Source organism: Salegentibacter sediminis, assembly GCF_002078605.1.
GTDB lineage: Bacteria > Bacteroidota > Bacteroidia > Flavobacteriales > Flavobacteriaceae > Salegentibacter > Salegentibacter sediminis.
This window is the reverse complement of record NZ_MSJR01000003.1, coordinates 1-57,671: the sequence shown is the minus strand read 5'-3', so window position 1 is coordinate 57,671 and position 57,671 is coordinate 1. Positions and strand designations below refer to the sequence as shown.

At 40.2% G+C, this 57,671-nt stretch carries 46 protein-coding genes (1 of these 46 running past the window's edge); 16 read left to right on the top strand and 30 right to left on the bottom strand.

Features of this window, described 5'->3' with window-relative positions:
* The 4 genes from BUW93_RS06410 to BUW93_RS06395 form a co-directional block, all read left to right on the top strand.
* Positions 1-142 carry the final stretch of a DUF2480 family protein gene (locus BUW93_RS06410; RefSeq protein WP_081210336.1) on the top strand. The gene continues 371 nt to the left of window position 1, outside the view, so the window shows 142 of its 513 coding nt (coding positions 372-513); the start codon falls outside the window, past its left edge; the stop codon is at positions 140-142.
* A gap of 54 nt (positions 143-196) precedes the next feature.
* Positions 197-1,093 (top strand): DUF3078 domain-containing protein, encoded by an 897-nt coding sequence (locus BUW93_RS06405; protein WP_081210334.1) that lies wholly within the window; start codon positions 197-199, stop codon positions 1,091-1,093.
* A 145-nt stretch (positions 1,094-1,238) separates the two neighbouring features.
* Positions 1,239-2,462, top strand: a complete 1,224-nt coding sequence (gene hflX / locus BUW93_RS06400; protein ID WP_081210332.1) for a GTPase HflX — start codon at positions 1,239-1,241, stop codon at positions 2,460-2,462.
* A 97-nt stretch (positions 2,463-2,559) separates the two neighbouring features.
* A complete protein-coding gene (locus BUW93_RS06395; protein WP_081210754.1) occupies positions 2,560-3,303 on the top strand; it encodes a hypothetical protein in 744 nt (247 codons plus the stop codon).
* 36 nt (positions 3,304-3,339) lie between these two features.
* On the opposite strand, the gene BUW93_RS06390 is transcribed toward BUW93_RS06395, so the two are convergent.
* The 3 genes from BUW93_RS06390 to BUW93_RS06380 all read right to left on the bottom strand — a co-directional run bounded on the left by BUW93_RS06390 (position 3,340) and on the right by BUW93_RS06380 (position 8,142).
* A complete protein-coding gene (locus BUW93_RS06390) occupies positions 3,340-3,744 on the bottom strand; it encodes a hypothetical protein (protein WP_081210330.1) in 405 nt (134 codons plus the stop codon).
* 66 nt (positions 3,745-3,810) lie between these two features.
* Positions 3,811-5,187: a DUF5689 domain-containing protein gene (locus BUW93_RS06385; protein WP_081210752.1), complete on the bottom strand. Its 1,377-nt coding sequence runs from the start codon at positions 5,185-5,187 to the stop codon at positions 3,811-3,813.
* Between the two features lie 141 nt (positions 5,188-5,328).
* Positions 5,329-8,142 carry a TonB-dependent receptor gene (locus tag BUW93_RS06380; protein ID WP_081210328.1) on the bottom strand — a complete coding sequence of 938 codons (2,814 nt, stop codon included), beginning with the start codon at positions 8,140-8,142 and terminating at the stop codon, positions 5,329-5,331.
* Between the two features lie 101 nt (positions 8,143-8,243).
* Here BUW93_RS06380 and BUW93_RS06375 point away from each other — a divergent pair, with 101 nt between their 5' ends.
* The gene (locus BUW93_RS06375; RefSeq protein ID WP_081210326.1) at positions 8,244-9,317 is read left to right on the top strand and encodes an endonuclease/exonuclease/phosphatase family protein; all 1,074 of its coding nucleotides are present in this window, start codon (positions 8,244-8,246) and stop codon (positions 9,315-9,317) included.
* Here BUW93_RS06375 and BUW93_RS06370 read toward each other — a convergent pair.
* Entirely contained in the window at positions 9,307-9,750 is a 444-nt protein-coding gene (locus tag BUW93_RS06370; protein WP_081210324.1) for a hypothetical protein, read from the bottom strand. The genes BUW93_RS06375 and BUW93_RS06370 overlap by 11 nt on opposite strands.
* Before the next feature lie 210 nt (positions 9,751-9,960).
* Between BUW93_RS06370 and BUW93_RS06365 the strand changes: the two genes are divergently transcribed.
* Complete coding sequence (locus tag BUW93_RS06365) at positions 9,961-10,677, top strand: energy transducer TonB (RefSeq protein WP_081210322.1); 717 nt, start codon at positions 9,961-9,963, stop codon at positions 10,675-10,677.
* Between the two features lie 85 nt (positions 10,678-10,762).
* On the opposite strand, the gene BUW93_RS06360 is transcribed toward BUW93_RS06365, so the two are convergent.
* The 7 genes from BUW93_RS06360 to BUW93_RS06330 all read right to left on the bottom strand — a co-directional run bounded on the left by BUW93_RS06360 (position 10,763) and on the right by BUW93_RS06330 (position 20,950).
* Entirely contained in the window at positions 10,763-13,393 is a 2,631-nt protein-coding gene (locus BUW93_RS06360) for a TonB-dependent receptor (protein ID WP_081210320.1), read from the bottom strand.
* 190 nt (positions 13,394-13,583) lie between these two features.
* Positions 13,584-15,215 (bottom strand): glucose-6-phosphate isomerase, encoded by a 1,632-nt coding sequence (pgi, locus tag BUW93_RS06355; protein WP_081210318.1) that lies wholly within the window; start codon positions 15,213-15,215, stop codon positions 13,584-13,586.
* A gap of 119 nt (positions 15,216-15,334) precedes the next feature.
* On the bottom strand, positions 15,335-16,567 hold the full coding sequence (locus tag BUW93_RS06350; RefSeq protein WP_198536990.1) for a peptidoglycan DD-metalloendopeptidase family protein: 1,233 nt from the start codon (positions 16,565-16,567) through the stop codon (positions 15,335-15,337).
* Between the two features lie 5 nt (positions 16,568-16,572).
* Positions 16,573-17,538: a tryptophan 2,3-dioxygenase family protein gene (locus tag BUW93_RS06345; protein WP_081210316.1), complete on the bottom strand. Its 966-nt coding sequence runs from the start codon at positions 17,536-17,538 to the stop codon at positions 16,573-16,575.
* Position 17,539: 1 nt separating this feature from the next.
* Positions 17,540-18,316 (bottom strand): DUF3108 domain-containing protein, encoded by a 777-nt coding sequence (locus BUW93_RS06340; protein ID WP_081210314.1) that lies wholly within the window; start codon positions 18,314-18,316, stop codon positions 17,540-17,542.
* Positions 18,317-18,618: 302 nt separating this feature from the next.
* Entirely contained in the window at positions 18,619-19,761 is a 1,143-nt protein-coding gene (hppD, locus tag BUW93_RS06335; protein ID WP_081210312.1) for a 4-hydroxyphenylpyruvate dioxygenase, read from the bottom strand.
* Positions 19,762-19,792: 31 nt separating this feature from the next.
* Positions 19,793-20,950 (bottom strand): homogentisate 1,2-dioxygenase, encoded by a 1,158-nt coding sequence (locus BUW93_RS06330; RefSeq protein ID WP_081210310.1) that lies wholly within the window; start codon positions 20,948-20,950, stop codon positions 19,793-19,795.
* A 176-nt stretch (positions 20,951-21,126) separates the two neighbouring features.
* Here BUW93_RS06330 and BUW93_RS06325 point away from each other — a divergent pair, with 176 nt between their 5' ends.
* Positions 21,127-22,137 (top strand): LLM class flavin-dependent oxidoreductase, encoded by a 1,011-nt coding sequence (locus tag BUW93_RS06325; protein WP_081210308.1) that lies wholly within the window; start codon positions 21,127-21,129, stop codon positions 22,135-22,137.
* Here the strand turns inward: BUW93_RS06325 and BUW93_RS06320 are convergent.
* The 9 genes from BUW93_RS06320 to BUW93_RS06280 form a co-directional block, all read right to left on the bottom strand.
* Positions 22,120-24,342, bottom strand: a complete 2,223-nt coding sequence (locus BUW93_RS06320; protein WP_081210306.1) for a patatin-like phospholipase family protein — start codon at positions 24,340-24,342, stop codon at positions 22,120-22,122. The genes BUW93_RS06325 and BUW93_RS06320 overlap by 18 nt on opposite strands.
* A gap of 1 nt (position 24,343) precedes the next feature.
* Positions 24,344-26,137, bottom strand: a complete 1,794-nt coding sequence (uvrC, locus tag BUW93_RS06315) for an excinuclease ABC subunit UvrC (RefSeq protein ID WP_081210304.1) — start codon at positions 26,135-26,137, stop codon at positions 24,344-24,346.
* A gap of 235 nt (positions 26,138-26,372) precedes the next feature.
* A complete protein-coding gene (locus BUW93_RS06310; RefSeq protein ID WP_081210302.1) occupies positions 26,373-26,966 on the bottom strand; it encodes a 3-keto-disaccharide hydrolase in 594 nt (197 codons plus the stop codon).
* Positions 26,967-26,969: 3 nt separating this feature from the next.
* Positions 26,970-27,725, bottom strand: a complete 756-nt coding sequence (locus BUW93_RS06305; protein ID WP_081210300.1) for a 3-keto-disaccharide hydrolase — start codon at positions 27,723-27,725, stop codon at positions 26,970-26,972.
* Between the two features lie 18 nt (positions 27,726-27,743).
* A complete protein-coding gene (locus BUW93_RS06300) occupies positions 27,744-29,276 on the bottom strand; it encodes a TolB-like translocation protein (RefSeq protein WP_081210298.1) in 1,533 nt (510 codons plus the stop codon).
* A gap of 18 nt (positions 29,277-29,294) precedes the next feature.
* Positions 29,295-30,644 carry a Gfo/Idh/MocA family protein gene (locus tag BUW93_RS06295; protein WP_081210296.1) on the bottom strand — a complete coding sequence of 450 codons (1,350 nt, stop codon included), beginning with the start codon at positions 30,642-30,644 and terminating at the stop codon, positions 29,295-29,297.
* Between the two features lie 114 nt (positions 30,645-30,758).
* Complete coding sequence (locus BUW93_RS06290; RefSeq protein ID WP_081210294.1) at positions 30,759-32,534, bottom strand: RagB/SusD family nutrient uptake outer membrane protein; 1,776 nt, start codon at positions 32,532-32,534, stop codon at positions 30,759-30,761.
* Between the two features lie 25 nt (positions 32,535-32,559).
* Entirely contained in the window at positions 32,560-35,775 is a 3,216-nt protein-coding gene (locus BUW93_RS06285) for a SusC/RagA family TonB-linked outer membrane protein (RefSeq protein WP_081210292.1), read from the bottom strand.
* Between the two features lie 202 nt (positions 35,776-35,977).
* Positions 35,978-37,690 carry a GMC oxidoreductase gene (locus tag BUW93_RS06280; protein ID WP_081210290.1) on the bottom strand — a complete coding sequence of 571 codons (1,713 nt, stop codon included), beginning with the start codon at positions 37,688-37,690 and terminating at the stop codon, positions 35,978-35,980.
* A 135-nt stretch (positions 37,691-37,825) separates the two neighbouring features.
* Here BUW93_RS06280 and BUW93_RS06275 point away from each other — a divergent pair, with 135 nt between their 5' ends.
* The 7 genes from BUW93_RS06275 (at position 37,826) to BUW93_RS06245 (ending at position 43,584) form a co-directional block, all read left to right on the top strand.
* Positions 37,826-38,707, top strand: a complete 882-nt coding sequence (locus BUW93_RS06275; RefSeq protein WP_081210288.1) for a sugar phosphate isomerase/epimerase family protein — start codon at positions 37,826-37,828, stop codon at positions 38,705-38,707.
* A 101-nt stretch (positions 38,708-38,808) separates the two neighbouring features.
* On the top strand, positions 38,809-39,258 hold the full coding sequence (locus tag BUW93_RS06270) for an ATP-dependent zinc protease family protein (RefSeq protein WP_081210286.1): 450 nt from the start codon (positions 38,809-38,811) through the stop codon (positions 39,256-39,258).
* Positions 39,230-40,102, top strand: coding sequence for a 30S ribosomal protein S6--L-glutamate ligase (gene rimK / locus BUW93_RS06265; protein ID WP_081210284.1), 873 nt, complete (start codon positions 39,230-39,232; stop codon positions 40,100-40,102). The genes BUW93_RS06270 and rimK overlap by 29 nt, the downstream gene beginning before the upstream one ends.
* Positions 40,103-40,105: 3 nt before the next feature.
* A complete protein-coding gene (locus BUW93_RS06260) occupies positions 40,106-41,089 on the top strand; it encodes a succinylglutamate desuccinylase/aspartoacylase family protein (RefSeq protein WP_081210282.1) in 984 nt (327 codons plus the stop codon).
* Complete coding sequence (locus BUW93_RS06255; RefSeq protein ID WP_081210280.1) at positions 41,082-41,651, top strand: 5-formyltetrahydrofolate cyclo-ligase; 570 nt, start codon at positions 41,082-41,084, stop codon at positions 41,649-41,651. Before BUW93_RS06260 ends, BUW93_RS06255 begins: the two co-directional genes overlap by 8 nt.
* A gap of 57 nt (positions 41,652-41,708) precedes the next feature.
* The gene (locus BUW93_RS06250) at positions 41,709-43,157 is read left to right on the top strand and encodes a PAS domain-containing sensor histidine kinase (RefSeq protein WP_081210278.1); all 1,449 of its coding nucleotides are present in this window, start codon (positions 41,709-41,711) and stop codon (positions 43,155-43,157) included.
* A 10-nt stretch (positions 43,158-43,167) separates the two neighbouring features.
* Complete coding sequence (locus tag BUW93_RS06245; protein WP_081210276.1) at positions 43,168-43,584, top strand: response regulator; 417 nt, start codon at positions 43,168-43,170, stop codon at positions 43,582-43,584.
* Here BUW93_RS06245 and BUW93_RS06240 read toward each other — a convergent pair.
* From BUW93_RS06240 to gdhA, 7 genes are all read right to left on the bottom strand, one after another.
* On the bottom strand, positions 43,581-44,201 hold the full coding sequence (locus BUW93_RS06240) for a lipoprotein signal peptidase (protein ID WP_081210274.1): 621 nt from the start codon (positions 44,199-44,201) through the stop codon (positions 43,581-43,583). The genes BUW93_RS06245 and BUW93_RS06240 overlap by 4 nt on opposite strands.
* Positions 44,202-44,241: 40 nt before the next feature.
* A complete protein-coding gene (locus BUW93_RS06235; protein WP_081210273.1) occupies positions 44,242-44,865 on the bottom strand; it encodes a DUF4097 family beta strand repeat-containing protein in 624 nt (207 codons plus the stop codon).
* A 68-nt stretch (positions 44,866-44,933) separates the two neighbouring features.
* A complete protein-coding gene (locus tag BUW93_RS06230; RefSeq protein WP_081210271.1) occupies positions 44,934-45,317 on the bottom strand; it encodes a TraR/DksA family transcriptional regulator in 384 nt (127 codons plus the stop codon).
* Between the two features lie 4 nt (positions 45,318-45,321).
* On the bottom strand, positions 45,322-48,723 hold the full coding sequence (ileS, locus tag BUW93_RS06225; protein ID WP_081210269.1) for an isoleucine--tRNA ligase: 3,402 nt from the start codon (positions 48,721-48,723) through the stop codon (positions 45,322-45,324).
* Positions 48,724-48,832: 109 nt separating this feature from the next.
* The gene (locus BUW93_RS06220; protein ID WP_081210267.1) at positions 48,833-51,238 is read right to left on the bottom strand and encodes a TonB-dependent receptor plug domain-containing protein; all 2,406 of its coding nucleotides are present in this window, start codon (positions 51,236-51,238) and stop codon (positions 48,833-48,835) included.
* A complete protein-coding gene (gene recO, locus BUW93_RS06215) occupies positions 51,239-51,958 on the bottom strand; it encodes a DNA repair protein RecO (protein ID WP_081210265.1) in 720 nt (239 codons plus the stop codon).
* A 79-nt stretch (positions 51,959-52,037) separates the two neighbouring features.
* Positions 52,038-53,381, bottom strand: a complete 1,344-nt coding sequence (gene gdhA, locus BUW93_RS06210) for an NADP-specific glutamate dehydrogenase (protein ID WP_081210263.1) — start codon at positions 53,379-53,381, stop codon at positions 52,038-52,040.
* Positions 53,382-53,585: 204 nt separating this feature from the next.
* On the opposite strand from gdhA, the gene BUW93_RS06205 reads away from it, so the two are divergent.
* Positions 53,586-54,362 carry a THC0290_0291 family protein gene (locus tag BUW93_RS06205; RefSeq protein WP_081210261.1) on the top strand — a complete coding sequence of 259 codons (777 nt, stop codon included), beginning with the start codon at positions 53,586-53,588 and terminating at the stop codon, positions 54,360-54,362.
* Here BUW93_RS06205 and pncA read toward each other — a convergent pair.
* From pncA to BUW93_RS06190, 3 genes are read right to left on the bottom strand one after another with little or no spacing between them, the layout of a single operon-like run.
* The gene (gene pncA, locus BUW93_RS06200; RefSeq protein WP_081210259.1) at positions 54,359-54,970 is read right to left on the bottom strand and encodes a bifunctional nicotinamidase/pyrazinamidase; all 612 of its coding nucleotides are present in this window, start codon (positions 54,968-54,970) and stop codon (positions 54,359-54,361) included. The genes BUW93_RS06205 and pncA overlap by 4 nt on opposite strands.
* 5 nt (positions 54,971-54,975) lie before the next feature.
* Entirely contained in the window at positions 54,976-56,379 is a 1,404-nt protein-coding gene (locus tag BUW93_RS06195; protein WP_081210257.1) for a nicotinate phosphoribosyltransferase, read from the bottom strand.
* Between the two features lie 9 nt (positions 56,380-56,388).
* Positions 56,389-56,928 carry a macro domain-containing protein gene (locus BUW93_RS06190; RefSeq protein WP_081210255.1) on the bottom strand — a complete coding sequence of 180 codons (540 nt, stop codon included), beginning with the start codon at positions 56,926-56,928 and terminating at the stop codon, positions 56,389-56,391.
* Between the two features lie 275 nt (positions 56,929-57,203).
* On the opposite strand from BUW93_RS06190, the gene BUW93_RS06185 reads away from it, so the two are divergent.
* On the top strand, positions 57,204-57,671 hold a 468-nt coding region (locus BUW93_RS06185), incomplete at its 3' end, for a Gfo/Idh/MocA family protein (protein ID WP_198536989.1).

Below are 57,671 nucleotides of genomic sequence, written 5' to 3'. Positions count from 1 at the left end.
AATTGTGAAAGGTTGTTCCAACAAACCGGTGCCGAAGAATGCCTATCTTCTTTTGATAGAGAAACTTCAGCCTATTGTTAAGAGCCTGATGTATGGAGAAGCATGCTCATCGGTTCCCCTTTACAAAAAGGCTAAAATCTAAATTTCCAAAAAGTATTTTCAATAATTTAACCCGGAAAAAATTAAACACTAACCAATGAAAAAAATTATACTCTGTCTTGCCTTGTTTGCCGGGGTTTTGAATATCTCAGCCCAGGAAGAAGAGCAGGAAGAACAAAAACAAGGATGGACCAAGGAAGGAAATTTTGCATTGATGTTCAATCAATCCGCTTTTAATGATGAATGGACGGGGGGCGGTACTTCGAATATCGCCGGAAATCTTTTGCTTAACTATAATTTCAATTATTTAAGAGACGATATCACCTGGGATAATAAATTTATCCTGGATTACGGCTTGACTAAACAACGCAGTGATAATTTTGCCCGCAAAACAAGTGACCGGCTCGAGTTTAACTCAATTGCAGGAAAGCAGATAAATGAGTCTAATTGGTATTATTCTTTGTTTCTGAATTTCAGAACGCAAATCACAAAAGGCTATAAATACAGCCAGGATGATGTAACCGGAGAAACGATAAGAACCGAATACACCAATTTTCTTTCCCCGGCTTACCTCCAGTTTGGCCCCGGTATGCTTTGGAAAAAAAGCGAAGATTTATACGTGAATATTTCCCCTGCAACCGGAAGAATGATCCTGGTAGATTCAGATTTCACCTCAGCGCCGGGATATGTTGATGGGGATTATTTTGGTATTGATGCTGAAAAATCCGCCCGTTGGGAACTCGGCGCCTCGGTTTCGGCCTATGCTAAATTCAGCATTATAGAAAACGTTTCAATGGAAAATCTACTGAACCTTTACTCCAACTATTTCGAAGATCCACAGAATGTAGATATAGACTACACGATGAATATGAATATGAAGATCAACGATTACCTATCTACCAACCTCATTTTTCAGGCAATTTACGATGATAATGCCGTGAAAGGTTTCCAGATTCGTGAGGTGTTTGGTTTAGGATTTAACTACGCTTTCTAAAACATTTTTATTTCAGAAGTAAATTAAACCTGCATTGCTTTTGCCTTGCAGGTTTTTTAGATCTATAGCCTTTTCTTCGTTAAATTTATGTTGAATTAAAAGCCTGAAAAACTACTATTACGATCTATTCTGTAACTTTGCCTATATGATTGAAAAAACCGATTTAACTCACGAGAAAGCCGTTTTAATAGGGATAGTAACCCAGCATCAGGATGAAGAAAAGCTGGATGAATACCTGGATGAACTGGAGTTTCTCACCTATACCGCCGGTGGGGAGGTTGCGAAGCGTTTCAGCCAGAAACTGGACTCGCCAAACCCCAAGACTTTTATTGGTTCAGGAAAAATGAACGAGGTGCGTGAATTCGTAGAAGAACACGAGATCGGCACCGCAATTTTTGATGATGAACTCTCTCCTGCCCAGCAGAAGAACATAGAAAAGATCCTGAAATGTAAGGTTCTGGACAGAACCACCCTTATCCTGGATATTTTCGCCCAGCGGGCACAAACAAGTTACGCCCGTACCCAGGTTGAACTCGCCCAATACGAATATTTATTACCACGACTTGCGGGAATGTGGACTCACCTTGAACGACAACGTGGAGGTATAGGGATGCGTGGTCCCGGGGAAACCGAGATCGAGACCGACCGTCGTATTGTACGGGATAAGATTGCTTTACTCAAGAAAAAGCTGGAAACCATAGATAAACAAATGGAGGTTCAGCGCGGAAATAGGGGGCAACTTGTTCGGGTAGCCTTAGTGGGGTACACCAATGTTGGGAAATCTACCCTCATGAATACCATAAGCAAAAGTGAGGTTTTTGCTGAAAACAAGCTTTTCGCAACCCTGGATACCACGGTAAGAAAAGTAGTAATCAGGAATCTCCCTTTCCTGCTTACCGACACCGTTGGATTTATAAGGAAACTGCCCACCCAGTTGGTAGAGTCTTTTAAATCTACGCTGGATGAAGTTCGGGAAGCAGACCTGTTATTGCATGTAGTAGATATCTCTCATCCTAATTTTGAAGACCATATAGAATCGGTTAACCAGATTTTGAGTGAGATAAAAAGCAATGACAAGCCAATTATTATGGTCTTTAATAAGATAGATCAATATAAGGCTGAGAAAATTGAGGAAGACGATCTCATGACTGAGAGAACTTCTGCTCATTATAGCCTCAAGGAATGGAAAAACACCTGGATGAACAGGATGGGAGATAATGTTCTCTTTATTTCAGCCCTTAATAAGGAAAACATGGAAGAGTTCAGAAAAAAGGTTTACGAAGCTGTTAGACAAATTCATATCACCCGTTTTCCTTATAATAATTTCCTTTATCCCGAATATGATAAATATGGAGAGGAGAAAGAATAAAAGTATCTCCCCCTCTTCTTTAAAACTCCCAAACCTCTGTAAAGAGGTTTTTTTATTGAATTATTGTAAATTAGTTAGCATCAATAATTTAGATACTATGAAAAATTTACTGTTTTTACCGCTGCTGTTTTGTTTTGGAATGCTTTCAGCTCAAAATATAGAAGGTTCCTGGAAACTGGTTTCTATGAATGGAGAAGATGTTACTAACAGGGAAGTAATAAGAATCTACCAGGATGATTACTTTGCTCAGGGAGTTAAGTCTCTACCTGATAACAGCTTTATGAGCGCCGCAGGAGGAGAATTTACGCTTCCCGACGATGAAACCTTAAGCGAAAATAGAGATTTTGACACCGCTGATCCCGATGCCATTGGTGTGAATAATGATTTCACTATTTCCTGGGAGGGCGAAGATAGATTCGAAGTCTCCGATGGGGTACACACTAAAATTTGGGAGCGCATATCAGATAAAAATGATGATCTCACCGGAAACTGGGTGATTACAGGTCGTGAAAGAAATGGTAAAATGAACACCATGACCCCGGGAGACCGCCGAACGATTAAAATATTAAGAGGAGGGCGCTTTCAATGGATTGCTTTTAATTCGGCTACCAAAGAATTCAGCGGTACAGGAGGAGGCACCTATTCCGCAGAAAATGGGAAATACATTGAAAATATTGAATTTTTCTCCCGGGATGACAGCCGTGTAGGGGCAAGCCTTGAGTTTGAATACGCAGTTAAAGACGGAGAGTGGCACCATAAAGGTACCAGTTCAAAGGGAGACCCTATTTATGAGGTTTGGTCTCCATATTCAAAAGCCTACCAAAAGAAAAAAGAGAAATAGTATTAAAAAGAAAAGCTGTCAACTTAGATAGGTTTTTTATCGGTACATTAATGCCCTGTCTGGCAAATAGAACTCCCCCGGGGGATATGCTTTTAAGACAAAACTTAAACTAACATCTGTTGGGTGGTATTGAACTCTAATTCTCCCGGCAGTCGCACTGTATCTGCTTTCTATCGTGCCATCGTAAATATTTTTGGCTATTTTAATAAGACTTATGCTATAATCGTTTTCATTATTCTGACAATCCATCTTTTCTCCATTATGGTATACAGAACAGTGTTTACCTCTTATCTTGCTACCATCGATATATTCGAGGCTAAGCTCAAAGTTATCTTCCCCATTAGGAGAGGTCCATCGCCAGGTTCCTTCCAGGTCCTGGGTTTGTTGGGCACAAAGGCCCAGGCTGAAAAATAAAAAACAGAGGGATAAAGGAAGTTTCATTGATTAGTAAAGTTAGTTCATATACAAGCTGAATTTGAATAATAATTTTTCAATTTACGCAAAAAATCAATGCCCTGTTACACGAATATTATCAATATCGTAGGTGGTAGTTTTATCGGGGCCTGCTCCCAAATATCTAAAGGCAAGATTTATTACCCCATCGAGACAGGAAATATCCAATTCGGATTTCAAATATTTTTTACCATACTGATTTGAAGGCCCTACAGGAATCTTTGCATCCAACAGCAACCATTCGGTGGTCAAAGGGTTTCCCGAATATTCATTAGTAATTAACACTTCCAGTATGGTCGCATTATCGTAGGAAGCCATAATTTCAAAAGAAAGCGTCTCTATGGTGGAATTGGTTAAATCTACAGGTGGACTCACTAACCATACTTCCAGGGGATTTTCATCAGTATTAAAAGCAGAAATTCTAATATACCGATCACCATCGAAGACTCCTGGTTCAAAGCTTTCGTTCCCCCCATTTACATTCAGATTGGTCCAGCCTTCCGTCTCCAGCTTTTCTTTGCTGGTGATATTAGTAAAGTTTTCTTCAAAAATGACTTCGGGGCCAGGGATTAAAACATCTCCGCAAGAGAAAAAAACCGGATCACAGCGGTTTTTATTAAAATCTATGGCATCAGGCGTATTTATAGCTATCACAAAATACTCGTCATAAAAATTTCGTGATAGCACGCCTTCAATACTTCCGGATTGCTGGGGTAGTAAAAGCGATTTGAAATCGGAAAAAGTACTACTGGATAAAACCGTGGTCGCACCGGTAATACAACTTTCTAACTGACGCTCCCCATCATACTGGTCGGTTTGTTCCCCGGCAAAAGTAAACCTTTGGTCATCTCTCACCAGGTTCCTGTTAAACTGGACATTATTGAGACGAATGTATAAATTAAGATGTTTGGTACTAAACTCAGAAATCTCTAAAGGGAGCGGTGTAATCTCAACGGTTTCGGTAGTTCTGATAAGATGCTCATCTAACAGGGAGTTAGGAATAGCTACCACATCACCTCTGTTTTGTTTTCCCAGCTGAATCACTCCGTTGTTTTGCCAAAGGCTAAGGCCATCCAGCCTTACATAGATCTTTCTGCCAAATTCAAAAGTTTCGAAAAGCGAATTATTATCTACAAGAATCAGTATTCCTGCAGTGGGACTTTCCGGACGATCCTGTAATACCAGCTCCTTATAGAAATTCCCTCCTTCATCAGTGGATACCACATAGGCTTCCATATAGGTTTCTGTTTCTGAAAAAGTATAGATAACATTATTTTCAGAATCAAAATTGTTTTTTACTGCAGCAATATTAGTGACCTTCCCATCTAATTCGAACTCTTTTGTTTCTACATTTGGGATTTCAAAATCATCGGTCTTCACGCAGGAAATCAGAGAAAATCCTAAAAATCCTAGCATTAAAAATGTTTTCATCTCTCTCATCTGTTTATAATTATTATCCCAATTGAGAATTCGGGCCAAACTACTTATCTTATTCCTCTTGATTTAATCGAGACAAGTTATTTGTTGCCAATTTTTGGGTCCGGCAGCCTGTCGGTTTCATCTCTTTCATCTTTAAAATCTCACATAAATATTTGCATAATAACTTGCGCCCGTACCATACCAGTATTTAGGGTTGAAAACTGGATAATCTCTATTCTGATCGGTTTTTAAGGTTCGGTAATTGGCATTACGAGACTGTTCAAATCCACCTGTTTTATACAGCTCGTCAAAAATATTATTGAGGCTTACAAAAAAACCCAGGTATTTCCCTTTTATCAGCCAGGATTTACCGCCAATTACATTTATCAGAAAATACTCCTGGAATTGCTCCTGTTCCAGTAATTCCCGGGCAATATCTTCATCATAATTAAGCAAGGGCAGGCCATCTGTATCCTGTTTAAAATTTGCTGTACGACTTAGCGGGCTAATATCAAGAAAGGCATGTGAGAAAAAATTAATGCTGGTACCAAACCACCAAAAACCCGGGTCGCGGTATTCAAAACCAAGTTGTACCGCCTGTTGTGGTCCTCCGGCAATTCGGTAGTTTTTAAGATAAGAGGTCCCGTAATGTACCGCCTCGTGAAAATCATCTGATGTTAAATATAAATACGGATTATTACTATAGGTATATTGACCCACCGCTGCTGCAGCCTTTAGTTTTATTGTTGTAGTTATTTGTGATTCTAAGCCTAATTCGGCGCCAAAATGACGTTTTCCTATTCCCGATAGAATTTCCTGTACAAAAGCAGTGGTGCTGGTACGGCCAAGGCCTGAAAGCCCATCGGCATAATAAAAAGATATCTCGGTAGCATCATTGATTTGGGTAAAATAACCCGTTAGTCTTGCTTTTAATTTTGGTGCCTGATATCGGTAACTTAAATCTGCCGTATAGATTTTCTCTGTATCAATATCTACCACGGTTTCATTGTTTTGACGGGAATTGGAAAAGGAGTTTCGCAAATTGGGCGGCTTTGTTAGATATGCGGCATTTACACTAAAAAGATGCCTCCCCGTTAACCGATAGGTCCCTCCGGCCTTGAGTCCATAGCCAGTGAATTCAAGTTTCTTGCTTTTGCCTAAGGAATTATCCGGAAAATTCCCATTCTGGAATAGTCCGTTTCGCTGATATGTAGATTGAGAGAAATTTGCCCCAAAATAAAAATCGGCCTGGGAATAATTAAATTGAAGTTGGAGGAATGCTTCAGTATTTGTGGCGTGTAGTTCAAAATTATATTTATAAGGTTCATCCACCCCCACAATTCGATTAGGGTTTTGGAGATCGCTTTGGGCACGATCTCCGAGAGAAGTTTCGGCATCACCCTCAGCAAAAATATCGATGTCTAAATATCCGCTTCCTCCCAACAAATCTTTTACAGAAGCAAAATTATGACTCTTCAAGCTGGTAAAAGATAGTTTAGAATTAAGACTTATGTTTGGGCTTAATTCCGAGGAAATAATCGCGTTAGCACTCATGAGCTTATCGTCATTCCGGTCTTCACTTAAAGCATAGATACTATAACCGGCACTCTGATTGGCAGCATATAATTTCGCCCAATCCAGTTGACCTTCTTCATTGAAATTATCCCTGGCTCTAAAAGCGGCCTCATAATTTGGATTATCGCTAAAACGCAAGAAATATCCAGGTAATTTTTGATAATATGTAGGGTCTGGGTTTGCCCCACCTCCAATAAAGCTTTCCTGATCGTTGAGCATTACCAGCCGCGTTCCCCCATAATCTATGCGGCTATTCCCGGTCTTTCCAAACTGAAAAAGAATATTACTATTTATTTCAGTTTTATCTGAAACCTTCCAAAAATGATTGAGCATCAGCACGGGTTCTTTTATTTCCCGTACTCTGGAGTTTCTCATTTCACCATCCTGATAACCCCAGTAAGCATTATAGCGTCTCCCTTTAAGATCGAATACCTCCTGGGTATTAGGGGAAGATTTTCCCCTGATATTTGGTGTATAGAACCCGGTGAAATTTACACTGTGAGATTCATTTAATTTCTTTTCCACGGCAATATAAAACGCATTGGCATCATAAAGAGTCCCATCGTTATAAGCCTCTTCCGCAAACCTTCGGGAAGCCGAAACAGAAAAAGCCCAGCCATTCTTTAATTCGCCAGAACTGTAACTTCCCATCACCCGGCCATTGTAACTTCGGTTGGCAAAAGCGTAGGAAATTCTCCCACCCCGGGAGTACTGGGAGGCCCGCATGATGATATTTGTGGTTCCTGCCAGTCCACCAAAGCTAACTTCACTGGGAGCAAATCCCATAGAAAACACCTGGTTGCGCTGCACATCGTTCAGGCCGCCCCAGTTACTCCATTGCGGACGGCCGGTAAAAATTTTGTTCATTTCAATCCCGTTGATGAGAACCTTAGCGTGTTCACTGTCATATCCGCGTGGCCTGAAGAATGTCTGACTAAAATCGAAGGCAGCAGCATTTAGAAAGACATCCCGGGAGGCTTGCAGGAGTCCAGCAATATTATCTACACTGGCTTCATCTTCGTTGAGTTCATCGGCAGAAAGACTAATGGTGCTTATCTGAAGCTGTTCCTGCAAGAGATCGTTTTGAAAGGGAATCAGGTCCAGGTCCTTTTCAACTCTCGGTTCAATAACCACGGGCAATCTTAAATCTAAATAGCTCTCTTTAGAGAAATGCAGGACCTTATTGCCAACTGGTAAGTTCTCGCCGGTAAACTTAAAGCTCCCAACTTCATCGGTGTTCGTGGTATGAGAAGTATTTTCTATTACGACAATCACCCCCTGGATATTTTTATAAGTAACAGCATCAACTACTCTTCCTTTTACAGAGGTTTCCTGTGCGAACCCCGAATTAAAACCAAGCCAAAAACCTATAAGAATAATTGATTTCTTCATTGAAAATCCCCCCAATATTATCTTATAATTTTAGCTAATTATTTTTTAATAATCATAAAATCAGTACATTATATGGCTGTTTTTAAATTTTTTGTAAGGAAATGCTTAGGGGAAAAATACCGGTGATAACCGCTTATCTATGTTTTTTGATTTTTGCTGAATATGGTTTGGCCCAGGAAAAGCGGGATTTTAAAATCAATACCATTGCCTTCTATAATGTTGAGAATCTATTCGACACCGAAAATCATCCTTTTACCTTCGACGATGATCGAACACCGGAAGGCAAAGATGTATGGACAAAAGAAAAATACCAGGACAAGCTAAAGAATATATCAAAAGTGCTCGCTGATATTGGTAAGGAAGTCACAGGAGTCTCCCCTACTATTATAGGAGTTTGTGAAGTAGAAAACCGGCGGGTGCTGGAAGATCTTCTGAATGAGGAGGCCCTCAAAGCTTCAGATTATGGAATAGTACATTTCGATTCTCCCGACCGACGCGGAATTGATGTTGCATTGCTTTATAAGAAATCCATTTTTAAAATCACCAATTCCCAATCCCGCCGGCTTATGATCTATGATTTTATAGATTCTGAAAAACGCGTATACACAAGAGATCAACTGGTAGTTAGCGGATTGTTGGATGGTGAAAAAATATATTTTATGGTAAATCACTGGCCATCCAGAAGTGGCGGTGAAGCCCGGAGTAGTTATAAAAGGGAAAAAGCTGCTGCGCTGAACCAAAAGATCATAGATTCTCTTTTTCAGGTAGACCCCTATGCGAAAATTATAAGTATGGGTGATTTCAACGATGATCCAACCAATAAAAGTTTTAAAGAGGTTTTAAAGACTAAAGCCAATGCCGAAGAGACTGACATTAGGGAAATCTATAATCCTATGGAAAATATGCTCAAACAAGGGCTGGGCACTTTGGCTTATCGTGATGCCTGGAATCTCTTTGACCAGATAATGCTTACCAGCGGATTTCTTCAGAAAGATTATTCTCAATATCAATTCTACAAAGCGGGTATCTTTAATAAAAACTATTTACATACTCCCAGCGGGCAATATAGAGGATATCCCTTCCGAAGTTATGGGTACGGAGGCTACGTAGGCGGCTATAGCGACCATTTCCCGGTATATATCTATCTTATAAAGGAAGTTGTTCCTAAAAATTAAGCCAGGTACTCCAGGGTATCCTGCTAAGCATTAAAATTAATGCGATGGTATAGAAGATAGCCAGGATTTTGAATTTTGGCTGCGAGGTGAGTTTCTTTTTATGTTTAGAGTAGCCTACGGTGATAAGTACAATCGCAATAATCATAATTAAAGGATGTTCAACATTGTAGAGTCTAAGTGTAGAATCTTTCATGACACCACCCATTCCCACTTCAGAAAAAGCATTGAAATAGGGAGCTACAAAATACAGGACAAGACCAATTAACAATTGAATATGTGAGGTGATAAGGCTAAACAGTGCAAGGCGAAAATTGGTCGCCCCATATTCCTTGTTAGAGGCATAACCTATAATTGAATTTACGGAGGCTACAAACAAAACGATGAGGACAAGATAAGCCCAATAAGAATGTATGAATTGTATGGTTGGATACATAAATTTAAATTTTTAGTAAAGATAGGATTTTCTATAAAAAAGCCACTTAAATGTACTTCATAGTTTAAAAGAGGCATATGGGTTCCTAAATCAAAGCCCCAAACTTCCATTATATTAAAATTTTGGCATTTTAATTGATTTCCATTCAAAATACTAGCCACTCTATTGCCCTTATCATCGAATGTTTACTAACTTTTAATCTAATATCTTATGCAACCTAAGAAAAATGCCAAAGCCGACCTCCAGAAAAGATCAAACCTGTTTTTATCCATAGGACTTATCGCCGGCTTGCTGGCCAGCTTCCTTCTAATAGAATGGAAGACCTATGATAAGAAAGACTTCGCTAAGCAACAGGTTTACTTAGATCCTCTGGAAGAGGAAGTGATACCGGTTACCGAACCGATGAATAATCCGCCTCCAAAACCTCCCGTAATTCCAGATGTAATTGAAGTTATTAAAGACGAGCCCGAGCTTAAAGAGGATGATATAAAATCAACCGAGACAAGCCTGGATGATTTTGTGGAGCCAGAAGAAATAGTTGAACATAAACCTGATGAAGAAGTTGAAACGGTGCCTTTTACTTTCATTGAAGACGTGCCCATTTACCCCGGGTGTGGAGCTCTAAAAGATAATGCTTTAAGGAAAAATTGTATGAGTGAAAATATTACCAATTATGTGAATAAAAATTTCAATAAAAACCTGGGAAGTGAACTAGGACTCAGTGGGGTAAACCGAATTACCATTCTATTTCAAATCGATACTAAAGGAAATATAATAAATATTCAAGCACGGGCGCCACATGCTAAATTGGAAGAAGAAGCCGTAAAATTAATAGAAGCTTTACCTCAAATGCAACCCGGAAAACAACGTGGAAAACCTGTTATTGTAAGTTATGCCTTACCTATAATTTTCCAGGTTCAGGATTAAAAAAGACTAAAAAATTTGAATTTACCCTAAAACAAAAAAACCACCCCAAAAGGGGTGGTTTCAAGAATATATAATTTAGATATTCTTAGAAGTTATATTTAACAGAGAAGTTCCAGGTAAGGCCATTACCGTAATAGTACCCATACTGGTCTCTTTGGTTAATGTATTCGTTATCGAACAAATTATAAACGTTACCTCTTAACTGGATATTCTGAGCTCCAAGATCAAATTGGTATGATGCTCCAAGGTCAACAAGAGTGTAAGCATCAAGCTTTTCAGACTGGTAAGTATCACCCTCAAGAGTAGCGAAAGCTACATCTTCTACATCAACAAAACCATATAGATTTGCGAAGTGGTTGATGTCCATATCCATACTGAATTTCTCAGTGATTTGAACATCAGTACCAAGTCCGAAAGAAGATTGTGGAGCCAGACCAACATTGGTGTCAGTTAGGTTAGCCTCAAGTTCGTCAACAAATGAATTTGTTTCATTATCTCTTACCCTAACCGGAGTTGTTCCATCATATTTCCAGTCCCCAATAGTTGCATAAGCTTTAAGCGTCCATCCATAAACAGGACGATATTTAACATCTAATTCAAGACCCTGGTGAACCTGCCCAATATTGGTGAAAAGGAAAGAAGCATCAGCGTAATCTGGAACTTCACTTCCACTTGGATTGTATTCACCAGAAGCGTTTAAGAATCTGTTTTCCCATTTGGTGTAATAGGCATTAAGGTTAGCCTGGAAGTCAGCTGTTTCAAATTGGTAACCTGCTTCCAAACCAAAGATCTCTTCGTTCTCAACTTCTGGATCTGCAAGCTCGGTATTATCAGAATAGCTTGGGAAAATGTTATCCAGAAAAGGCTGACGGGAATATTTACCAACGTTAGCAAAAACAACATTTTGCTCATTGATATTAAAAGATGCACCACCTTTTAGGTTATATCCGGTTTTATTTACTTTCTCTGAAGTTTTAGCAGTCGCGAAGTTACCTCTGTCTGTTCTTTGGTATGATTGGTTAGACACAGCCCCCTGGAAGAATACAGAGAACATATCATTTGCATATTCAACCTGTCCAAATCCTCCCTGGTAATTAATATCTTCAGAATAATCGTAGTTGATTCGTTGATCTTCATCGGCATAATCAAACAAAGCAGACCATGGGTTAGCTTCAAAAGTTTCAGAAACCACATAACCATCAGGACGGCTTCCCATTGGCTCTATTCTTCCCTGAAGACCTAAAAGATCGGTAAGTTGACGGAAGTGGTCTCCAGTGTACCAACGCAAATCGGCACCAACGTTAAACGCCCATCCGGTCTCTGTATCGTGACTAAAGTTAGATACCGCACCATACCAGGCATGGTTGTTTACAGAAGCTCTTAGTAAAGTTCCATTGTATCCCTCACTTAATCCTCCTTCTATAGAAGCATTATAATCGTTCTTGATAAAATCCCAATCTATTAATCCATCTTGAGTAAAGGCTCCACTTGGATTTGAATCAATTCCGTTGTCAATATAGTTAGGACCGTTTCCGTATGTTCCTGTTCCGCCACCTCGACCAAACGAAGCGTAAACTACAGTAGAAAGATCTGATTTATCTGAAATATTCCAGTCCCAGTTTAAGTTAGTAACAGGTTTATGGTAATAATTTCTTCGGCTGGTTAGGTATTCACCATCTAAGAAACCATAGTTATTGTTATACTTTACACCATACTCTTCATAAAGGTCCATACTTTTAGAAAAGTTCTGGTCGTGCCATTGTGGAGCACCGGTAAGAAGGAAGTTAAAGTTGTGATCTCCCATTTTCTTACCAACAGAGAAAAAGTAATTCTGTCCCTGTCCTTTAGTTCCATCAGCATACTTGCTGTGTCCCTGCCAGTGATCTAATAGGAAAGAAAAGCCCCATCCGTTGTCGTTAATTCCGGTATCATAAGAAACGGTACCTTTAAGGTAGCTTCCATTTCCAACCATACCTCTTACAAAACCACCTTCGCTTCTTTCAGTAGCTTTAGTAACAATGTTTACGGTACCACCTACAGAAGAAATTGCAAGCTTAGAAGAACCTAGTCCACGTTGTACCTGGACAGCATTAGCGATATCTGAAATACCAGACCAGTTAGACCAGTACATATTACCATCTTCCATCCCGTTAATAGGCTGACCATTTAAAAGGAATGCTGTGTTGTTTTGGCTAAATCCACGAAGAAACATTTGTGAATCACCAAACCCACCTGCCTGGTTTGCTACATAAACCGAAGGAGTGTTTTTAAGAATTTCAGGAAATTCAACGTTACCAGCTGCTTTTTTCTGAATCTCAGCTTTTGTAATAGTTGAAACCGCGATAGGAGTTCTACGGTCTTCTTCGAGGTCAATTACTCCTCTTCCTACTACGATCACCTCAGAAAGGGCATCGGCATCAGGACTAAGGTTAATTCTTCCAAGGTCTTGAGTCGCACCCTGAGCTACGTTAAACCTTCTGGTAATTTTTTCGTAACCTACGAAGGAAATACTGATGCTACCTGTAGCCGAATTCACATCCAGGCTAAAGTTTCCATCAAAATCGGTAGTTGTCCCATTATTGGTACCTACTTCCATAACAGTAGCACCGGGAAGGGGACTGTTCAATTCAGAATCAATCACCGTTCCGGTAATGGTTCCCTGAGCAAAAATGGTAGCAGTTGTTAAAAACAACGCTAAAGCTAATAGTTTCCTCATGTTTAATTTTTGTTTGTGTTGAGATTAAAATTCGCCGCAAAAGAAGCTAAATTCTCAATATTTTAGTTTACCCAAATGTTAAGGTTTTTAACTTTAGCATCTTTCACGCCGCAAAACTAAAACTTTTTTTGAACTATCTAATTCAAGTGGAGATAAAACTATTTAGAAGATGTTAACATTTCTGCTATTTTTATTGCAAAAAGAATTTTATAAGGTTCTTAGTAGAAGAATCGTGATTATTCAGGTGTTTATTTTCGATTTCCTCAAGAATATTGGTTGCCAATTGTTTTCCTAATTCTACTCCCCATTGGTCGTAGCTAAAGATATTCCAAATCACCCCCTGAACAAAGATCTTATGCTCGTATAAAGCCACCAATTTACCCAGGCTTTCGGGAGTAAGTTTATCAAAGAGAAGGGTATTTGTAGGTTTGTTTCCTTCAAAAACTTTAAATGGCAATAGTTCCTCCAGGGCTTCCCCACTCATTCCTTTCTCTTCAAGTTCTTTTCTAACCTCCTGAGGAGTTTTTCCCTGTAATAAGGCTTCGGTTTGAGCAAAGAAATTTGCCATTAATTTATTATGGTGATCAACATCACCAAAAAGACTCTCTTTAAATCCAATAAAATCTGCAGGGATCAATTTTGTGCCCTGGTGAATCAATTGGAAAAAGGCATGCTGGGAGTTGGTACCAGGTTCTCCCCAAATGAGAGTTCCGGTTTGGTAATTAACTTTTTCTCCATTACGATCTACGCTTTTTCCATTGCTTTCCATGATGGCCTGCTGCAAGTAGGCCGGAAGCCTGTGAAGGTATTGAGTATAAGGGATTACCGCTTCGCTTTCAGCTTCAAAAAAGTTATTATACCAAATGCTTAACATAGCCAGCTGTACGGGAATATTCTCTGAAAGTTCGGTTTCCCTGAAATGACGATCCATCTTGCGGGCTCCTTTTAAGAGAGCTTCAAAATTATTATAGCCCACGGCAAGACTAATAGACAAACCTACCGCGCTCCACAGGGAGAACCGGCCACCAACCCAATCCCACATTGGAAAAACGTTTTGGATGTCAATCCCAAACTCCTCTACTTTTTCAAGATTGGTAGAAACTGCCGCAAAATGTTGCGATACCGCCTCCTGGGGAGCCGTTTTTCTAAACCAGTTTCGTATTGTAGTTGCATTAGATCTTGTTTCCTGGGTAGTAAAGGTTTTAGAAACCACCAAAAACAAGGTAGTTTCGGGGTTAAGATCTTTAATAAGTTCATGCACATGATCTCCGTCTACATTAGAGATAAAATGAACATTGAGGTGGTTCTTATAATGTTTTAGGGCTTCGGCGATCATGACCGGGCCAAGATCAGACCCACCAATCCCGATATTTACAACATCGGTAAAGGCCTTACCTGTATAACCCTTTTTACTCCCATCAATAACCGAGTTGGAGAACTTCTCCATCTTGCTTTTTACTTCCCGAACTTCCGGCATTATATTCTCTCCGTCAACTTCAATAACAGAATCAGCAGCAGCTCTCAATGCTGTATGCAATACGGGACGCTTCTCTGTTCTATTGATCGCTTCCCCGGTAAAATAGGATTCAATAGCTTCAGGAAGAGCACACTCCCGGGCAAGCTCATCGAGTAAGTCCTTGGTTGTTGAGGTTATGCGGTTTTTACTGAAATCAAGATATAAATCCTCCCATTGTAAGGTGAACCCGGAAGCTCGGTCGGGATCTTCTTTGAACAATTCCTTCATCTCCAGGTCTTTCACCTCCTTATAATGTTGAGATAATTTTTTCCAGGCAGTTGTTTGAGTTGGATTTATATTTTTCACAGCAGTTATTTTTAATTAAAAATTCAAATGAATGGCAAATTTAAAAAAGATAAATACGAAGTCAGCCTCGTATTAACCTTAAAAGTTAAAAAGCCTAAATAATCCCAATGGGGATGGAATTAAATTTCCTGATAAGGAATACTGTCGAGCCTTTGTTTTAGCTCATCGATAGCAGCGAAATAAGCATCTTTACGATCCTCTTCAATATGTTTTGCAGTTGGCAAATTCTGGCGATAGGGATCTACCTGTTTCCCATTCACCCAAAATCGATAACAAACATGAGGTCCTGTAGCCAGGCCAGTACTTCCTACATAACCAATTACATCTCCTTGTTTAACCCGCTGGCCCTTTCGCACATTTCGCCTGGTCATATGAAGATATTGCGTGGTGTATTTACTGTTATGCCGCACCTTAACATAATTTCCATTACCCGAGGTGTAACTTGAGGCGATAACAGTACCATCGGCAGTACTTACAATAGGTGTACCTGTGGCCGCAGCATAATCTGTCCCAAGGTGGGCTTTCCATCGTTTCTGTACAGGATGAAACCTTCTCTTTGTATAACGGCTGGAAATTCTACTGTAATTCAAGGGAGCTTTCAGGAAAAAACTTTGAAGTGCTTTGGCTTCTTCATCATAAAAACTGGCTTTTCCGGTAATAGAATCGGTTTCATAGTTAAAGGCATAAAAAGGCCTGCCAGAATGTTTAAAAACAGCAGCCTCAACATTTTCGATTCCGGCAAAAATGGTGTCATCGATATACTTTTCTTCGTAAACCATCTTAAACTGATCTCCCTTCTGAAGCTTAAAGAAATCTATACTCCACTGATAAATATTTGAAAGTTCATAAACCAACAAATTACTTAAACCCTGATTTTGCATAGCTTCTGAAAGAGAGGAGGTAATAACTCCGGAAATTTCCCGCTTCTTTACCGTCACCGGGCGTTTGGCGGTATATGCCGTAGCCTCATTAAGGTCTACTACAGTATAATTTATTTTGTCATTTTCGTAGATGAAGAATTTGGGAGTTTGAACAGAGTCTTTATCCTTTAGAATTATATATTTTTTACCGGCTATAATCCTGGCAGGGTTAAAAGTATCTTTTACTTTTTGAGAAATCTCATGTACTTTTCCGGGACTCACCCCTTGCTCATCAAGGATACTTCCAAAAAAATCACCTCTGGAAATGGTGTCTACCACCACCTCGAAATCGTTGAGCACAAAACCATATTCCTTCACCACTGGCGGTGCTTTCACCGCGGCCATCTCCTTATTCATGGCTTCATCTTTCACATCATCATTGCAGGCGATAAAAGCCAGCATTATCAACATCAGGTAACTAAATTTTTTCAATTTTTTCAAGCTGTTTTTTCTGTATTAAACTTATTCTCCACCCATTCTTTTCCCCACTCTTCAAATTCGGTCTCGCTCCATAGATAGGGAAAGAAACTATTTTTTTGGAATCCAGGGGGAAGAAACTCTTTCCAGTTTGTTCCTCCTGTAGCTGCAATGGTCTTATTATCCTTATTTAAATAGCGATAAGCAGCACCAATATGCATCAGGGGCCAGTTAATATTTACATAAACGTCAAAATTACGCATTGCATTGATCAATCCCGAATTATTTTTTATCTCTTCTGGAAGACCCAGATAAATATGATAAAGGCTTTTCCCTTCTACTTCGCGGGCAAGCTTTAAAAAGCTTTCGATATATCGGTCTTCAAATTGCTTAAGGGTGAGTGTTTTCTCCCCGCTTTTCAGGTCTATTCCACCTTTTTTCCAATAGATGTTTTCCAGTAATTCCTCGAAATCATTTTCTGCAGAAAAATCTTTGCGTTTTTCAAAAGGAACAAGATTCTCCAGGGGCGTCGAATAGATCTCGATCATCCTGAACTGCGCCGACTGGAAGCCGCTGGCCGGCAGAAGTGCCATCCTGAACTTAAGGAATTGTTCCCGATCCATCCCCTTTATCATCACATCAAAAGAATCGGTTAATATTCTAAAATATCGGTTTAAGCGGTGGAATTTTTCAATATAAAAGGCCGCATCTTCATTTTTGGCTTCAATTATTTGCTTTTGCTCATGGATAATGAGCTTGAAATAAAGTTCTGTTATCTGGTGATAAGAGATAAAGATTTTCTCATCGGGAAAATGGGTAAGGGTTTTCTGAAGACTTAAAAGGGTATCTATATTGATATAATCCCAATAGGTAAGATATTTATCATATAACAAACCGTCAAGATACGAGCCCAGGTCCTGTCCTGAATTTCTGAATTTCTCTTCTAGTTTAGCAATTCTTTCGGCAATCTCCGGCTTGATTTCCATGTTAATCTACAATTATTCTGAAGGGATGTTTTAGTCCTTTATAAGCGTCCAGGTCAGCGTCCAGGGAGCCAACCTTAAGATCTGCCTCAATTTTTACAGGTAGTTTATTGGCATCATCAGAAACCCAAAAGGTAAGGCTTTCTTTTTCTTTAAAAACTCTTCCTGCCATAACCAAAGGCCTGAATTTTAGGGTGGCAACTTTCCCAAACTTGGTCTTAATCACCTCCCGACCAAGAAACTTCAGTTTGAAATTCATGGTTTCATCATCTATAAAAAGATTGAGGTTCATCTCATCTCCAGGACTAAGCTCATCGTTTTTAATATTGTTGCGAATATAATAAAATGCAGATAACATATCGTGCACATTTTCCTGGGTAGTATAAGTATTATTCTGCCCATGTTTTCTATCAAATACATGTGCCTCATTATCGCTGTGATCGAAATCTATTTCGAGATCTTTGGTATACCCACCTTCATCAATCTTTCTGATGAATTTATAAGGCTTTCCATCATTTTTATCGATAAAGGTTTGATAATCATCATCTACTTTGAAAAAGAGATGCAATAGCCCGGTAGACTTTCCACGTCCCTTAATATGATAAACAGGTTTATTTCGCAAGGTAGCTTCCTCCACTTCCATAGTAGCATAACTGGCATTAAAGGGCCCATAATGAATCCGGAAACGAAACCATTCTCCGGCCTCAAAAGCCTGCTGCGACTGTGCCTGTACAGAAACGAAGGTTAAAAGGATGGTAAGTATTGTAAATATTTTTTTCATGGCTTTGTCTTGCTGATAAAGGTAAAATTCGTGTTACTATACCGATATTTACAATTTCTATTCCAAATGTAATTAAACAAAAAACCCCATCAAATTAATGATAGGGTTTTTGTCTTATTAACCAACTAAAACTTAAATTATGAAAAAAATAAATCACACTGTTTGGTAACCACTCCAAAAATGCGAGCGCAAAAGTCCTTAAATTGAACTTTATTCACAACCAGAAAATAAACTTTAACCTAAACAGTAGGATTAGTTTAATTATTTTTCAAATAATCGATTAAGTTGGCAAATATAATCTCCTAACTTAATGTACCTCGTAAATCCTGCTCTCTCTCAATCGCTTCAAAAAGCGCTTTAAAGTTTCCTTTTCCAAAAGATTGAGCCCCTTTTCGCTGAATGATTTCGAAAAACATTGTTGGGCGGTCCAAAACCGGCTTGGTAAAGATCTGCAACAAATAGCCTTCATCGTCCCGATCTACCAAAACACCAAGTTCTTTTAACGGCTCCAATTCCTCATCAATTTCTCCCACCCTATCCAAAAGAGTATCATAGTACGTCTCGGGAACATAAAGGAATTCTACTCCGCGATCGCGCAGGGCGGTAACGGTTTCTATAATATTATCGGTAGCGAGCGCAATATGTTGCACTCCTGCCCCATTATAAAAATCTATATATTCCTCAATCTGGGATTTTTTCTTTCCTTCTGCGGGTTCGTTGATAGGGAATTTTATCCTTCCATTCCCATTGCTCATTACTTTACTCATAAGAGCAGTATAGTCTGTAGAGATATCCTTATCATCAAAAGAAACCATTTGAGCGAAGCCCATAACTTTTGCATAGAATTCCACCCATTTGTTCATTTCGTTCCAGCCTACATTGCCAACCATATGGTCTATATATTTTAGACCGGTATCTTTTGTGTGGGTCCTTGCTGCATAGGCCTTATATCCAGGCAGAAAAGGACCTGTGTAGTCTTTTCGTTCTACAAAAAGATGGATGGTTTCTCCGTAAGTATGAATTCCTGAAATCACAGCTTTTCCATGCTCATCTTCCAGCTCATAAGGTTCTACATAAGATTTGGCGCCTCTTTTTGTGGTTTCTTCATAGCTTTTGCGGGCATCATCTACCCAAAGCGCAACCATTTTAACCCCATCCCCGTGTTTATTGATGTGGGCATTAAGGTCTCCATCGGGTGTCAATGGGGAAGTTAGAACAATTCTAATCTTTCCTTGTTGTAATACATAAGAAACCTGGTCTTTTCTCCCTGTTTCTAATCCTGAATAGGCCACTGGCTCAAAACCCCAGGCGTGCTGGTAATAATAGGCAGCCTGCTTGGCGTTGCCAACATACAGCTCCACGAAATCGGTGCCCAGAATTGGAAGAAAATCTTCTGCATCGGGAATTACCTTTTCCAATTTTAATGATGTGTTATCGGTACTCATATTAATATTTTTATATGTTCTTGATTTAATTTTACTCTAACCACGACTTATAATAGCTTTCATCGGCTATTTTCATCGCCTCTTCCGTAAGTTTTAAAGGTTTAAAAGTATCAACCATTACGGCCAGTTCTTCGGTTTCAACCTGGCCAATGCTTCTTTCTACAGCTCCCGGATGCGGACCGTGTGGTATTCCCGCAGGATGTAAGGAGATATGCCCCGCTTCAATATCATTTCGGCTCATAAAATCTCCATCCACATAATAGAGTACCTCATCGCTATCTATATTACTATGAGAATAGGGGGCTGGAATACTTTCAGGATGGTAATCGTATTTTCTCGGACAAAAACTACACACCACAAACGCATCGGTCTCAAAGGTTTGATGAACCGGTGGCGGCTGGTGAATTCTCCCTGTAATGGGTTCAAAATCATGAATACTGAAGGCATAAGGATAGTTGTACCCATCATAACCTACCACATCAAAAGGATGTGTAGCATACACCATATCAAATATCTCTCCTTGCTTTTTCACTTTGATGAGAAAATCTCCTTTCTCGTCATTGGTTTCAAGTTCATAGGGCTGCCTGAGGTCTCTTTCACAAAATGGCGAATGCTCCAGCAGTTGCCCGAACCAGTTCCTGTATCTTTTCGGGGTATAAATAGGCCGTCTTGATTCTACAATAAACAAGCGGTTATCCTCATCGTCAAAGTCGATCTTATAAATGGTTCCCCGTGGAATTAATAAATAATCGCCGTATTTAAAATCCAGGTTTCCAAGATGGGTTCTTAATTTTCCGGTTCCTTTATGAATAAATAATAATTCATCTGAATCGGCATTTTTATAAAAATAGTCCTCTGTGGATCCCTGCGGAGAGGCAAGCGTAATATCCACATCGCTATTGGTAAGCACCACTTTCCTGCTTTCCAGATAATCGGGATGTGGCACTACCTGAAATCCTTTAAAACGATAAGATTTAATATTATTCTCTGAAGCGATCTTTGGCTTTACGCTATAACTTCCTTTAATTTCCTTAACCTGTGTAGGCCGGTGTTCGTGGTAACTATTAGACGACATACCATCGAAACCTACGGTTCCAAAAAGTTGTTCGTAGTAAAGGCTGCCATCGGGCTTTTTAAAGACCGTATGGCGTTTGTGGGGAATTTTACCGAGTTTATGATAAAAAGGCATAATTTTATTTTTTTAGGCCTCCCAATTTTATAAAGAAAATTGAGAATTTACTATTTTTTAGGCTTTAATTTTCCTTAAAAACAAATATCGGGAATTTTATGCTAAACATTCTTAAAACATCACTAAAACCCGGGAGCAAAATGTAATGAACATTAGTCTCTTTCGATTAACTAAATATGAAAAACATTAAACTTAGCATACTAGACCAATCGATTGTTAGAACCGGAGCCAACTCGCAGGAAGCTTTACAGGAAACTATAGAAACCGCAAAACTCGCTGATAATTTGGGGTATCACAGGTTTTGGCTCTCAGAACATCATAATTCAAAGTTTATCGCCGGGTCTGCTCCCGAAGTACTTTTAAGCAGACTTGGCGCTGAAACCAAACGAATTAGACTGGGGTCCGGCGGAATTATGCTCCCCAATCACAGTGCTTTTAAAGTTGCCGAGAATTTCAGGACCCTGGAAGCCCTCTATCCCAATAGAATAGATCTGGGGATGGGGCGTGCCCCGGGAGGAGATCGTGTAAGCGCCTATCTTTTAAATCCTTCAAACACTTTTAAAGAAGAAGATTATTTAACCCAACTGGAGCATCTTCAACATTTTTTTGGCGATACCGCTGGAACTGAAAAAGGTAGAGTCTATGCTATCCCGCAGGTAAAGACAATTCCCGAACAATGGATTCTGAGTTCTAGCGGAGGCAGTGTAAAAATAGCTGCTGAAATGGGAATGGGCCTTTCTGTTGCCAAATTCATAAACGGACTGGTATCTCCTGAAGTCGTTAAAAATTACCGTCAGAATTTTAAACCTTCAGATTCCCTTCAATCCCCAAAAGCATTTGTCTCGGTGTTTTTAATGTGTGGTGAAACCGAAGAAATCGCGGCCAATATGCGAAAGTATATCGAATATATCCTGCTTCAGTTTGAAAGGGGAAATTTTCAGAATTATCCTGAGTTTTCAGAAATAGCAAAATATGAATTCAGTGCAGGAGAAAAGGAATTGCTTCAGCGAAATGCGGGACGAATTGTTTCGGGCACCAAGGAATCGGTGAAAGAACAGCTGGAACAACTTGCAAGCGATTTTGATGTTGATGAAGTGATGATTTCTACAATGAGTTATTCAAAAGAATTACGCCTGAGATCTTTTGAACTTGTAGCGGAAGCTTTTGATTTAGAACCAGAATCCTAAACTAAAAAACCAGGTGCTGGACTGTAATTCTGGAGACCAGGTGTATTTTACCTCCAGTGGCCCTATGAAGGACTCAAGACCATAGCCAACGGCATAACCCGAAAAATTCGGGCTTGAAAACCATTCGCCGGTAGAGTACAGCCTGTTTCCTACGTTGGCATAATTTGCGCTGCCAACCAAATGGTGCCTCCTTATAAATTCATAATCAAGTTCCAGAAGACCTTTGATATAACTGTCTCCTGAAATATTTATAAAATCATATCCCAGAAAAGGCTCAAAATTATTGACCAGGTTATTGCCATAACCCCCAAGAAAGAAATCCAGGGTATTGGTGTTATCGTTACCAATTTTCAAGCCGGCCGAAGTTTCAAGCCTAAGCGATAATTTATCTAAAGGCGTTAATGCGTAACCCATTACACCTTTGGCGATGGAAAACTCGGAAAAATTCTCGTTATAATCTGAAGAATACAGATAAAGATGAAAATCGCTGTTAAGATAAAAACCAGTGGACGGGAAGTATTTATTATCGTAAGAATCATACCTTAAATTTCCAAAACCACTTAGGAAATGGCTGTTTTCAAAAATATTATCTGGAATCTCGGAAGAACTGCGGTCCAGGGTTTCAGATTTTATTTTCAAATATTTATGTTCCGCGCCAATTCCGAAGGAAAAAACCTGTTTAAAAGTGGTTTCGAAATAGATCTGATTGGTGAAATCAATATGATCGATATTTAGCTTATTCAGCGCCTGGTCTTCCAAACCTGCATTTTGCCGGGCAAAATCAAAAGAAATATCTTCACTGAATTTGTTATACCGGGAGTGTATGCCCAAACTCCAATAATATCCCTTATCGAGGTAATAGTCGAAATTGTATCTGAAGTTATCGCCTACAATCACATCAAGAGAGGTGACATCGTTGGTAAAAAGCAAACTCTTATGGGTAAAGTTCAGTAAAGCAGCACTGCGATATAATTCGTCATAATGCACTCCAAGCCTCAGAAAAGTCTTATTGTGGCTTTCTTCAATTTGCATTGCGAGGGTATAAAATTTATCATCTTCATTGGGAAGTAGACGATAATTAATCCGGTTGAAATTTCCAGTAGCCGAAAGATTGTTAATCCCATTATTGAGGTCTTCGAAAGTGAATTTGGTGAAATAATTAAGACGGAGTTTTCCCATTATATATTCCCTGGGATAATTGTTATTACCCTCCAGGGTGAGGGTGCTAATTTGCAGGGTATCGATACGCGGGATTAAAAATTCGGAATCACGAGGCTTCTGTCGTTTAGAAACCTCTCTTAAATCTTCTATCCTTTCCCGGGTAGCCACAACCCCCGTGTCTATAATTTCTTTCCCTTTATCGAAAGAAAGCACAGAAAATTTAGAAATATCAGGTTTGATATAAATATCGGTTTTCGGGATTTTCTCCTTCATATCATTTATCGTCCTGAAGTTGCTAATTTGGGTGAGAATATCAAAAACACCTTTTAGCTCAGAGCGATCCATCAAGCTGTCCTGCACATCAACCCCAATCACGAATTCGGCGCCTCGTCTTCGCAATTCTTCCACCGGATAATTATTTGCCACGCCTCCATCGGTAAGTAAGCGGTCCCCAATTTTTACCGGGCTAAAAATAGAAGGAATAGCACCACTGGCAGAGACAGCCTGAGCGAGCGAACCTTCATCGAGTATCACTTCCTCCCCGGTTTCCACATCGGCCGCGATACAGAAGAACGGAATAGGCAAATCCTCAAAACTGTCAAGGTTTCCATTATGCATAGTAAGACCAGACATTAAATTATAAATATTTTGGCCGCGGGAGAGGCCAGTAGGCAATCCTATCTTAAAGCGATCAAAAGGTAAAGTCAATGCATATTTTTCTGAATCTTCTTTTTCATAGAAAGTTTTAGCATTTCGCGGTAGGTCGTCCTGAATGAGGATATTAAAATTAGTTTCGTGAAAAATTGAATCCAGCTCATCGGCGGAATACCCTGAAGCATAGAGGCCGCCAATAATCGCGCCCATACTGCTCCCTCCAATATAATCTATTCGAACCCCGGCTTCTTCAAGTACCTTTAATGCTCCAATATGGGCAAGCCCCTTGGCGCCTCCTCCACTGAGTACAAGGCCCACCTTAAGGTCTTCTTCCTGTGCGTTCCCCAGGATTGACCAGAGCACCATAAATATAAAAAGGACTTTTTTCATTTTAAGTTGAATGGTAATGCTGATAAATAATTGTGGCTTTGGCCTTGCCTATCACCTCACTTAAATCCTTTTGCGAGGCTTCTTTAATTCTTTTAACCGATCTGAAATGCTTTAATAACTCTACTACGGTCTTTTCTCCTATGCCAGAAATTTCTTCAAGCTCAGTATTAAGAGCGGCTTTACTTCTTTTATTCCTGTGGAAGGTGATCCCAAAACGGTGCGCCTCATTTCGTAATTGCTGAATGATCTTAAGCGTTTCAGATTTTTTATCCAGGTAAAGCGGAATTGAATCCCCGGGATAGAATAATTCTTCCAGGCGTTTCGCAATACCAATTATGGCAATCTTCCCCCGTAAACCAAGGCTATCCAGCGCTTTCACTCCTGAGGATAATTGTCCTTTTCCTCCATCTACAATTATTAATTGCGGCAAAGGCTCCCCTTCATTCAGCAAACGACGGTAACGCCTAAACACCACCTCCTCCATGGAGGCAAAATCATCGGGGCCTTCCACTGTTTTGATATTAAATTTACGATAATCTTTTTTACTGGGCTTTCCGTTTTTAAAGACTACACAGGCCGCCACAGGATTACTTCCCTGGATATTGGAATTATCAAAACATTCGATATGCCTTGGCTCTTCATTTAACCTCAAATCTTCTTTCATTTGAGCCATCACGCGGTTCACGTGTCTATCTGGGTCTACAATCTTCATCTGTTTAAACCGCTCCTGCCTGTAATATTTCGCGTTTCGCTGAGAAAGCTCCACAATTTTCTTTTTATCTCCCAGTTTAGGAACAGTGACCTTTACATTCTCTCCGGCTTCAACCTTAAAAGGCACATAAATCTCCCTGGAATTAGAATTAAAACGCTGTCTTATCTCGGTAATTGCCAATTCCAGCAATTCGGAGTCACTTTCGTCGAGCTTTTTCTTCATCTCAATGGTATGACTTCTAATAATCGCGCCGTGAGAGAGCTGAAGAAAATTCACATATCCGTAACCTTCATCGCTTACAATAGAGAAGACATCCACATCACTTATCTTTGGGTTAACCACCGTAGATTTAGCCTGATAATTCTCCAGGACATCAATTTTATTTTTTATTCGTTGCGCATCTTCAAATTCCATTCTTTCGGCATGCTCCTTCATCTGTTCTCTGAACTTATGCAACGAATCCTTGAAATTACCCTTTACGATCTGGCGTATCGCCTCGATGTTTTTATTATATTCTGTTTCTGGCTGCAAGCCCTCACAGGGGCCCTTGCAATTTCCTAAGTGATATTCCAGGCAAAGTTTATATTTCCCGGCTCTTATTTTATCCTCGGCAAGATCATAATTACAGGTACGCAACTTATAAAGCCCTTTTATGAGTTCCAAAAGGGTGTTTACTGTTTTAAAACTCGTGAACGGACCATAATATTCGCTCCCGTCTTTTATTAGTTTCCGGGTGGGAAAAACACGGGGAAAACGTTCATTTTTAATACAGATCCACGGGTAGGTTTTATCGTCTTTCAGCATTACATTAAAGCGCGGCTGATGTTTTTTGATGAGATTATTTTCCAGCAGAAGTGCATCGGTTTCTGATGCAACAACGATATGTCTTATCTCATTAATCTTCTTCACCATCACCCCAATCCTATGGCTATCGTGACGTTTGGTAAAATACGAAGTGACCCGTTTCTTTAAATTTTTGGCCTTCCCCACATACAGGATTTTCCCGTTTTTATCAAAATACTGATAAACGCCTGGACTATTAGGTAGGGTTTTAAGTTGAAGATCTAAAGCAGGTGTTTCCATTATCCCAAAGGTATAGCTTTTTAATTTTTACAGCTGCTTTTTGGAGTGCTTCGATGAGCTTTAAAAAGGATTTTCTCATCGTCAGGAAAGATTTTCTTCATTTAATTAAAAAGAAAACAAACAAGCCTTGAAAGCTACGCATGTTTTCAATAATAAAAACGCCTGTCTTAAAAACAGGCGCTTCTGAATAACTAAGGATTACTTAATCCCGATTTAAACTTTCTATCTAATGTTTCTATAGTTCCTTTAACTTAATATTTCTCCAGAAAACTTTTATGCCACCTCCATCGTGAATTTGAAGAGCAATTTTTCCGTTGGCATCACCAATTTTTTCGTCTGAAAAATCGATCATTTCCTCCCCATTGAGCCAGGTTTGAACTTTATCTCCCTCAACCCTTATCTTCATCTTATTCCAATCTCCATAATTGAGAACATCTTCCTTACTATCTTCGGGTTTAACAAGCCAACCTCTGCCATAAGATTCATAGACCCCACCTGTATGTAAATCAGGGGGAGCTACTTCAACCTGCCAGCCCGAAATCTTTGTACCTTCTATATCTGAACGAAAGAAAACTCCGCTGTTACCATCTGCCTCCTGAAGGAATTCCAGTTCCAGTTCGAAATTTTTATAGTTTTTATCGGTTGCCAGGTATCCGTATTCGGCATCCGGGCCGCTTTCGGCAACCAGTAAACCGTCTTCCACATACCATTGTTCGGTACCGTACACTTGCCATCCCTCAAGGTCTTTTCCATTAAAAAGCTGAGATTCCGATTTGCAGCCTACTAAAGCTACAAACAAAAGAGCCAATAAAATTCCTTTATTTTTCATCTTTTATAGTTCTTTGATTTTTATATTTCTAAACCAGGTAAAACTGCCATGATCCTGCAGGCCTATTAGTCCGGATTTTGCTTTTCCGTAATCCGGGAAATCTTTCCACTTCCCTTCTTCCTTTCTTTTTTGCCAATCTTCAGACCAGGGTTCAAATTCCAGTGTTTTCTCGCCATTCAACCAGTAGGTCACTTTCTCATTGGTGAATCTAATTCTGCTGGAATTCCACTCACCTATCTCTTTCAGGTCTTCTTCATTATATTCAGGGTCATACATTCCATAATCTCCTCCAATAGATTGCCATGACTCCAGTTCCTGCGGAAAACCAAGTTGGTCTATGATCTGGTATTCGGGAGCGGCAAAGTAAGGGGCGTCATATTTTTCATCTTCTATCACATGGTAAAAAACACCGCTATTTCCTTCTGGAGAAATCTTCCATTCAAGATAAAGTTCAAACTCATCAAATTCTTTCTCTTCGTAAACAATATCCCCACCAATATCTCCACCTTTTCCGAGAGATTTTAAAGTTTCGTCTTCAATTATCCATCCATCAGGCAAGCCTTCTCCATCTTCCCCATTGTATGCCCGCCAGCCATCAGCATTCTTGCCGTCAAAGAGATATTGCCAATCTTCATCCTGACTTGAAATTTCATTTTTTTCTTCTGCTTTCACTTCCGATTCGCTTTCGGAATTTTCAGAAGAATTTTTACAGGCCATCATTGCCGTGACCGTAAAAACGCTTAGAATAATTCTTTTCATAATTTATTATTTATAGTTTTAATTGCACGCGGTATTAGTGACAAAGGCTATATGCTTACTGTCGCTCGACCAGCTAGGGACATTAATGCTGCCCTGTCCACCATATATGTAGGCTATAACTTTAGGTTCTCCCCCATCTGCCGGCATAAGCCTTAACAGGCAACGTTGATAAAACGGGTGGTCTCCTGAATCAATTTCGGGAGGAAAAGAGATGAACGCGATCCACTTGCCATCGGGTGAGACATGTGGGAACCAATCATTATGCTTCGGATCAAAGGTTAATTGCTCTTGCTCACTCCCATCGGGTTTCATCCTCCAGAGATGCATCTTGCCGTTACGGTTAGAGTTAAAATAAATATATTTCCCGTCTGGGGAATATTCTGAGCCATCGTCCAGATAATCGGTATCTGTTAACTGGGTTTCTTCCTTAGTTTCAATATCAATGCTGTAAATATCCATTTTCCCCTTTCGCTCCCCCGTGAAAATAAGGCGTTTATTATCTGGAGAAATCCCGTGCAAATAAGACGCTCCTACGCCATCTCTTGTAATTTTCTTCGGAAGCGTATCTCCTGCAGGATCCATAATATAAAGGGATGATGCCCCGGCATCTTCCTGGTTATGATGACTTATTCCTAAAATACTTTCATCAAAAGAAAAAACATGATCGTTGTTATTACTGGTTGCAAATCCGGTTTCAATTTGCTCCACTTTTTCTGATTTTAAATCATACCGGTATAAGTACCCATTTGAATTATAGACCAGATCTTTATCCTTGTTCACCCAGTTAGGAGCCTGAATGGAATGAGCGGAGTTATACAAAATTTTCCGTTTCCCTGTTTCTACATTCAGAATTTCCAGGTTGCTGCCAAGATATTCCTGATACTGCTCAAAATCTGGTCCCGCAGGCTTTATAATCCTTACGTTATTTACCACAAGCTTTCCGCCAGCGCCGTTTTCTCCAGGATCAAAGAAAAGTCCTGCAAAGGCTTCGTTCCTCAAATTTTCATTTTCAATTTTCACGGTTGAAAAAGGCTCCCCAAATTTTGCTGAAGAAAAGTAGTAAACATTCCCCCTTCTCTCCAGTTGGACCACATTCACCTTTGCCCGGGGAGCGTCAACAGATTTTAAACTATCCATTGTCCTGGAATCAAGGGAAGCTTCTCCTAAACTATTCACCTTAGCGATCACCTCTTCAGATTGAGAACTAAGATTATTACGAATTATCCATCCGGCAGTTGATCCCGAACCCTCAGCATCTTCAAAGCTTAAATGAGCTCTAAGAATAAAATCGCCTTGAATAGATTTATACAGGTAGTGGTATGGGTTAGATCCATCTGATGCTTGATTTTCAGAAAATGAAAACGAATATTCCTGCAACTCCTGGTTGTACTCCATTTCTCCAGGAAAGTCAGAATCTCCTATAATGACCTCGTTTTCAAAAATCCCCAAATCCCCTACCGTAGAATCAGGATATGGAGAAATAGGGTTTTCCAAGGGAATAGCAGAAATTAAAAGGAATAATAAAAAGCTCCCGAAAAATAGATTTTTCATCTGCAGAATTTTATAGGATTAAATTACTTTCATCTTCACCGGGTCCCACCCCATGAATTTGTTTTGCCTGTAGCTTTCATTACAAAGCAAGGCCGGAGCCGCAGCCCTGAATCCAAATACCGGATCCTCTACTACCTGCCCATTGGTCCTTATGGCCTGAAAGAAATTAGCAAAATGATCGTAATGAGCTCCTTTATATCCTTTTTCAACCTGATAAAAGGTTTCTGAAGGTGGGAGTATCTTTTTGCGGTCAGTGCGTGTTTGACTCTGTTCCCTGCCTTTTTCTTCCATGAAAGGGTCATTTGAAGCGGCAACGTCGTTTTGTTTTAGCATTACATCATCCCAGGTGACGTCCATGGAGCCCTTATTCCCAACAATTTTAAGGAATGTACTGCCGCTGGTACCATCAACAAAATTACAGCGTAGAGAAAGGTTAAAACCGGGATGTTGCTCAGAGTCGGGATAATCGAACATGCCCAATAATACATCTGGAACTTCCCGCCCATCTTTCCAATAACGCAGGCCTCCCGTGGCCGAGATCTTATTTGGTCCTAATGAATTGGTTATGAAATGAAGGCTGGAAAAAAGATGTACAAATAAATCTCCAGACATACCAGTGCCATAATCAAGGTAATTCCTCCACCGGAAAAATCGTTTTGCATCAAAGGGACGTTTTTCGGTATTGGCGATAAATTTCTGCCAATCTACTGTTTGAGGAGAAGCATCTGGCGGAATTGGATATTGCCAGGCTCCAAATGGTGAATTCCGGGCCCAGAATCCTTCGGCATAATTGATATCTCCAATTGCACCCTGGGCAAGTAATTCTTTAGCTTTTTCATTCCCCAAAGAAGACAAGCCCTGGCTCCCAACCATAAAAATCTTTCCAGATTTTTTCCAGGCATTAATCAATTCATGCCCCTCCGCCACAGAATGGACCATGGGTTTTTCGCAGTACACATGTTTGCCTGCTTTTAGGGCATCAATGCTTATTTGTTTATGCCAGTGATCTGGAGTGGCGATTATTACGGCATCAATATCTTCTCTTTTTAGAATATCCTCATAATCTTTAGTGAGAAATATATCTTCACCCCATCGGGTTTTTGAATCTTCCAGTCTACCGTCATACAAATCACAAACGGCGAGCATTTTAATATTATCGTGTTCCAATGCTGTTTTCGCATCGGCAACGCCCATTCCACCGGCACCGATTAAAGCTAATCCCAGAGGTTTAGAACCGAATAGATTTCCCGCAGTTCTTTCCAGGAACTTTATTTGTTTTGTTTCAGAGGCAAAAGCAGAGGGCATAATGGCTGCGGTAGCTCCTGCCAGGCCAAGGCTCTTTATAAAAGACCGTCTTTGTTTTTTCATGCTTATTGAGTTTTACGGGGTATTGACTAAACCCTGGTTTAGTTAGACAAAATTGAAAATTAAAGAGAGTGCTTAAAAAAACACTCTCTTGAAAATAATCAATGGCTACAAATTTTAATATCCGGGATTTTGTTGCAGAACCGGTCCGTCTGCAGTAGTACTTAAATCTATTTGTCTCTGCGGAATTGGGAAATATCCTTCATTAGCGGTAAAATTCCCTCCTCTAACATCGGTCGTTATTTGGCTTTCATACTCAATGAAATCATTAATGACTTCTGTTGCAACTCCCCATCTTACAAGATCAAAAAACCTATGTCCTTCCATGGCTAATTCTATACGTCTTTCATACATAATAACATCCATAGCCTGTTCTTCAGAGGTAAAGTACCCGTCGGGATATCTTTCAATATTATAATTTGCTGCATTCGCGCTGGAAAAACCGTCCATTGGATTTTCAGGATCAATATAATCCTTTAACCAGTGTTCAGGATTATCGGCTATTCTTCCTCTTACCTGGTTCACATAATCAAGTGCGGTATCAAAGTTTCCGGTTTGAGCTTCAGCTTCAGCAGCCATCAATAAAACATCGGCAAATCGAATAATATTGATATTAATCGCATTACCCGGTGCCCATGAACTCTGATCGGAATACTGATCAGCGTGATACTGCCAGTAGATGTGTTTTTTAGGAGCGTATGGCCCTCCCGAGGACTGCTCACGAATCCAGTTATAGCCCGGATGGTACCCCCAATCATGATAAGGGACATCACGTCTTCCTACCGTCCAGTCAAGACGAGGATCCAGAGATTGAGTGTCTGGGGTAAAAGGCTCGTCAGAAAGAATACCCATATCATTTTTAACAGGATTACTGTTATAATTGTCAAGGTATGGAAGCCCCGTAGCCTCATCTGTACGGAAGGCATTTACAAGATCTTGTGTAGGCTGATAAAAACCACAACATCTAAAGGGGCTGTTATAAGGGTAATTTAACATTAATGCCGTATTGGCATTACCAATAGTATTGGTCCCGTCATTAGCCACCATTTGAATTGCAAATACAGTTTCTTTGCTATTTTCGGTTTCTGCATTAAAATTGGCGTGGTAATTTTCTACCAAACCATAGCTCAAGCCATTAGAAGTCACTCCAGAGTTTATTACTTCAGTGAACACAGTTTTAGCTTCGGGAAATTTTTCCTGGTAGAGATAAGTTTTACCAAGATAGGCCCCGGCAGCCCATTTGTTCACTCTTCCAACTTCACTTTGAGTCGCGGGAAGGTTATCATATGCAAATTGAAAATCTGCTTCTATCTTAGGCCAAATATCTACATCATTTGGCACATTGGTATTTTCTGTAGTTTCATCTATCCAGGGTACCATATTGTACATTTTCTTAAGCTCAAAGTAATAATGACCTCTTAAAAATCTAGCCTGGCCAGCGATATTTGCACGATCTGCTTCTGAAATCTCTTCAATTTCACTTAATAATTTCAGAACTGCGTTTGTTCTTGTAACCCCTTCATATAAGGCTTTCCATTTGGTATTAAAAAACCCATTACTTGGATCTACATTATATGTTGAGATAGAATTGATCGCGGCCTGATCCCCACCATCACTTCCTTTATGGGCATCACCACCGGTGATGTCACCATAGATCCAGTTGGAGGGGGTGGCTTCCCAAGGGTTACCTCCACCAAGAGCAGCATAATCTGTAGTTCCTCCCAGGGCACCATACGCGCCTATAAGCAAGGCGTTCACACCTTTCTCGTCTGCCAGCACCTCATCACTCAAAGCCCCATAGGCAGGTTTATCGAGAAAATTTTCAGCACAAGAGCTACTTAGCATTATTAATCCTAATGCCAGTATTTTAAAAATATTGATTCTGTCTTTCATTTTTTAATATTTTTTATTTCTCAAATTATAAAGTAAGATTAATACCACCTATAAACTGGCGTGGTGTAGGATAAGCTCCCTCATCTATACCAAAGGCCGTAGCGCTTCCAGTTAATTCTGGATCAACTCCGGAATAGTTGGTAATAGTAAATAAGTTAGCAGCCTGAACATAGATTCTAAGTCTGTCAAGACCTAAGCGATCAAGAAAATCCTGAGAGAAACTATACCCCAACTGAACGTTCTTTGCTCTTAAATAGCTTCCGTCCTCAACAAAATAAGAGTTAGGCACATTGGCAGTACTAAAGGTTCCACCAGTCTCCTGAATTGGAGCCGTAGCATTCTGATTTGTTGGCGTCCAAGAATCATATAAGGCGGTTGTACTCTTTGCCCCACCAAATGAACTATAGAAATCATGCCACCATTTAACCTGGTTCCAAATATCGTTTCCATACACTCCATACAGGAACATGCTGAAATCGAAATTCTTATAATTGAATTCAAGATTTAGTCCACCGGTAAAATCTGGATTGGGATTTCCAAGGAATGTTCTGTCATCACTGTTAATGTAACCATCTCCATTGGTATCTACATATCGGAAACGACCAACCCCAATACTGGTTTGGTATTCTTGATTTGGATTTCCAGTAGCTTCCTGAGCCTGTTGGTTGGCCGCATCAACTTCGGCCTGGCTATTCCAGAATCCCTGGATTTGATAGCCATAGAATTGTCCTACAGAATGACCCACGGCATTTCTAACAATGGCACTCCCATTAAATCGTCTTCCTTCCTGATCGAAATAGGAAACTCCATCAGCAATTTTAACTATTTCGTTATCGTAACTGGTGAAAGTTAAGGTGGCATTCATTCGTAAATCAGAGGTCAAATCTGCAAAAGTAGTTGCCGAAAAATCTAAACCGCTGTTTTTCATCTCGGCGATATTTACATAAGGAACTGTAGATACCCCGGCAGTAGCAGAAAGCTCTGGATTATACAACAAGTCTACAACATCTTTTCTATAGTAATCTGCAGTTATTTGAAGTCGGTTATTAAACAAATTAGCATCAATACCAATATTGGCATTCACGTTCTTCTCCCAGCTCGCATTTGGATTTCCTATTCGGGATCTTTGGAAGCCTTCAACAAGAGAATTGTTCGAGCCGGTAATATCGTAATATGATGAAGTACGACTACTTCCATAAGTAGTAAAGGCATTAGCAGGATCTACATTATTTTGGTTACCCATAACACCATATCCACCACGTAATTTTAAATCGTCTATCCAAAGAACATCATCCATAAAAGCCTCCTCAGAAATACGCCATCCGGCACTAACTGCTGGAAACCATCCGTGACGTGGGTTAGTAAAACGGGAGGTGGCATCACGTCTTATAGTCGCACCAAGAAGATACCTTTCATTATAGGTATAATCTACTCTACCAAAAACAGAGAACAATGCATCTTCAGTATAAAAACCAGAATTCGTTTGTGTTCCTGAACCGGTACTTAGATTAACATAATTAGGATTAAAGGAGTAAAAGCCCTGGGTTACCCCGTAGATTTCCTCATACTGATTGTAATAAGCTTCCGATCCCACCAGAACACTTACATCATGAAGGTCATTAAAATTATTAGAATACTGGAGAGTATTGGACCAGGTCCAGTTATACCCGGTAAAAGCATTTTCACTTAACTGATTTATTGTTGAATTTTCCTGATTTTCATAAGTTGGATAGGTAAACACCTGGCCATTGGTATTAAAATAATTTCCTCCAAAATTGGTGCGTGCTGTAAAGTTTTCCATGAAATCCAACTCTGCAAAGATATTCCCGAAGATTCTGCTCGTGCGGGATAAATTATTTCTGTTTCTCTCCAGGATGGCCACAGGGTTCTGTGCATTACCTAAAGACGGAGCCTGAGTTCCTGCAAAATTACCCGCAATATCATATACAGGAATAATTGGCTGCATACGATAGGCATGATTAATTGGGTTTTCTCCAATTACAGAAATCCTGTTCCCATCGGAAACCGAAACCGCTATGTTTTCACCTACACGGAAATTTTCCTTAATGTTAAATTGGCTATTTACCCTTGCGGTATATCTTTTAAGAAAAGTATTATTCAAAGTACCATCCTGATCTGAATGACTTAAAGAAAACAGGAAATTCCCCTTTTCTCCACCCTGACTCACAGAAAAATCATGATTCATTATTGGCGCAGAGTTGAATATTTCCTGAAACCAATTCGTTCCTTCCTGGTTTGCCCTAATAATCTGGTTAAAACCGGAAACCGCTCCAGATTCAGTATAGTAAGGATCTACATAATAAGCAGCTTCATCTACCTCCCCCTGGGCAGCTCCCCCAGGCAGAATATAATAAGGTAAGGTTGGTGAGGCGCCGTCACCATATTGTTTGTCGACAATTGGTTCTCCGGGATTTGAGTTTTGCATGGCCATCCATCTTAGCTCAGCGTGTTCCTGAGGAGAAGCTATGTCGTAAACATTCCCCTGTGGTACCGTTTGCGTACCATAATAACCATTATAAGTAACCTTAAGCTCTCCTTTTCCGCTTCTTGTTGTGATAATAATTACCCCATTAGCTGCACGAGCTCCATAAATAGAAGCAGACCCCGCATCTTTCAAGACTTGCATATTCTCAATATCATTAGGGTTAAGGTGATTTATATCTCCGGTAGGAACACCATCTACAATATAAAGTGGATTAGAATCGCCAAAGGTATTTATACCACGTATTCTTACCTGAGGAGCCTCCCCGGGTTGCCCTGAGCTTGCTACAGTTACTCCAGAAGCCTGTCCCTGGAGTTGTTCGGTTACCTGAGGAGATGGCTGTCTTCCCATAGCTTCCATATCAACAACAGCTACTGCTCCTGTTAAATCTGCTTTGCGCTGGGTACCATAACCTACAACCACAACTTCTTCCAAATCGGCTGCCGATGGTTCAATGGAAATTTCGAGATAGGAATCATTTTCCACTACCACTTCGGCTTTAGAATAGCCTAAAAAGCTTATTTCCAGAGTAGCTCCAATAGGAACTGAAATACTAAACTCTCCATCGAAATTGGTTAAAACTCCATTCGAGGTTCCTTTTTCAATTACATTGGCACTAGGAACTGGCATTCCATTTTTAGCGTCGGTGACAACACCTTCAATGACAACTTCATCCTGGGCGAAAATGGGTATTTGAAAAAACACAAATACGAATAACACAATCAAGGGGTTTCTCATACTTTTAACATTTAAATTTGATATTCAGCGCTAGTTAATTAATACTCTTAATTCTTCGTTAATAAAAACGAAGTAAAAGCTTTTTTGCACAATTGACAAAAAATCATTCTTAAAAATTAAGATATGTTTAAATACTTGTTTAATAATTTAAGTAATAACATCTTTGCATCTCCCGTCAGCATTGCTTTAATAAGATTTTCACTTAAATATTGCGCTTTTTGAATTCAGCTACGGCATGATTTGCTGCCCGTGCGGTTATAGCCATATAAGTTAGGGATGGGTTTTGGGAAGCTGAGGAAGCCATACAAGAACCATCGGTGACATATACATTTGGCACAGCATGTATTTGGTTATTCCCATTTAAAACAGATGTCTTAGGGTCACGGCCCATTCTGGCGGTCCCCATTTCGTGAATGCCATTGCCTGGAAAACACGGCTCCTCATATCCTTTAACATCTTTAAACCCAGCTTTTTCAAGCATAGCAACAGCTTCCCGTTTGGCATCCTTTCTCATTGCCATTTCATTTTCCTTGTATTCACAATCAAAAGTAACTGTAGGCAAGCCCCATTCGTCCAGCTTATCATAATTAAGCGACATCTTATTGTCATGATATGGCAAGCATTCACCAAAACAGTTTATTCCAATTTGCCATTCCCCAGGTTCGACAATTGCTTTTTTAAGCTCTTTCCCATACTGAAGTTCACCTATTGCCTTTGTCCAATCGGTTCTACTTGCTCCACCCTGCATTCCATACCCCCTAATAAAATCGCTTCTTTTGCTTTTCTCGTCTATATTCCTGAAACGTGGCACAAAGAATCCTGCGGGTTTTCTTCCCTTATAATAGTCTTCTAAATGATTATCTGATTTTGCGGTAGCTCCAACTTTGAAATGATGATCCATGAGATTATGTCCCAGCTCTCCGCTATCGTTCCCCAGGCCATTGGGAAATCGGTCAGATTTAGACTGCATTAAAATTGAAGTAGTAGGAATTGCACCGGCACAACAAAAGATTATGTCACTGTAAAACTCCAGACTTTCTTTGGTTTCAGCATCAATAACTTTAACTCCAACAGCTTTTGCCTGTTCTTCATCATAGATGATCTCATGGACAATGGAATTTGGTCGGAGGCTCATATTTCCTGTACGTTCGGCCGCGGGAAGTGTAGAAGAATTACTGCTAAAATACGCTCCATAAGGACAACCTCTAATACAACGATTTCGGAATTGACAATTAGACCTTCCTTCCCTGCCCTCCGGATCGGTTAAGTTAGCTGCACGGGAATTTATAACCTTACGGTCATCAAAGTTTGCGGCGACCCCTTCTCTAAGCTCTTCTTCTACACAATTTAAAGGCATTTCAGGTGTAAAAATACTATCGGGGAGTTGCGGGAGCCCCTCGGCCTTTCCGCTTATTCCAATATACTTTTCTACCTTCTCATACCAGCTTTCAATATCTTTATAGCGAATTGGCCAGTCTACCCCGTACCCATCTTTTTTATTAGCTTCAAAATCCAGATCACTCCATCTAAAAGACATCCGGGCCCACATTAAGGATTTCCCCCCCACATGGTAACCTCTAATCCAGTCAAATCGCTTTTCCTCGTTATAAGGATGCTTAATATCATCTACAAACCAATGCTTACTGGCATCATTAATAGTATAGCCCGTTCTAGCCTGTTTCTCCTGCCTTTTAAGCTCTTCCCTGGTTACCTGTCCTTTGAATTTATAATCCCAGGGATCATCGTTCATCGTAGGATAATCCTTAATATGCTCTACCATTCGGCCCCGTTCCAGGACAAGCGTCTTTAATCCTCCCTCACAGAGTTCTTTTGCCGCCCATCCACCCGTAATCCCGGTGCCAATTACTATAGCATCAAAATGCTTAGCATCATTTTGATTTTTTGCCTTCTTCATATCTTAGTTTCAGGTTAAAATTTGAGACTTCAATATATAAACTATTTTAAAAAAAATTAATGATAACTAATTTTTTTACTTAACTTCAATTTAAATACCTAATATTTTATTTCAATTGCTTCAAATTTCATAATTATGATTCGACGCAGAACTTTTTTAAAACAGGCCGGATTAGTCGTGGCGGCAACTGCTGTTGGCCCCTCTATTTTATTGGCCAACGAGCAGGATAAAGCTTTAGGACTACAACTATATTCTCTTAGAGATTTGTTAAAAAAGAAAGATTTGGAGAATATAATTTCAAAGATATCTCAGGTAGGAATTAAAGAAATTGAAACCTATGGCTATTCAAGAAAAGCACTTTTTTGGGGGCATGAGGCCCGCGATTTTAAGCAAATGCTTTCCGATTATGGTCTAAACAGCCCGTCCGGGCATTATTCCGGTGGCGATTATTTAACTGGAGAAAAAAATATTTCTGACTTTAAATATATTCTGGATGCGGCTAATACTATGAATCAGAAATATGTAATAATACCAGGTATCCCCGGATCTCTTCAACAATCGCTTGACGGTTTCAAGCAAACTGCTAAAAAACTGACAGAAATTGGAGAAATGTGCAGGAAGCAAGGTTTGAAATTAGCCTATCATAATCATGCTTTTGAGTTTAAGGATTTCCAGGGCAGAAATGGAATGGAAATTTTTCTCACTGAAATAGACAAAGATTTAATTGACTTCGAACTCGATATTTACTGGGTAGTAAGAGCAGGAATAGACCCCGTCAAGCTCTTTAAAAAACATCCCGGCAGGTTCAAGCTTTGGCACATAAAGGATATGATGAAACTTGATGAAAGTTTAAATACCGAAATTGGCAATGGCTCTATAAATTACAAAGAGCTCATCACTTACGCTCAGACTTCAGGCCTGGAACATCTAATCATTGAACAGGAAAATTTTGAAATAGATCCCTTCGAAAGCCTGTCTAAAAGCTACGACTATATTCAAAATATACTTCTGAAATAATTGACTGCTTTTAGTTTAAGAACTTCTACAAAACTATTTTAAGCCGTAACATTTTCGCACTTCCTTAAGAAAGAAACTTTGCCTTTTTATTATCTTGCAGTATGGAGAAAACCGTAATTGGACGTTTTGACAAGGCAGATTTCCCTGCACTTCACCTTAATGATATTGCTATAAAAATTGATACCGGAGCTTACACCTCTTCAATTCACTGTGAAAACATAAGGGAAGAGGATGATTTACTTTTGTGCACTTTTCTCGATGAAGAACATCCGCTTTACAATGGGAAAGAATTCTCATTTGCAGACTACGACATCGTCTTTGTACGTAGCAGCAACGGGATAATTCAAAAAAGATATCAGGTAGAGTCTACCATTAAAATTTTTGATAAGGTATATAAAATTTCACTTTCTTTGTCGTCCCGTCAGGAAATGCGTTTTCCCGTACTTATAGGGCGCAAATTCCTTACTAAAAAATTTATCGTAGACACCCAACTCACTGACGTTTCTTTCAATCTAAAACAAAATGAAAATAAAAATCCTATCCAGGAATAGTCATTTATATTCAACCCAGAGACTCGTAGAAGCCGCAAAAAAAAGACAGCATGAAGTGGAGGTCATAGATCCATTAAAGTGTGATCTGGTGATCGAGAAAAGAAAACCTTCCATTTTTTACAAAGGAAAGATGATTGAGGGGACCGATGCGGTAATTCCCAGAATTGGAGCTTCAGTTACTTTCTATGGTACAGCCGTGGTGCGACAATTTGAAATGATGGGTGTTTTCACCACAACAGAATCTCAGGCCCTGGTTAGAAGCCGGGATAAACTAAGAAGCCTGCAGGTGCTTTCCCGTGCCAGGCTCGGTCTCCCGAAAACCGTTTTCACCAATTACTCCAAGGACGTTCATGAAGTAATAGAACATGTGGGTGGTGCGCCTTTAATCATAAAGTTACTGGAAGGAACTCAGGGCCTGGGAGTAGTACTGGCTGAAACTAAAAATGCTGCGGAATCGGTTATCGAGGCTTTTAATGGTTTACAAGCCAGGGTAATTGTTCAGGAATTTATTAAAGAAGCCGGTGGCGCAGACATCCGTGCCTTCGTGGTAGACGGGCACGTAGTTGGCGCGATGAAACGCCAGGGTAAGGAAGGAGAGTTTCGATCAAACCTGCACCGTGGAGGTTCAGCCTCTGTAATTCAGCTAAGCGATGAGGAAGAAAATGCTGCGATTAAAGCTGCCAGGGCAATGAGCCTGGGAGTGGCCGGGGTAGATATGCTTCAGAGTGCCCGTGGGCCCTTAATTTTGGAGGTTAATTCCTCTCCGGGTCTGGAAGGAATTGAAGAAGCCACCGGCAAAGACATTGCTAAATCCATAATTAGGTATATAGAAAGGAATGTATAAAATATGCCAAGAATAACCGAAGATAATGTTCTGGAGATTCTGGGTGAAAAGGTTTTACCTGGGAAGAGTGCCACCATCAATTTCAATATGGCTAAACTCTACACCACCAATTCGGTAGATGTACCTGTTATTATTGAACGCGCTAAAAAACCCGGCCCGGTTGTTCTGCTTACTGCAGGTATACACGGAGATGAGATCAACGGGATAGAAGTAGTTAGACAGGTGATCTCTAAAGGTATCAATAAACCCCAGAAAGGGACCATTATTTGCATCCCGGTAGTGAATATTTTTGGCTTTCTTAATTTAAGTCGTGAATTTCCGGATGGCAGAGACCTTAACCGAATGTTTCCCGGCACCAAACATGGTTCCCTGGCCAGCAGATTTGCTTACCAGTTCGTCAAAAAAATACTCCCTGTAGCCAATTTTTGTCTTGATTTCCACACAGGTGGTGCAAGCCGGTTTAATGCCCCACAAATAAGGGTGAAGCAAGCAGATGATCAAAGCGTAAAATACAGCCATATCTTTAATGCGCCCTTCACTATGCAGTCTAAAACCATCACCAAATCTTTTAGGGAAACCTGTTCAAAACTGGGAATCCCGGTGTTGTTATATGAAGGAGGCAAATCTAAATCCAGTGATAAAGAAATTGCCAGGCATGGTGTGGAAGGTACCATGCGTATTCTTAGCCATCTGGAAATGCTAAATCCTAAATTTGAATATCCCGATGCGGTCACCCAAACGGTTTTAATCGAAAATAGTTTCTGGATGCGCGCGAAATACAGCGGCCTCCTTCATGTGAAAATTCCCTGCGGAAAACACGTGGAAAAAGGCGAATTTATTGGTACTATTACCGATCCATACGGAAAGTTCAGGCATAAAGTAAAGGCATCTAACACTGGTTATATTCTCAATGTGAACGAATCACCTATAGTTTACCAGGGAGATGCAATTTTTCATATTTCATTACCAAAGAAAGAAGATGAATAAAAGTGAGCTTCGAAGAAAATACAAAGAATTACGTTTAAAGCTTTCCGAAGAAGAAATTGAAGAGCTAAGTTTGAAAATTGCCAATAATCTTCTGCAGCTTAAAATTTGGGACCTCGAGTTCTATCACCTTTTTTTAAGTATTGCCGAACAAAAAGAAATTAATACCGAATACACCCTTCATATTCTGCAAGGGAAAGATAAAAATGTGGTGGTTTCAAAAACCGATATTAAAAAGCATCAATTGAAGCATTTTCTTTTAACGGATAATACTGCTATTAAAAAGAATAGCTTGAATATTCCTGAACCCGTTGGCGGCATTGAGATTGCTCCTAAAAAACTTGATCTCGTCTTTGTACCCCTGCTAGCTTTTGATAAAAACGGCCACCGCATAGGCTACGGAAAAGGTTATTACGACCAGTTTCTCGCTTCCTGTAAACCTGACGTCATTAAGATTGGCCTTTCTTTTTTTGAAGCTGAAGAAGAGATTAAAGAGATCTATGATACCGATGTGGCACTGGATTATTGCGTAACCCCCAACAAGGTCTATCAGTTTAAAAATTAGGTATTTATTTGTAAGTAATAGAACATTCTATTACTTTTAGGTAAACTAACCGGCCAGATGCTAAACGACCTTCAGTTAAACAGTATTCTTGAAGATTTTGATATTGCCTACTGGAAGGTCAACCTTTTCAGCAAAAAGCTTAGCTGGTCTGATCATTTTAGTGCCCTGGTAGGTAAACCCGGCACCAACGAGCCTTTTGAATATTTTCTAAAGGAAATTCTTCACCCCGATTATCGCTACGATTTCAGGCTGTATTTTGATAAACTTACTTCCCAGAATGAACCTTTTAGCCTGGAATTAAAACTGAAACTGAACAACGGTAAATACCGCTGGTTTGAATGTCGTAATTTAAAGAACAAAGACCACAGCAACCGGGAAACCGCCGTGCTTTTGTTTGTTAATATTCATCAGGCAAAACGCGATCAATACACCATTGAAGAAAATTTCTTTTACTACCACGAAACCGCCGAGATGACTTCAACCGGTGGGTGGTATGTAGATACTTTGCACAAGAATATTTATTGGGATAATGTTACTAAAAAGATCGTGAATTGTCCCATCGATTATCAACCGGCATACGAGGAGCGTTTGAAATTTTATGCGCCCGAGCATCATCAAAGGGTACTATCTTCGTTCGAAAAATGTGAAAAATACGGGATTCCGTTTAAAATAGAGCTGAAAATGCTTAGCCTCCATAATAAGGAGTTTTGGGTAAGAGCCACCGGAAAACCTGTTTATAACGAAGAACAGGAAATAATTGGAATTCGCGGGGTTTACCAGGATATCGATGAGAATAAGACCAACGAGCTCAATCTTCAAAATTCCCTGGATATTATCGCCACACAGAATTCAAGACTATTTAATTTTGCCCATGTCGTTTCTCATCATTTACGATCTCACAGCAGCAACCTAAGTCTTATTGTAGAATTATTAAAGGAAGCCAAAACCGAAGCCGACAAACTGGAACTGCTTCCCAATGTAGTAGACATAGCAGATAATCTGGATACAGCTATTTCACAATTAAATGAAATTGTAAATAAACAAAGCCTACTTAGTAAAAACAGGCGAATCATTAAATTTGAAGATGCATTAAGTGGGGTAATGGCTTCAACTTCCTCTCTGATTAATCGGGAAAATGCAAAAATCGTAGCTGAATTTAACGCTCTTGAAGAAATTAGTTATATCTCTGAGTATCTTGAAAGTATTTTACTAAATTTAATCACGAATGCCATAAAATATAAACATCCGGGGAGAAAACCGGTGATTTATATACAAACCTACATCGAGAATGACAAGGAGTATCTTGAGATTAGCGATAACGGGATGGGCATAGACCTGGATCAGTACGGCGACAAAATGTTTGGAATGTACAAAACATTCCACAGCAATCCGGAAGCAAAAGGAATTGGCCTGTTTATCACCAAAAATCAGGTGGAAACATTGGGAGGTTCAATTTCTGTAACCAGCACCGTAGATGTAGGCACCACTTTTAAGATTAAATTTTAAACTAATTCTCATGGGGCAAAAAGTAGAATTAGCGTGTATTATTGATGATGATAAAATATACGTTAACCTGGTACGAAAGATTATCGAGATCAAGAAGCTGTCTGAAAACCTGCTAATCTTCAAAAACGGAAAAGAGGCACTCGACTATTTTCAATTAATTATGGGCAATATGACCGAGGATAAACTTCCCGATATTATTTTCCTCGACCTTAATATGCCGGTGATGGATGGTTGGGAATTTCTAAGTGAATTCATCAAGATCAAGAACAATTTCGAAAAGAAAATTACCCTTTACGTGGTGAGTTCATCTATAGATCCTCGCGATCTTGAAAGAGCGAAATCATTCAATATGGTCACCGATTATTTGATCAAACCAATTGAGTTGAAAAAGTTCGAGAAAATCTTTGAAAAGAATAACGCAGCTTAGTTCTTTTCTGAAGTTTCTTCTTCTGGTGGAAATGCCTTTTTATTGAATAATAACAATAGAGCCACCCCTACACTAATTGCAGAATCGGCTATATTAAAGACTGGTTCAAAAAAGGTGAAATAATTACCGCCCCAAAACGGAATCCATTCCGGTAAATTACCCTGCCATAACGGGAAATAAAGCATATCAACCACCTTTCCATGAAAAAGCGTGCCGTAGCCTCCTCCCTCCGGCAAAAAGCTTGCTATATGGCCATAACTGTCGTTAAAGATAATTCCGTAGAAAACCGAATCTATGATGTTGCCCATTGCCCCGGCAAAAATCAGGGCGATAGAAATAATAAGAATCTTTGAGCCATTTTTCCTTACTGAATCCCAGAGCCAGTAGCCTATGCCCACAATTGCTGCCAGTCTAAAGAGCGTTAACGCAAGTTTCCCGTAAGAACCGGGGATTTTCGCTCCCCAGGCCATTCCTTCATTCTCTACGAATAAAATTCTGAACCATTCAAAGACTCTTATTTCATCGCCAAGGGCAAAATTTGTTTTAATATAGAATTTGGAAATCTGATCGATAATGAGGATCAGTAATATAATTATTCCGGCTTTTTTTAAGGACATGTATAGCTATTGCATTATAAACGCATCAAAAATACAATTATTATTTAGTTTTTCGCAGGCTAATATCACCATTCACCGAAGACAACTTCAGAAGTTTCCCGCCTTTGTTAGCTAAGGGCAAATTCAGCTTTCCATTTCGGGATTCCGCTTCAACGCGGGTATTCCGGGTTTCCACTGAAATATTTCCCATAATGGTTTGCACATTACCATTTCCGCTGAAATTTATAAGTTCACAAAATCCCTGGTTGAGCCTAAGCTCCAAAAATTCAAATTCTCCGGCTGCGGTCACCGAGGCCAGGTTTGATTCAACATACAGCCTTAAGCCCGCAGGTATTTTTAACTGCAGGTCTAAAGAGAAAACCTTGTGGGCACTCAATTTATCATAGCCCCCGGAAAGCGCTTCAGGATATTTGGTGCTGAGAATTAGCTTTTTATTCTTAATCTCGGTATTGAGCCTTATCTGGTTATAATATTCCCCTTCTGAATGAGTGGCGATAAGGATTTCAGAACCTTCATAAGTTTCAATGTTAATGCTATATACCTCATCAGCAAAAATCTGGATCGCTTCTACAGATTTTGCTTCAATGCTTTCCAGCGTTTCCTTCTGCCCAAACAGAGAAAGACTAAAAAATAGAGAAAGTAGTATTGAAAGGTTCTTTAGCATTCAAAAAAGCAAAACGCTCCCTTTGAATATTTTCAAAAAGAGCGTTTCTTTATTTATTTATTGTGGTTTTAGCGCTGCATATTCTTAGCCTCAATGCTTAAAGTAGCATGTGGCACAAGTTTAAGGCGTTCTTTGGCTATTAATTTGCCGGTTACTCTACAAATCCCATAGGTTTTGTTCTCAATACGCAATAAAGCATTTTTAAGATCCCTGATGAACTTCTCCTGACGAATGGCCAACTGTGAATTGGCTTCTTTACTCATCGTTTCACTTCCTTCTTCAAAAGCTTTAAAAGTGGGAGAAGTATCGTCGGTGCCGTTATTCCCGTCATTTTTATAAGCATTTTCGTAAATTTCCAACTGTTCCTGGGCCTTCTCGATCTTTTTTAAGATAATGGCCTTAAATTCCGCCAAATCAGCGTCATTGTAACGTTCTTTAACTTCTGCAGACATAAGCTCAATGTTTTTTAATAAACAATTTAGTGGTAATGTCATCAAAAGCTACATCTGTACCTTCTTCTACCACCGCTGCAACTTCGAGGTGTGCAGTTAATGTTTCGTTCTTGATATAGGTTATATTTTCATTAACGGCATCCTCGACAATGCCGTCTTTTTGTAGGGTCACATCTATGGTATCGGTAACTTCAAAGCCGGAATCCTTTCTAAGGTTCTGAATTCGGTTTACCAATTCCCGGGCTACTCCTTCCTTTTTAAGCTCAGGAGAAATACTAACGTCCAGGGCTACTGTAATATTACCACTGCTGGCAACTAACCAGCCTTCAATATCCTGGGAGGTTATTTCCACCTCTTCGGCGGCCAAAGTAATCATTTTTTCGTTAACCTCAATATCGATACTACCCTCACGCTCTATTGTGGTAATATCTGTGGCATTTAGACTATTTATCTTGCTGACAACCAGCTTCATATCCTTTCCAAAACGGGGGCCGAGAACCTTAAAATTAGGTTTTACCTGCTTCACCAGGACCCCGGATGCATCATCGATAAGCTGTAATTCTTTTACGTTTACTTCAGATTTTATAAGGTCTTCCACAGCCAGGATTTCTTCCCGTTGTTGCTCATCAAGCACCGGGATCATTACCCTTTGGAGCGGTTGCCTTACTTTGATCATTTCCTTTTTACGCAGAGAAAGCACCAGGGATGAGATGGTTTGGGCCTTTTCCATTTTACGTTCCAAAGATTTATCAACAAATTTATCATAAAAAACCGGGAAATCAGCAAGATGCACCGATTCAAAACTTTCCTTCTGAGTTGCCTGGTTCAGGTCTTTGTACAGCCTGTCCATAAAGAATGGGGCCACAGGAGCTCCTAATTTTGCCACTGTTTCCAGGCAGGCATAAAGGGTTTGATAAGCCGAAATCTTATCCTGCTCATAATCGCCTTTCCAGAATCTTCTTCGGCTTAATCGTACGAACCAGTTACTCAGGTTTTCCTGAACAAACTCTGAAATTGCCCGGGTAGCTTTTGTCGGCTCATAATCTGCGTAGAACTTATCTACTTTTTCTATTAGGGTATGCAATTCTGAAAGGATCCAGCGGTCTATTTCCGGTCTCTCTTCCAGAGGTATATCGGCTTCTTCATATTTAAAGTTATCGATATTGGCATAGAGCGTGAAGAAAGAATAGGTATTGTAAAGCGTTCCGAAGAATTTACGGCGCACCTCAGCAATACCCTCAATGTCGAATTTCAGGTTATCCCATGGATTTGCATTCGAGATCATGTACCAACGAGTAGCATCGGGCCCGAAAGCTGCCAAAGTTTCGAAGGGATCTACTGCATTTCCAAGACGTTTGGACATTTTTTGTCCGTTTTTATCTAAAACAAGTCCGTTGGAAACCACATTTTTATAAGCCACATCATCAAAGATCATCGTAGCGATGGCGTGCAAGGTATAAAACCAACCTCGCGTTTGGTCTACCCCTTCGGCTATGAAATCGGCCTTTCTTTCACCTCCTTCAACTTTTTCTTTATTTTCAAACGGATAGTGCCACTGCGAGTAGGGCATAGAACCGGAATCGAACCAAACATCTATCAAATCGGCTTCACGTTTCATTGGTTTTCCTGAATCTGAAACCAGCGTGATCTGGTCTACCACATTTTTGTGAAGGTCTACCAAATCGTAGTTCTCTTCACTTATATCTCCGGGCTGGAAACCTTCAAAAATATCCTTATCCATAAACCCGGCCTCTACGGCCCTGGCCATTTCTTTCTTTAATTCAGCAATAGAGCCAATTAGTTTCTCTTCCTTACCTTCTTCGGTTCTCCAAATAGGCAGAGGAATTCCCCAATATCGGCTGCGTGATAGGTTCCAGTCGTTGGCATTAGCCAGCCAGTTTCCAAAACGACCTTCCCCGGTAGATTTCGGTTTCCAGTTAATGGTTTGATTTAACTCGAACATCCTGTCCTTGAATTCGGTTACCTTTATGAACCAGGAATCCAGGGGATAGTATAAAATGGGTTTATCGGTTCTCCAGCAATTTGGATAGCTGTGAACGTATTTTTCTACTTTAAAAGCACGGTTTTCTTCCTTGAGTTTTATCGCTATTTCAACATCTACCGATTTCTCTGGCGCCTGCCCATCGTCATAATATTCATTTTTCACATATTTCCCGGCAAATTCTCCCATTTCTGGCCTGAATTTACCCTGAAGATCCACGAGCGGCACAAGGTTTCCGTTTTCGTCTTTCACCAATAATGGCGGCACTTGTGGTGTGGCCTGTTTTGCCACCATCGCATCATCGGCACCAAAAGTTGGCGAAGTATGCACTATTCCGGTACCATCTTCTGTAGTCACAAAATCTCCCGAAATTACACGAAACGCATTTTCAGGATTTTCTGCAGGTAATGCATACGGCAACAACTGCTCAAATTTTATCCCCACAAGATCCTTTCCTGTAAAAGTTCCCCCCATTAAGAATGGGATCTTTTTATCGCCTTCCACATAGGCTTTTAACTCCTCTTCGGTTTCAACTTCCTTAAACTTCTTGTCGAATTGCTTTCTGGCAAGTTCTTTTGCTACTATAATCGTAATTGGTTCAAAAGTGTACTGGTTGTAGGTTTTTACAGAAATATATTCGATTTTTGGCCCTACCGTAAGCGCAGTGTTTGAGGGCAAAGTCCACGGGGTGGTGGTCCATGCGATTAAGAACGCACCTTCCAGGTTTGTTTCAACCGAAGCTTTAGAGGAATCGGTGATTTTAAACATCGCCGTAACTGTGGTATCGGTAACATCCTGGTAAGTTCCCGGTTGGTTGAGTTCGTGAGAACTTAAACCGGTACCCGCTTTTGGCGAATACGGCTGGATGGTGTAACCTTTATAGATAAGGCCTTTTTTATAAATTTCGGAAAGCAGCCACCAAACCGTTTCCATATACTTGGATTTGTAGGTGATATATGGATTTTCCATATCTACCCAGTATCCTATTTTTTCGGTAAGCTCGTTCCACACATCGGTGTAACGCATTACCGCATTTTTACAGGCTTCGTTATATTTCTCTATGGAAATCTTGGTGCCAATATCTTCTTTAGTGATACCCAATTCTTTTTCAACTCCAAGTTCTACGGGTAAACCGTGGGTATCCCAACCGGCCTTACGTTTTACCTGGTAGCCTTTTTGGGTTTTATATCGACAAAAAATATCTTTGATAGCACGAGCCATCACGTGGTGAATTCCCGGGAGTCCATTTGCAGAAGGTGGCCCTTCAAAAAACACGAAAGGCTCCTTCCCCTCGCGGGTGCTTATGCTCTTTTCAAAAATATCGTTCTCCTTCCAGTAATCCAGTATTTCCTCGGCTACTTTGGGTAAGTCAAGTCCTTTATATTCAGGGAACTTATTGGTCATTTTGTCGAAATTTCTATTGAAACGCGAAATTAATGATTTTTAGTAAAATAGCCGACCTGAAATAGGGAAAAAGCGATTAGAACAATTCCTGAATTCTTAAGTTGAAAACCTAAAAACTATACTTTATCGCCAATATCAAATTTCTACCTGCCGCAGCAATTCCGGAGGAGTAAGTTCGGTAACGCTGGTCGGTGATATTCTCAAAGGAAATTGTGGCGAGCAAGGCTTCGCTTATTTCATACTGCCCGCTAAGATTTAGCGTATACCAGGAGGGAGAATATGGATTCCCATTTTCATCTAAAGCATACAAATACGCCTTCCCTTTTTCTGAAGGAGCCAAATTTTCATATTCTATCTGCCCATTGTATTCGGCAAAAACATCAAATTTCAAGCGTTTTTTATGCCAGGTGAGATGAGTGTTTCCAAAAAGGGGAGCGGCGTGACGCAAAGCGACCGTAGAGCCATCCTCCTGCTCTTCCTCGCCTTTGGTATAGTTTATTTGAGAACTCAATCTAAGGGCCACGGAAATATTATAAGCAACTCCAGCTTCAAAACCATACACATAAGCCTTTGCGGCATTTTGTATAGCCTGAACCCGGCTGGGCTCTCCCTGGTAATCAATCTCCGTTTTTCCATCCAACTGAAAATCCCTTCTCACCATCGCATCTTTAAGGCGGGTGTAGTAAGTAGCAAAAGAAAATTCAAGATTTTCTGAAGGCATCCAATCCAGACCTAATTCGCTGTTATAAGCATATTCAGGTTTCAGGTTAGGATTAGGGACCACCACCGCTCCGGGTTCAGAATCGAAGATCTTTCCTACATCGTCAATATTTGGAGCTCTGAAAGCCGTGGAAAGATTTAGCTTCCATCTAAAAAAACGGCTTTGCCTCCAATTCAGGCCGACACTTCCGGTTAAAGCCCCGGTATTTATATTTGCTTCAGAAAAAGGAAAGTCGAAGAAATGCTCATCAAATTCAGCATCTACCAGAATATGATTATACCGCGCTCCCGATTGAAAACTTAGTTCAGAATTTATCTTCCACTGATAAGAAAGATAAGCGGCGAGTGACTGCCAGGTGGAAGCATCGGGATAACGTGAAGCATCCGCCCGGGTTTCTTCAGAAATAATATTGAACTGCCTGGCACTTGAATTCACCAGGTTATAAACATATTCAGTTCCGTAGAACAAACGACTTTCCTCAAAATCCTTTTCAAAATCGAGGTTTGCTGAATAGGCATCTACTTTTTCGGTAGAATTAAAGCGAATCTCTTCGTTAAAATCCCGATTATTCCGGCTTTCTTCAAAAAACTGATAGGCAGTTGTTAACTGCGCCTTATCATATAAAATTCCATTCCCTTTTTTATTGATCTTGAAGTTACCCATAAACCAGGTTTGCGGCCCGTAATACCATTCAGCAGATCGGAATTCACCATTTCTTTTCTGAATAAGCCTATCGTAACGCGGAAAATCGGAAGTGGTAGAGTAAATTAAACCCAGATTAAAATCCCAGTCGTTGCCGGGCATATATTTTATCTTCTGAAGCAGGTTGATTTGATCGTAACCCGTGAATTTCTGAAGTTTTTCTTCGGAATTTTCTACTACAACATCCTGATTCCCGCGCCGAATCACATAATCTGGCCGGAGGTATTCTTCAGGACCATTAGATCCCATTCTCAAATCCTCAAAATCTGAATAGGTGACCCCGGTTAAAAAGGCCCAATTCTCACGTCCAATATTGAAATCGGCATGAATGGTTTTTTCATTGTTTGCAGTGGCGTAACGGGTATAGGCATTGCCTGAAAACCCGGTTTTCCCGGCTGAAAATTTAGGTTTCAGCGTATAAAAATTCATCACGCCTCCCACGGCGTCACTTCCATACACCACCGAGCCCGGGCCGATGATAACCTCTGTATTTTCTACTGCAAGCGGGTCTACTGAAATTACATTTTGCAAATTTCCGCTTCTGAAAATGGCGGTATTCATACGAACTCCATCTACCGTAATTAGCAAACGATTGGCAGAAAAACCCCGTATCATCGGGCTGCCACCACCCATCTGACTTTTCTGCACAAAAACCTGTCCGCTGCCCTCCAGCAAATCTGCTGAAGTTTGTGGGGCATACAATTGCACGTCATGGGAGTTTAAGGCCACTATTTTCTGAGTGGTTTCTTCCTTAGACATCTTGAACCTCCCTGCCGAAAGCACGACCTGTTCCAGCTGGTTCTCATCCCCTTCAAGGTAAACCCTGTTATTATTGGCAAGAATTTCAGCTTTTGATAAAATAGCCAGTTTATGCGACATATGCTTGAAGCTGATCATTTCAGAATCTTTAAACCGTGAAATATTTGCGACTCCATAAAGGTCGGTAATCGTAGACCTGGATTTATCAGCATTAAAGACTGCTACTCCCCGGATAGGTTCATTGCTGGTTTGTTCCAGCACCTGAATCTCCTGGGCATGGGAAAGACTAAAAATAAAGAAAAGAAGAATCGCTCCTGCAAATGATGCTCGCATTTAACTAAATATTTCATTGAAAACCGAAAGCGACCTGGGTTTTTTAAAACCTTCAATATGCAATTCGTAATACAAAAGCAGCATATTCAGAAAATTTCTTCGGCTTGATTGGTTAAGTTTAATTCGGCTTAGCTCATCAAAATTTATGCCCAAAAACCTGCGTAAAATCTCAAGATTTTCGCCTTCTATGCAATATTCATTGGTACTGAATTCCTGAAAACTACCTTCCAGTAAATTAAAGCAGGCCAGGTCTTTTTGAGATGCTTCAGGAGAGAAACCGAGAAAGCCGGATAACCTTAGCAGAAACAACAAATGGAAATTCCCTATCTGTTCTGTTTGGTCTAAAATAATGAAGCTATTTTCCAGGTAATTAAACAAGGGCGGATTAGCCTCTTCCTCCTGAATGGAATTCCGAAGCACTTCAGCAAGAAACATAATAAGTGCCGACTTCACCACATCGGTATGCAGATTTTCGTAATGATGGGCCACCCGGGCATCCTGCAAATACTCCATAGTACCCTTGCCGCGATGCTTAGCTACAATTTCCAGCTGGGTTAAGGGCTGAAAAAGCGAAGCCTTGAATTTACCTTTTCTGGATTTTAAGACTCCCTTGAGCATATAAGTTTTAAGGCCATCGCTAAAGGTATAAGCCTTTACAATGAGATCGGCTTCGCCGTATTTCAGAGCACTAATAACAATAGCTTTGGTAGTGACTGGCATCTGGAAAAATTTTATCCGAAGATATAAAAAATGCCGCTCCGGGTAGGTAGCGGCATTTAATATTAAAATTATAGGTTTTTTAGACCACGCCCTGGGCAAGCATAGCATCGGCAACTTTTACAAAGCCGGCGATATTTGCTCCTTTCACATAGTCAATATAACCATCTTCCTGGGTTCCGAATTCCACACAACGATCGTGAATTTCGTTCATAATAGCGTGAAGCTTGGCATCTACTTCTTCAGAAGTCCAGTTATATCTCATAGAGTTTTGAGACATTTCCAAACCTGAGGTCGCTACTCCACCAGCATTAGAAGCTTTTCCGGGAGAGTAAAGAATCCTGGCATTCTGGAAATGTTCAACGGCTTCAGGAGTACAAGGCATATTCGCCCCCTCTCCAACACACATACAACCGTTATCCACTAGCATTTTAGCGTCTTCTTCGTGAAGCTCATTTTGAGTAGCACATGGCAGCGCTACCTCACATTTCACCTCCCATGGAGTCTTCCCTTCAAAATATTTAGCTGAAGCATACTCATCTACATATTCGCTAATACGTCCACGCTTCACATTTTTAAGGTTCATGATAAACTGAAGTTTTTCAGCGGTAATTCCATCTTTCTCGTAAATATACCCACCTGAATCTGACATGGTAAGCACTTTTCCGCCAAGCTCAAGCACTTTTTCGGCAGCATACTGGGCAACATTACCTGATCCAGAGATAACCACTGATTTTCCTTCCAGGCTATCACCTTTTGTTTTAAGCATATTCTGGGTAAAGTACACATTTCCATAACCGGTTGCTTCAGGACGAATAAGTGAGCCTCCGAAAGAAAGCCCCTTCCCGGTTAGGATCCCGGTAAATTCATTTTGAAGTCTTTTATACTGGCCAAAGAGAAAACCTACCTCTCTTGCTCCAACCCCAATATCTCCCGCAGGAACATCGGTATCTGCACCAATGTGACGACTTAATTCGCTCATGAAGCTCTGGCAAAAACGCATTACCTCATTATCAGATTTTCCTTTTGGGTCGAAGTCTGAGCCTCCTTTTCCACCACCCATAGGCAGTGTGGTTAGACTGTTCTTGAACACCTGCTCAAAAGCCAGGAATTTAAGAATACTAAGGTTTACTGAAGGGTGAAAACGCAAACCGCCTTTATATGGCCCAATAGCAGAATTCATCTGAATTCTGAAGCCACGGTTAACCTGGATATCACCTTTATCATCAAGCCAGGGTACTCTAAACATTATAACGCGTTCGGGTTCTACCATACGCTCCAGAAGCATTTTGTTCTGGTATTTCTTATTTTCTTCTATAAAAGGGAGAACGGTTTCGGCAACTTCACGAACCGCTTGCATGAATTCGGGTTCGTTTTGATTTCGTTTTGAAACTTTATCAAGGAAATCTTTTACATTTTGTTCCATAATTATAATAGTGCTAATAGATTTTACAATAAATTAGGGTTACCCCCTTGCAAATATATGGGTTATTCAAAAAACAGGGAGTATTTTTTATCATTTCGTATAATATTAACTAATAATTCTTTAAGGATTATGAGCCTCGTCATACCAAAGGATTATTGTTAGCCTAGTTTTTATATATTTGCTATTACTTCAATCCCGGGGTGCATGTACTACATCAAGATAATCTTAGTCTTTTTCTTTCTTTTGGTACTGCAAAACGGCCGGGTACATGCACAATTTGGCATCTCCCATGAAATAGGGGTTTTTGGCGGCCCGGCAAACTTCTTAACCGATTATGGCGAAAGATGGAATTTACAGGCCAATGTTGCTAATGCAGGACTGGGTGTGGGTTTATTGCATTTTATGAACCTTGCTTATTGCAATGAATGTAATTACCAAAGAACCGACTCCTGGTTAGCGAGTCATTTGCGGCTGCGAAACGAACTCACCTGGCTACGCTCCAATCTTGAACATTACGGGCCCGTTGCCTCAAAAAATTCCATAGGTGGAAAACTTCTTCGTGCCATGCATGGAAAGACCAATGTGCTGGAAGTAGGTACACTGCTGGAATATCACCCTTTGAGAATTAGAGATTTCACCAATTTTGGCTACTGGTTTTCCCCCTATATTGGGCTGGGAGCTCATTTTGTAACCTATAAACCTGATGCCTACTCTGATTTAGGTTCGCTGGAAAATCCCAAAAACGTTTTTCCTGCCTTTGTAGGAGGCATCAACCTGGAACGCGGTACTACCTATTCTATTGTAGGAGTGATGGGAGCAAGATACCGGTTGGGGTGGCGTCACGACCTTATGTTTGAAGGCCGATGGCATTATTATGGCAATGATTGGGTTGACGGATTAAACCACGATGTAGTCGCCAACAAATTTAATGATGTGGTTTTTTGGATTGGCGTGGGCTACGTTTACTATATTAACTTTTAATGGGTTATTTCATCTGAAGTAATGATCTTTCCGCCCTTTTCTAAAATATCCTCTTTAGCCTTTTTAAAATCATCGGAATCCAGTGCCCGGGTGGCATCTTCAACAAGTACAGCTTTAAAGCCTTCTTGTAGAGCATCTTTTACCGAAAAATACACACAATATTCGGCAGCTAGCCCACAGAAGTAGAGCTCTTCTACGCCTTTTTCACGAAGATAGCCTGCCAGGCCGGTAGATTTTAAATGAGCATTATCATAAAAACCACTGTAGGAATCGATCCCAGGGTCGGTGCCTTTTCTAAAGATCGCTTCAATTTTAGCCGTTTTTAAATACCGGTGGAATTCTGCTCCTTTTGTATTCTGCACACAATGCACCGGCCAAAGTACCTGTTCTGTCCCGTTTAGATCTATGCTTTCAAATTCCCGCTTCCCAGGATGGCTTTCAGCAAAACTCGCATGAGCTTCCGGATGCCAATCCTGGGTAGCGATTACCAAATCAAAATTCTCCTGAAGTCTATTGATTAAGGAAACGATTTCATCTCCCCCAGGCACGGCGAGGGCGCCCCCGGGAATAAAATCATTTTGCATATCTATAATCACTAAGGTTTTCATTACACTTATTTTTTAAATGAAGAGATAAGCCGGTCCCGTTCTTCCTTGAGATTTTGGCTAATCCCGATCTTGTAAATATGTGGGTTATTAAATCGCTTGTACTCCGTAGGTAGCTCTGAGAGTCTTGTTTTACTGTAATCGGCTATTTCGGTAAGACTTTTAAAGTCCATTTTTATTTCACCATCCAGCATAACCGGTTGCAGAAGTTTCTCCAGCTTCAATCCTGAAAGTTCCATAGACTTAAAAGGCTCAAAAGGATGGAACATTCGTTTTGGTTTCTCCTCTTCAACGAGGGTAACCACATCGGCTCCTATGGCTTCTCCGTTTTCATTCTTCACCCGGTAAACCTGTTTTTTATGAGGAAGCGTAATCTTTATAATGCTTTCTGAAATTTTAATACGAGGTTTTCCCGCAGAATAAGTAAGCTTATAAACCCCATCCAATGCGCCGTCGGGACTACCGATAACCAGGTTGGTCCCTACCCCAAAAATATCTATAGGAGCTTCCTGTTCCAACAAGCTCTTTATCACAAATTCATCGAGCTGATTGGATGCTGCGATCTTAACATACTCAAGACCGGCCTTATCAAGCATCTTTCGGCTCTCTTTGGCAAGGTAGGCAAGGTCACCACTATCCAGGCGAACAGCAAGTAACTTATGTCCCTTCTCTTCCATCTCTTTTGCAACCTTGATGGCGTTGGGAATACCGCTTTTTAAGGTATCGTAAGTATCTACCAGCAAAACACATTTTTTTGGTCTTCCTTCAGCAAAATCTCTGAATGCCGAGAGCTCATCATCATAGCTCTGAATAAAAGAATGAGCCATGGTTCCCGAAACCGGAATATCAAAATCCCGACCGGCAAGCACGTTGCTCGTGCCACTAAAGCCACCAATCACTGCTGCCCTGCTGGCATAATAACCACCGGGACCTTGTGCCCTGCGAAGTCCGAAATCCAGAAGGCTTCGTTCCCCGGCCACCAGACGAACACGGTTTGCTTTCGTAGCAATCAGGGTTTGGAAATTCAGAAAATTAAGCAGCAGGGTCTCTATAAGTTGAGCCTCAACCAAACTTGCCTCTACCTGCAAAACAGGCCGGGTAGGAAAAACAACATCCCCTTCCTGTACCGAATAGATATTTCCATTGAATTTAAAACCTTTAAGATACTCGAGAAATTCCTCATCGAAATCCTGGGTTTTCAGATACGCGATATCCTCTTCAGAAAATCTAAGCTCATCTATAATTTTTAGCACGTCTTGCAGGCCAGCAAAAATGGCATAACCCCCGTTAAAAGGATTTTTTCTGAAAAAATAATCGAAGACTGCGATATCGTTCTTATGGCCCCGGTTAAAATACACCTGCGCCATAGAGAGCTGGTAAAGATCGGTGTAAGTTGCAGTGAAATCAAGCATAAATAAGGCTTAGGTTTGTTTGCTAAGATTCCTAAAAACCAACTCGTAGATTTTTAGGTCGCCTTCGCTGTGAAGCACAAATTTAAGTTTTTGCAGGTGTTTTAGCCTGGGAACCTCCGCTAAAATTGTATTAAAAGTAATTTTGGTGGCCTCAGTTATAGGATATCCAAAAGCACCTGTAGACAGGGCCGGGAAGGCGATACTGCTAATTTTATATTCTTCGGCGAGCTTAAGGGCATTTGAGTAGCAGTTTCCCAGGAGTTTATCTTCCGGTTTGTCCCGCCCATAAACAGGCCCCAGGCAATGTATAACATATTGGTTAGGCAAATTATGAGCGCCGGTAATAACGGCCTCACCGGGCTGGATGGGAGCCAGCGGTTTGCACTCCTCGTAAAGTTGAGGTCCTGCAGCCCGATGAATTGCTCCTGCCACTCCCCCGCCCATGGCCAATTCGGCATTTGCGGCATTTACCACGGCATCTACCCCCTCCTGGTCGGCAATATCGCCTCTTGAGATTTCGATCTCTACCTGCTTATATGATGCTTTCATAATTGAAAATTTTAAACAGAAGTTACGAAATCTTTGACATGTCAGGAAAAGTTTATTCGCAGGAAAATCCTCAAGGCCTTATTTTTACCAGTTTTGATAATGCGGGGTGCAGAATTAAAATTTAGACAATATTCTTATCAAAGGTAGAGCCTTCAAAAAGAATATATTTTTGAATACCTTTAATGAAACTTAAACATCAAATTACCGAGCCCACGGTCAACTGCGGAAATTTTAAAATAAATACCCAGCATTGATAAATTACAAACATTCATCAAATGTCCAACAAACCTAAAATTAGAATTGCCTTAATCGGATTAGGGAGAATTGCTCAAAAGGCCTATTTACCAATTTTAGCAAATCATCCTAAAGTAGATCCAATACTTTGTACCAGAACCACCGATACTTTAAAAAAGCTTTCGAATAAATTTAGAATAAATAACACCTGCCCGAGCATAGATGATCTTATTCGCTCAAAACCAGATGCAGCAATGGTTCATAGCTCCACGGAAAGTCATGCTCCCATTCTTTCAAAATTGTTAAATGCAAAAATTCCTGTTTTTGTAGACAAACCTTTGAGCTATTCTCTAGATGAATCGGAAAAGTTATTAGAGCTGGCCGCTAAATACAGAACACCTCTTTATCTGGGATTTAACAGGAGGTTTGCCCCACTTATTAAATCAATCTCCAAAGTACCCGATCCTATTCAGATATCCTGGGATAAGAATCGGGTTAACTTAGCAGGT

Bases quoted from the DNA above. Each gene is read 5' to 3' on its own strand.
- BUW93_RS06405 (WP_081210334.1), top strand. From the start codon at position 197: ATGAAAAAAATTATACTCTGTCTTGCCTTGTTTGCCGGGGTTTTGAAT.
- hflX (WP_081210332.1), top strand. From the start codon at position 1,239: ATGATTGAAAAAACCGATTTAACTCACGAGAAAGCCGTTTTAATAGGG.
- BUW93_RS06395 (WP_081210754.1), top strand. From the start codon at position 2,560: ATGAAAAATTTACTGTTTTTACCGCTGCTGTTTTGTTTTGGAATGCTT.
- BUW93_RS06390 (WP_081210330.1), bottom strand. From the start codon at position 3,744: ATGAAACTTCCTTTATCCCTCTGTTTTTTATTTTTCAGCCTGGGCCTT.
- BUW93_RS06385 (WP_081210752.1), bottom strand. From the start codon at position 5,187: ATGAAAACATTTTTAATGCTAGGATTTTTAGGATTTTCTCTGATTTCC.
- BUW93_RS06380 (WP_081210328.1), bottom strand. From the start codon at position 8,142: ATGAAGAAATCAATTATTCTTATAGGTTTTTGGCTTGGTTTTAATTCG.
- BUW93_RS06375 (WP_081210326.1), top strand. From the start codon at position 8,244: ATGCTTAGGGGAAAAATACCGGTGATAACCGCTTATCTATGTTTTTTG.
- BUW93_RS06370 (WP_081210324.1), bottom strand. From the start codon at position 9,750: ATGTATCCAACCATACAATTCATACATTCTTATTGGGCTTATCTTGTC.
- BUW93_RS06365 (WP_081210322.1), top strand. From the start codon at position 9,961: ATGCAACCTAAGAAAAATGCCAAAGCCGACCTCCAGAAAAGATCAAAC.
- BUW93_RS06360 (WP_081210320.1), bottom strand. From the start codon at position 13,393: ATGAGGAAACTATTAGCTTTAGCGTTGTTTTTAACAACTGCTACCATT.
- BUW93_RS06345 (WP_081210316.1), bottom strand. From the start codon at position 17,538: ATGGAAATCAAGCCGGAGATTGCCGAAAGAATTGCTAAACTAGAAGAG.
- BUW93_RS06340 (WP_081210314.1), bottom strand. From the start codon at position 18,316: ATGAAAAAAATATTTACAATACTTACCATCCTTTTAACCTTCGTTTCT.
- hppD (WP_081210312.1), bottom strand. From the start codon at position 19,761: ATGAGTACCGATAACACATCATTAAAATTGGAAAAGGTAATTCCCGAT.
- BUW93_RS06330 (WP_081210310.1), bottom strand. From the start codon at position 20,950: ATGCCTTTTTATCATAAACTCGGTAAAATTCCCCACAAACGCCATACG.
- BUW93_RS06325 (WP_081210308.1), top strand. From the start codon at position 21,127: ATGAAAAACATTAAACTTAGCATACTAGACCAATCGATTGTTAGAACC.
- BUW93_RS06320 (WP_081210306.1), bottom strand. From the start codon at position 24,342: ATGAAAAAAGTCCTTTTTATATTTATGGTGCTCTGGTCAATCCTGGGG.
- uvrC (WP_081210304.1), bottom strand. From the start codon at position 26,137: ATGGAAACACCTGCTTTAGATCTTCAACTTAAAACCCTACCTAATAGT.
- BUW93_RS06310 (WP_081210302.1), bottom strand. From the start codon at position 26,966: ATGAAAAATAAAGGAATTTTATTGGCTCTTTTGTTTGTAGCTTTAGTA.
- BUW93_RS06305 (WP_081210300.1), bottom strand. From the start codon at position 27,725: ATGAAAAGAATTATTCTAAGCGTTTTTACGGTCACGGCAATGATGGCC.
- BUW93_RS06300 (WP_081210298.1), bottom strand. From the start codon at position 29,276: ATGAAAAATCTATTTTTCGGGAGCTTTTTATTATTCCTTTTAATTTCT.
- BUW93_RS06295 (WP_081210296.1), bottom strand. From the start codon at position 30,644: ATGAAAAAACAAAGACGGTCTTTTATAAAGAGCCTTGGCCTGGCAGGA.
- BUW93_RS06290 (WP_081210294.1), bottom strand. From the start codon at position 32,534: ATGAAAGACAGAATCAATATTTTTAAAATACTGGCATTAGGATTAATA.
- BUW93_RS06285 (WP_081210292.1), bottom strand. From the start codon at position 35,775: ATGAGAAACCCCTTGATTGTGTTATTCGTATTTGTGTTTTTTCAAATA.
- BUW93_RS06280 (WP_081210290.1), bottom strand. From the start codon at position 37,690: ATGAAGAAGGCAAAAAATCAAAATGATGCTAAGCATTTTGATGCTATA.
- BUW93_RS06275 (WP_081210288.1), top strand. From the start codon at position 37,826: ATGATTCGACGCAGAACTTTTTTAAAACAGGCCGGATTAGTCGTGGCG.
- BUW93_RS06270 (WP_081210286.1), top strand. From the start codon at position 38,809: ATGGAGAAAACCGTAATTGGACGTTTTGACAAGGCAGATTTCCCTGCA.
- rimK (WP_081210284.1), top strand. From the start codon at position 39,230: ATGAAAATAAAAATCCTATCCAGGAATAGTCATTTATATTCAACCCAG.
- BUW93_RS06260 (WP_081210282.1), top strand. From the start codon at position 40,106: ATGCCAAGAATAACCGAAGATAATGTTCTGGAGATTCTGGGTGAAAAG.
- BUW93_RS06255 (WP_081210280.1), top strand. From the start codon at position 41,082: ATGAATAAAAGTGAGCTTCGAAGAAAATACAAAGAATTACGTTTAAAG.
- BUW93_RS06250 (WP_081210278.1), top strand. From the start codon at position 41,709: ATGCTAAACGACCTTCAGTTAAACAGTATTCTTGAAGATTTTGATATT.
- BUW93_RS06245 (WP_081210276.1), top strand. From the start codon at position 43,168: ATGGGGCAAAAAGTAGAATTAGCGTGTATTATTGATGATGATAAAATA.
- BUW93_RS06240 (WP_081210274.1), bottom strand. From the start codon at position 44,201: ATGTCCTTAAAAAAAGCCGGAATAATTATATTACTGATCCTCATTATC.
- BUW93_RS06235 (WP_081210273.1), bottom strand. From the start codon at position 44,865: ATGCTAAAGAACCTTTCAATACTACTTTCTCTATTTTTTAGTCTTTCT.
- BUW93_RS06230 (WP_081210271.1), bottom strand. From the start codon at position 45,317: ATGTCTGCAGAAGTTAAAGAACGTTACAATGACGCTGATTTGGCGGAA.
- ileS (WP_081210269.1), bottom strand. From the start codon at position 48,723: ATGACCAATAAGTTCCCTGAATATAAAGGACTTGACTTACCCAAAGTA.
- BUW93_RS06220 (WP_081210267.1), bottom strand. From the start codon at position 51,238: ATGCGAGCATCATTTGCAGGAGCGATTCTTCTTTTCTTTATTTTTAGT.
- recO (WP_081210265.1), bottom strand. From the start codon at position 51,958: ATGCCAGTCACTACCAAAGCTATTGTTATTAGTGCTCTGAAATACGGC.
- gdhA (WP_081210263.1), bottom strand. From the start codon at position 53,381: ATGGAACAAAATGTAAAAGATTTCCTTGATAAAGTTTCAAAACGAAAT.
- BUW93_RS06205 (WP_081210261.1), top strand. From the start codon at position 53,586: ATGTACTACATCAAGATAATCTTAGTCTTTTTCTTTCTTTTGGTACTG.
- pncA (WP_081210259.1), bottom strand. From the start codon at position 54,970: ATGAAAACCTTAGTGATTATAGATATGCAAAATGATTTTATTCCCGGG.
- BUW93_RS06195 (WP_081210257.1), bottom strand. From the start codon at position 56,379: ATGCTTGATTTCACTGCAACTTACACCGATCTTTACCAGCTCTCTATG.
- BUW93_RS06190 (WP_081210255.1), bottom strand. From the start codon at position 56,928: ATGAAAGCATCATATAAGCAGGTAGAGATCGAAATCTCAAGAGGCGAT.